55 protein-coding genes, 5 tRNA genes and 1 other RNA gene (2 of these 61 cut by a window edge) are annotated in these 55,872 nt (G+C 73.6%); 19 read left to right on the forward strand and 42 right to left on the reverse strand.

Translation table 11 applies throughout. The features are described from left to right. A protein-coding gene (locus QYM41_RS10935) for an SDR family oxidoreductase (protein ID WP_368799766.1) crosses the window boundary here: on the reverse strand, positions 1–214 show its beginning. It extends 566 nt beyond the left edge of the window; 214 of the gene's 780 nt are visible here — the first part of the coding sequence; it begins with the start codon at positions 212–214; its stop codon lies beyond the left edge, outside the window. A gap of 84 nt (positions 215–298) precedes the next feature. Between QYM41_RS10935 and valS the strand changes: the two genes are divergently transcribed. Beyond that, on the forward strand, positions 299–2,959 hold the full coding sequence (valS, locus tag QYM41_RS10940; RefSeq protein ID WP_368799767.1) for a valine--tRNA ligase: 2,661 nt from the start codon (positions 299–301) through the stop codon (positions 2,957–2,959). A gap of 78 nt (positions 2,960–3,037) precedes the next feature. On the opposite strand, the gene QYM41_RS10945 is transcribed toward valS, so the two are convergent. From QYM41_RS10945 to QYM41_RS10970, 6 genes are all read right to left on the reverse strand, one after another. Beyond that, positions 3,038–3,634, reverse strand: a complete 597-nt coding sequence (locus QYM41_RS10945) for a mycothiol-dependent nitroreductase Rv2466c family protein (RefSeq protein WP_368799768.1) — start codon at positions 3,632–3,634, stop codon at positions 3,038–3,040. A 63-nt stretch (positions 3,635–3,697) separates the two neighbouring features. Next, complete coding sequence (clpX, locus tag QYM41_RS10950; RefSeq protein ID WP_368799769.1) at positions 3,698–4,993, reverse strand: ATP-dependent Clp protease ATP-binding subunit ClpX; 1,296 nt, start codon at positions 4,991–4,993, stop codon at positions 3,698–3,700. Positions 4,994–5,135: 142 nt separating this feature from the next. After that, the gene (locus QYM41_RS10955; protein ID WP_298585071.1) at positions 5,136–5,813 is read right to left on the reverse strand and encodes an ATP-dependent Clp protease proteolytic subunit; all 678 of its coding nucleotides are present in this window, start codon (positions 5,811–5,813) and stop codon (positions 5,136–5,138) included. 61 nt (positions 5,814–5,874) lie between these two features. Beyond that, a complete protein-coding gene (locus tag QYM41_RS10960) occupies positions 5,875–6,555 on the reverse strand; it encodes an ATP-dependent Clp protease proteolytic subunit (RefSeq protein WP_368799770.1) in 681 nt (226 codons plus the stop codon). 192 nt (positions 6,556–6,747) lie between these two features. Further along, the gene (gene tig, locus QYM41_RS10965) at positions 6,748–8,190 is read right to left on the reverse strand and encodes a trigger factor (RefSeq protein WP_368799771.1); all 1,443 of its coding nucleotides are present in this window, start codon (positions 8,188–8,190) and stop codon (positions 6,748–6,750) included. Positions 8,191–8,299: 109 nt separating this feature from the next. Next, positions 8,300–8,372: transfer RNA gene (locus QYM41_RS10970), tRNA-Pro, on the reverse strand. Positions 8,373–8,598: 226 nt separating this feature from the next. Here QYM41_RS10970 and QYM41_RS10975 point away from each other — a divergent pair. Beyond that, positions 8,599–8,669, forward strand: a tRNA-Gly gene (locus QYM41_RS10975). Positions 8,670–8,769: 100 nt separating this feature from the next. Here QYM41_RS10975 and QYM41_RS10980 read toward each other — a convergent pair. The 3 genes from QYM41_RS10980 to QYM41_RS10990 all read right to left on the reverse strand — a co-directional run bounded on the left by QYM41_RS10980 (position 8,770) and on the right by QYM41_RS10990 (position 10,991). Further along, entirely contained in the window at positions 8,770–9,411 is a 642-nt protein-coding gene (locus QYM41_RS10980) for a class I SAM-dependent methyltransferase (protein ID WP_368799772.1), read from the reverse strand. Positions 9,412–9,578: 167 nt separating this feature from the next. After that, complete coding sequence (locus tag QYM41_RS10985) at positions 9,579–10,469, reverse strand: Fpg/Nei family DNA glycosylase (protein ID WP_368799773.1); 891 nt, start codon at positions 10,467–10,469, stop codon at positions 9,579–9,581. Beyond that, entirely contained in the window at positions 10,470–10,991 is a 522-nt protein-coding gene (locus QYM41_RS10990; RefSeq protein WP_368799774.1) for a ribose-5-phosphate isomerase, read from the reverse strand. A gap of 231 nt (positions 10,992–11,222) precedes the next feature. On the opposite strand from QYM41_RS10990, the gene pepN reads away from it, so the two are divergent. Both pepN and QYM41_RS11000 read left to right on the forward strand, forming a co-directional pair. After that, complete coding sequence (gene pepN / locus QYM41_RS10995; RefSeq protein ID WP_368799775.1) at positions 11,223–13,790, forward strand: aminopeptidase N; 2,568 nt, start codon at positions 11,223–11,225, stop codon at positions 13,788–13,790. A 149-nt stretch (positions 13,791–13,939) separates the two neighbouring features. Continuing rightward, positions 13,940–14,359, forward strand: a complete 420-nt coding sequence (locus QYM41_RS11000; protein WP_368799824.1) for a globin — start codon at positions 13,940–13,942, stop codon at positions 14,357–14,359. A gap of 14 nt (positions 14,360–14,373) precedes the next feature. On the opposite strand, the gene QYM41_RS11005 is transcribed toward QYM41_RS11000, so the two are convergent. Both QYM41_RS11005 and QYM41_RS11010 read right to left on the reverse strand, forming a co-directional pair. Further along, entirely contained in the window at positions 14,374–15,042 is a 669-nt protein-coding gene (locus QYM41_RS11005; RefSeq protein WP_368799776.1) for a DUF8185 domain-containing protein, read from the reverse strand. Between the two features lie 5 nt (positions 15,043–15,047). Continuing rightward, complete coding sequence (locus tag QYM41_RS11010; RefSeq protein WP_368799777.1) at positions 15,048–15,533, reverse strand: acyl-CoA thioesterase; 486 nt, start codon at positions 15,531–15,533, stop codon at positions 15,048–15,050. 75 nt (positions 15,534–15,608) lie between these two features. Between QYM41_RS11010 and QYM41_RS11015 the strand changes: the two genes are divergently transcribed. Further along, the gene (locus QYM41_RS11015) at positions 15,609–16,499 is read left to right on the forward strand and encodes an acyl-CoA thioesterase (RefSeq protein WP_368799778.1); all 891 of its coding nucleotides are present in this window, start codon (positions 15,609–15,611) and stop codon (positions 16,497–16,499) included. Positions 16,500–16,770: 271 nt separating this feature from the next. Here QYM41_RS11015 and ettA read toward each other — a convergent pair whose 3' ends face one another. From ettA to mptB, 6 genes are all read right to left on the reverse strand, one after another. After that, positions 16,771–18,453: an energy-dependent translational throttle protein EttA gene (gene ettA, locus QYM41_RS11020; protein WP_368799779.1), complete on the reverse strand. Its 1,683-nt coding sequence runs from the start codon at positions 18,451–18,453 to the stop codon at positions 16,771–16,773. 114 nt (positions 18,454–18,567) lie between these two features. Beyond that, on the reverse strand, positions 18,568–19,191 hold the full coding sequence (locus tag QYM41_RS11025) for a single-stranded DNA-binding protein (protein ID WP_368799780.1): 624 nt from the start codon (positions 19,189–19,191) through the stop codon (positions 18,568–18,570). A 272-nt stretch (positions 19,192–19,463) separates the two neighbouring features. Beyond that, entirely contained in the window at positions 19,464–19,598 is a 135-nt protein-coding gene (locus tag QYM41_RS11030) for a hypothetical protein (protein WP_368799781.1), read from the reverse strand. Positions 19,599–19,977: 379 nt separating this feature from the next. Then, positions 19,978–20,208 carry a hypothetical protein gene (locus QYM41_RS11035; RefSeq protein ID WP_368799782.1) on the reverse strand — a complete coding sequence of 77 codons (231 nt, stop codon included), beginning with the start codon at positions 20,206–20,208 and terminating at the stop codon, positions 19,978–19,980. 513 nt (positions 20,209–20,721) lie between these two features. Beyond that, positions 20,722–20,794, reverse strand: a tRNA-Arg gene (locus QYM41_RS11040). 125 nt (positions 20,795–20,919) lie between these two features. Next, complete coding sequence (gene mptB / locus QYM41_RS11045) at positions 20,920–22,491, reverse strand: polyprenol phosphomannose-dependent alpha 1,6 mannosyltransferase MptB (RefSeq protein ID WP_368799783.1); 1,572 nt, start codon at positions 22,489–22,491, stop codon at positions 20,920–20,922. Between the two features lie 197 nt (positions 22,492–22,688). Here mptB and orn point away from each other — a divergent pair, with 197 nt between their 5' ends. The 3 genes from orn (at position 22,689) to def (ending at position 24,135) form a co-directional block, all read left to right on the forward strand. Further along, complete coding sequence (gene orn, locus QYM41_RS11050) at positions 22,689–23,264, forward strand: oligoribonuclease (protein WP_438612590.1); 576 nt, start codon at positions 22,689–22,691, stop codon at positions 23,262–23,264. Between the two features lie 126 nt (positions 23,265–23,390). Continuing rightward, positions 23,391–23,464 (forward strand) — tRNA-His (locus QYM41_RS11055). A gap of 98 nt (positions 23,465–23,562) precedes the next feature. Next, on the forward strand, positions 23,563–24,135 hold the full coding sequence (gene def, locus QYM41_RS11060) for a peptide deformylase (protein ID WP_368799785.1): 573 nt from the start codon (positions 23,563–23,565) through the stop codon (positions 24,133–24,135). A 40-nt stretch (positions 24,136–24,175) separates the two neighbouring features. Here def and QYM41_RS11065 read toward each other — a convergent pair whose 3' ends face one another. Further along, positions 24,176–24,949 (reverse strand): YaaA family protein, encoded by a 774-nt coding sequence (locus QYM41_RS11065; protein ID WP_368799786.1) that lies wholly within the window; start codon positions 24,947–24,949, stop codon positions 24,176–24,178. 150 nt (positions 24,950–25,099) lie between these two features. Between QYM41_RS11065 and rnpB the strand changes: the two genes are divergently transcribed. Further along, an RNA gene (gene rnpB, locus QYM41_RS11070) (RNase P RNA component class A) lies at positions 25,100–25,492 on the forward strand. A gap of 38 nt (positions 25,493–25,530) precedes the next feature. Here the strand turns inward: rnpB and QYM41_RS11075 are convergent. Further along, positions 25,531–26,265, reverse strand: a complete 735-nt coding sequence (locus QYM41_RS11075; RefSeq protein ID WP_368799787.1) for a zinc ribbon domain-containing protein — start codon at positions 26,263–26,265, stop codon at positions 25,531–25,533. Continuing rightward, a complete protein-coding gene (locus tag QYM41_RS11080; RefSeq protein WP_368799788.1) occupies positions 26,262–27,251 on the reverse strand; it encodes a Nif3-like dinuclear metal center hexameric protein in 990 nt (329 codons plus the stop codon). The genes QYM41_RS11075 and QYM41_RS11080 overlap by 4 nt, the downstream gene beginning before the upstream one ends. Before the next feature lie 91 nt (positions 27,252–27,342). On the opposite strand from QYM41_RS11080, the gene msrA reads away from it, so the two are divergent. The 3 genes from msrA to epsC all read left to right on the forward strand — a co-directional run bounded on the left by msrA (position 27,343) and on the right by epsC (position 29,762). Next, positions 27,343–27,945: a peptide-methionine (S)-S-oxide reductase MsrA gene (msrA, locus tag QYM41_RS11085; protein WP_368799789.1), complete on the forward strand. Its 603-nt coding sequence runs from the start codon at positions 27,343–27,345 to the stop codon at positions 27,943–27,945. Positions 27,946–28,082: 137 nt separating this feature from the next. Continuing rightward, positions 28,083–29,018, forward strand: coding sequence for a cysteine synthase A (cysK, locus tag QYM41_RS11090; RefSeq protein WP_368799790.1), 936 nt, complete (start codon positions 28,083–28,085; stop codon positions 29,016–29,018). 159 nt (positions 29,019–29,177) lie between these two features. Beyond that, positions 29,178–29,762: a serine O-acetyltransferase EpsC gene (epsC, locus tag QYM41_RS11095; protein ID WP_368799791.1), complete on the forward strand. Its 585-nt coding sequence runs from the start codon at positions 29,178–29,180 to the stop codon at positions 29,760–29,762. Between the two features lie 79 nt (positions 29,763–29,841). On the opposite strand, the gene gnd is transcribed toward epsC, so the two are convergent. Next, the gene (gene gnd, locus QYM41_RS11100; protein WP_368799792.1) at positions 29,842–31,299 is read right to left on the reverse strand and encodes an NADP-dependent phosphogluconate dehydrogenase; all 1,458 of its coding nucleotides are present in this window, start codon (positions 31,297–31,299) and stop codon (positions 29,842–29,844) included. 186 nt (positions 31,300–31,485) lie between these two features. On the opposite strand from gnd, the gene QYM41_RS11105 reads away from it, so the two are divergent. Further along, positions 31,486–31,764, forward strand: a complete 279-nt coding sequence (locus QYM41_RS11105; protein ID WP_368799793.1) for a hypothetical protein — start codon at positions 31,486–31,488, stop codon at positions 31,762–31,764. 39 nt (positions 31,765–31,803) lie between these two features. Here the strand turns inward: QYM41_RS11105 and QYM41_RS11110 are convergent. The 4 genes from QYM41_RS11110 to QYM41_RS11125 form a co-directional block, all read right to left on the reverse strand. Next, positions 31,804–31,876: transfer RNA gene (locus tag QYM41_RS11110), tRNA-Val, on the reverse strand. Between the two features lie 118 nt (positions 31,877–31,994). Further along, positions 31,995–32,897: an NAD-dependent protein deacetylase gene (locus tag QYM41_RS11115; protein WP_368799794.1), complete on the reverse strand. Its 903-nt coding sequence runs from the start codon at positions 32,895–32,897 to the stop codon at positions 31,995–31,997. Between the two features lie 31 nt (positions 32,898–32,928). Further along, positions 32,929–33,387 (reverse strand): peroxiredoxin, encoded by a 459-nt coding sequence (locus QYM41_RS11120; protein WP_368799795.1) that lies wholly within the window; start codon positions 33,385–33,387, stop codon positions 32,929–32,931. Positions 33,388–33,437: 50 nt separating this feature from the next. Then, on the reverse strand, positions 33,438–33,854 hold the full coding sequence (locus QYM41_RS11125; protein ID WP_368799796.1) for a DUF3052 domain-containing protein: 417 nt from the start codon (positions 33,852–33,854) through the stop codon (positions 33,438–33,440). Between the two features lie 438 nt (positions 33,855–34,292). Between QYM41_RS11125 and aceE the strand changes: the two genes are divergently transcribed. The 6 genes from aceE to QYM41_RS11155 all read left to right on the forward strand — a co-directional run bounded on the left by aceE (position 34,293) and on the right by QYM41_RS11155 (position 42,413). Further along, on the forward strand, positions 34,293–37,031 hold the full coding sequence (aceE, locus tag QYM41_RS11130) for a pyruvate dehydrogenase (acetyl-transferring), homodimeric type (RefSeq protein WP_368799797.1): 2,739 nt from the start codon (positions 34,293–34,295) through the stop codon (positions 37,029–37,031). A gap of 110 nt (positions 37,032–37,141) precedes the next feature. Further along, on the forward strand, positions 37,142–38,416 hold the full coding sequence (locus QYM41_RS11135) for a PucR family transcriptional regulator (RefSeq protein ID WP_368799798.1): 1,275 nt from the start codon (positions 37,142–37,144) through the stop codon (positions 38,414–38,416). A gap of 78 nt (positions 38,417–38,494) precedes the next feature. Continuing rightward, positions 38,495–39,409, forward strand: coding sequence for an ACP S-malonyltransferase (locus tag QYM41_RS11140; protein WP_368799799.1), 915 nt, complete (start codon positions 38,495–38,497; stop codon positions 39,407–39,409). Between the two features lie 111 nt (positions 39,410–39,520). Then, positions 39,521–40,588 (forward strand): beta-ketoacyl-ACP synthase III, encoded by a 1,068-nt coding sequence (locus tag QYM41_RS11145; protein WP_368799800.1) that lies wholly within the window; start codon positions 39,521–39,523, stop codon positions 40,586–40,588. A gap of 208 nt (positions 40,589–40,796) precedes the next feature. Beyond that, positions 40,797–41,042, forward strand: a complete 246-nt coding sequence (locus tag QYM41_RS11150; RefSeq protein WP_017833742.1) for an acyl carrier protein — start codon at positions 40,797–40,799, stop codon at positions 41,040–41,042. 111 nt (positions 41,043–41,153) lie between these two features. Then, positions 41,154–42,413 carry a beta-ketoacyl-[acyl-carrier-protein] synthase family protein gene (locus tag QYM41_RS11155; RefSeq protein ID WP_368799801.1) on the forward strand — a complete coding sequence of 420 codons (1,260 nt, stop codon included), beginning with the start codon at positions 41,154–41,156 and terminating at the stop codon, positions 42,411–42,413. Between the two features lie 113 nt (positions 42,414–42,526). Here the strand turns inward: QYM41_RS11155 and QYM41_RS11160 are convergent, their stop codons facing one another. The 16 genes from QYM41_RS11160 to QYM41_RS11235 all read right to left on the reverse strand — a co-directional run. After that, positions 42,527–43,030: a DUF3145 domain-containing protein gene (locus QYM41_RS11160; RefSeq protein ID WP_298585107.1), complete on the reverse strand. Its 504-nt coding sequence runs from the start codon at positions 43,028–43,030 to the stop codon at positions 42,527–42,529. 302 nt (positions 43,031–43,332) lie between these two features. After that, positions 43,333–44,283 (reverse strand): tyrosine recombinase XerC, encoded by a 951-nt coding sequence (locus QYM41_RS11165; RefSeq protein ID WP_368799802.1) that lies wholly within the window; start codon positions 44,281–44,283, stop codon positions 43,333–43,335. 9 nt (positions 44,284–44,292) lie between these two features. Further along, a complete protein-coding gene (gene dprA / locus QYM41_RS11170; protein WP_368799803.1) occupies positions 44,293–45,501 on the reverse strand; it encodes a DNA-processing protein DprA in 1,209 nt (402 codons plus the stop codon). Between the two features lie 32 nt (positions 45,502–45,533). Next, positions 45,534–47,108 (reverse strand): YifB family Mg chelatase-like AAA ATPase, encoded by a 1,575-nt coding sequence (locus QYM41_RS11175; protein ID WP_368799804.1) that lies wholly within the window; start codon positions 47,106–47,108, stop codon positions 45,534–45,536. A gap of 239 nt (positions 47,109–47,347) precedes the next feature. After that, positions 47,348–48,601 (reverse strand): hypothetical protein, encoded by a 1,254-nt coding sequence (locus QYM41_RS11180; RefSeq protein ID WP_368799805.1) that lies wholly within the window; start codon positions 48,599–48,601, stop codon positions 47,348–47,350. A gap of 90 nt (positions 48,602–48,691) precedes the next feature. Next, positions 48,692–49,060, reverse strand: a complete 369-nt coding sequence (locus QYM41_RS11185) for a YraN family protein (protein ID WP_368799806.1) — start codon at positions 49,058–49,060, stop codon at positions 48,692–48,694. A 110-nt stretch (positions 49,061–49,170) separates the two neighbouring features. Next, on the reverse strand, positions 49,171–49,515 hold the full coding sequence (locus QYM41_RS11190) for a DUF2469 domain-containing protein (protein ID WP_368799807.1): 345 nt from the start codon (positions 49,513–49,515) through the stop codon (positions 49,171–49,173). Continuing rightward, positions 49,512–50,291 carry a ribonuclease HII gene (rnhB, locus tag QYM41_RS11195; protein WP_368799808.1) on the reverse strand — a complete coding sequence of 260 codons (780 nt, stop codon included), beginning with the start codon at positions 50,289–50,291 and terminating at the stop codon, positions 49,512–49,514. Before rnhB ends, QYM41_RS11190 begins: the two co-directional genes overlap by 4 nt. Continuing rightward, a complete protein-coding gene (gene lepB / locus QYM41_RS11200; RefSeq protein ID WP_368799809.1) occupies positions 50,281–51,180 on the reverse strand; it encodes a signal peptidase I in 900 nt (299 codons plus the stop codon). Before lepB (QYM41_RS11200) ends, rnhB begins: the two co-directional genes overlap by 11 nt. A 62-nt stretch (positions 51,181–51,242) precedes the next feature. Continuing rightward, positions 51,243–51,923: a signal peptidase I gene (gene lepB, locus QYM41_RS11205; RefSeq protein ID WP_368799810.1), complete on the reverse strand. Its 681-nt coding sequence runs from the start codon at positions 51,921–51,923 to the stop codon at positions 51,243–51,245. Positions 51,924–51,939: 16 nt separating this feature from the next. Beyond that, positions 51,940–52,344 (reverse strand): 50S ribosomal protein L19, encoded by a 405-nt coding sequence (rplS, locus tag QYM41_RS11210; RefSeq protein ID WP_368799811.1) that lies wholly within the window; start codon positions 52,342–52,344, stop codon positions 51,940–51,942. A gap of 195 nt (positions 52,345–52,539) precedes the next feature. After that, positions 52,540–53,376: a tRNA (guanosine(37)-N1)-methyltransferase TrmD gene (trmD, locus tag QYM41_RS11215; RefSeq protein WP_368799812.1), complete on the reverse strand. Its 837-nt coding sequence runs from the start codon at positions 53,374–53,376 to the stop codon at positions 52,540–52,542. Further along, positions 53,376–53,978 (reverse strand): ribosome maturation factor RimM, encoded by a 603-nt coding sequence (gene rimM, locus QYM41_RS11220; protein WP_368799813.1) that lies wholly within the window; start codon positions 53,976–53,978, stop codon positions 53,376–53,378. The genes trmD and rimM overlap by 1 nt, the downstream gene beginning before the upstream one ends. A gap of 120 nt (positions 53,979–54,098) precedes the next feature. Then, positions 54,099–54,341 carry an RNA-binding protein gene (locus tag QYM41_RS11225; RefSeq protein ID WP_368799814.1) on the reverse strand — a complete coding sequence of 81 codons (243 nt, stop codon included), beginning with the start codon at positions 54,339–54,341 and terminating at the stop codon, positions 54,099–54,101. Between the two features lie 2 nt (positions 54,342–54,343). Then, positions 54,344–54,769 (reverse strand): 30S ribosomal protein S16, encoded by a 426-nt coding sequence (rpsP, locus tag QYM41_RS11230; RefSeq protein WP_368799815.1) that lies wholly within the window; start codon positions 54,767–54,769, stop codon positions 54,344–54,346. A gap of 164 nt (positions 54,770–54,933) precedes the next feature. Further along, positions 54,934–55,872, reverse strand: the 3' portion of a protein-coding gene (locus QYM41_RS11235) for an ABC transporter permease (RefSeq protein WP_368799816.1). The gene runs 267 nt beyond the window's last position; the window shows 939 of its 1,206 coding nt (coding positions 268–1,206); its start codon lies off the right edge, out of view — the gene reads right to left on this strand; the stop codon is at positions 54,934–54,936.

Consider the following 55,872-nt stretch of genomic DNA (forward strand, 5'->3'; position numbering starts at 1 on the left):
CGACGTCGGCGTCCGAGGTGATGTCGCACGGGGCGGGGACGGCCCCGGTCTCACGGGCGAGCGCCTCCAGGCGCTCGGCGCGGCGGGCCACCGCGTAGACGGTCCAGCCGCCGCGGCGCAGTTCGCGCGCGGTGGCCTCCCCGATGCCGGTCGACGCGCCGGTGACGACGGCGACCCGGCCGGTGTGCGTGTTCGAGCTCTGCTGTTCGGTCATGGACCTCACGCTAGCCCGGCGCCGGGCACGGCCCAAGCCCCGGGGGGCGGGGCGCGCGGCGGGGCTCGTGAGAGACTGGTCCGCATGGCTGACAACACGCAGGGCACAGACACGCCCGGAACCGCACCGGAGACCACGCCCGCCACCACGCCCGTGACCGTTCCCGACCGGCCCGCGCTGGAGGGACTGGAGCAGAAGTACGCGCGGACGTGGCGCGAGGAGGGCACGTTCGCGTTCGACGAGGACACGACCCGCGAGCAGGTCTACTCGATCGACACGCCCCCGCCGACCGCCTCGGGCTCCCTGCACGTCGGCCACATGTTCTCCTACACCCAGACCGACGTGATCGCCCGCTTCCAGCGGATGAGCGGCAAGAACGTCTTCTACCCGCTGGGCTGGGACGACAACGGCCTGCCCACCGAGCGCCGCGTGCAGAACTACTACGGGGTGCGCTGCGACCCCACCCGCCCCTACGTCGAGGGCTACCGCCCGCCGGAGAAGCCCGCGAAGAACCAGCGCGACTGGGACGTGGTCTCCCGGAAGAACTTCATCGAGCTCTGCGAGGAGCTGGCCGTCGAGGACGAGAAGGTCTTCGAGCACCTCTTCTCCACCCTGGGCCTGTCCGTGGACTGGACCCGCACCTACCGCACCATCGACGCCCGCTCCCGGGCCGTCTCCCAGCGCGCCTTCCTGCAGGACCTGGAGGCGGGCAACGCCTACATGGCCGAGGCCCCCACCCTGTGGGACGTCACCTTCCGCACCGCCGTGGCCCAGGCCGAGCTCGAGGACCGGGAGCGCGAGGGCACCTACCACCGGGTGGCGTTCCACCGTCCCGACGGCGATCCCGTGCACATCGAGACCACCCGCCCCGAGCTGCTGCCCGCGTGCGTGGCCCTCGTGGCCCACCCGGACGACGAGCGCTACCAGCCGCTGTTCGGCACCACGGTGCGCTCGCCGCTGTTCGACGTCGAGGTCGAGGTGAAGGCGCACCCGTTGGCCAAGCCGGACAAGGGCTCCGGGATCGCCATGATCTGCACCTTCGGCGACCTCACCGACGTCACGTGGTGGCGGGAGCTGGACCTGCCGACCCGGGCGCTGATCGGCCGTGACGGCCGCTTCGCGAGCGAGACCCCGGAGTGGATCGCCGCCGGCGCCCCGGCCGAGCGCTACGCCGAGGTGGCGGGCAGGACCGTCTTCTCGGCCCAGCAGGCCGTGGTGGAGATGCTCCGCGAGTCCGGGGACCTGGTGGGCGAGCCCCGCAAGGTCATGCACCCGGTGAACTTCTACGAGAAGGGCGACAAGCCGCTCGAGGTCGTCACCTCCCGCCAGTGGTACATCCGCAACGGCGGCCGCGACGCCGACCGGCGCGAGGCGCTGCTGGCGCGCGGGCGCGAGATGGACTGGCACCCGGCGTTCATGCGCTCCCGGTACGAGAACTGGATCGAGGGCCTGCACGGCGACTGGCTGATCTCCCGCCAGCGGTTCTTCGGGGTGCCGTTCCCGGTCTGGTACCGCCTCGACGGCGACGGCAACCCGGACTACGACTCCCCCGTGCTGCCGGCCCTGGACCAGCTGCCGGTGGACCCGGCCGCGGACCCCGCCCCGGGCTACGACGAGTCCCAGCGGGACCAGCCCCACGGCTTCACGGGCGACCCCGACGTCCTCGACACGTGGGCGACGTCCTCGCTGACCCCGCAGATCGCCACGGGCTGGGCGTTCGACGAGCGGCTGCACGCCAACACCTTCCCGATGGACCTCCGGCCCCAGGGCCACGACATCATCCGGACCTGGCTGTTCTCCACGGTGGTGCGCTCCGAGTCGCTGGCCGGCACCGTGCCCTGGACCAACACCGCGCTCTCCGGGTGGATCCTGGACCCGGACCGCAAGAAGATGTCCAAGTCCAAGGGCAACGTGGTGGTCCCCACCGAGGTGCTCGAGAACTACGGAGCGGACGCGGTGCGGTACTGGGCCGCCTCCGCCCGGCTCGGCGCGGACACCGCCTACGACGAGGGGCAGATGAAGATCGGCCGCCGGCTGGCCATCAAGCTGCTCAACGCCTCGAAGTTCGTGCTCGCCCAGGGCGTCACGGAGGCCTCCGTGCTCGGTGCGGGGGCATCCGCGGAGCTGGTGACCGACGCCGTGGACCGGGCGCTGCTCGCCCAGCTGGCCACGGTCGTGGAGCGGGCCACGCAGGCGTTCCGGGACTACGAGTACGCCCGGGCCCTGCAGCTCACCGAGCAGTTCTTCTGGACCTTCACCGACGACTACGTGGAGCTCGTGAAGGACCGCGCCTACGGCGCCCGCGGGGAGGCGGCGCAGGCGTCCGTGCACGCGGCGCTCGCCACGACCCTCGACGCGCTGCTGCGCCTGTTCGCCCCGGTGCTGCCGTTCGCCACGGACGAGGTCTGGTCCTGGTGGCGCTCCGGGTCCGTGCACCGGGCGTCCTGGCCCGGCGTCGAGGGCTTCGCGGACGCCGTGACCGACGCCGACCCCGAGGTGCTCACCACCGTGGGCGAGGCCCTCTCCGGGCTGCGCAAGGCCAAGTCGGAGGCCAAGGTCAAGCAGCGCACCGAGGTGCGCTCGGCGACCATCACGGCCTCCGCCGAGGACGTGGCCCGGCTGGAGGCCGGCCTGGGCGACCTCAAGGCCGCGGGCAACGCCGCCGAGCTGGTGCTCGTCGCCGGCCCCGAGGGCCTGGCCGTGCGCGACGTCGAGCTCGTCCCCGCGGAGGAGCCCGCCCGGTAGCGGCTCGGTTTCTTACACGCAGAGGGCCCGGCCGCCGCGGCGGCCGGGCCCTCCTGCGCGCGGGCGGGGTGTCCGGGCTCAGTCGAAGATCGGGCCCTCGTCCCGGCCGCGCTTGAGCTCGTAGAAGCCGTGGTGGGAGACCAGTGCCAGGCAGCCGTCCCAGACCCGGGCGGCGTCCTCGCCCTTCGGCGCGGGGGTGAAGACCGGGCCGAAGAACCCCACACCGTTGACCGCGATGCAGGGCGTGCCGATGTCCTCCCCGGCCACCGCCTGGGCGGCCTCGGTCGAGGCGCGCAGCGCGTCGTCGTACTCCGTGGAGTCCTTGGCCGCGGCGAGCTCCGCGGGCAGGCCGTGCTCCTCGAGCGACTCGGCGATGATCCGCTCCAGGTCCTCCACCCCGCCGGGGTGGCGCCGGCTGCCCATGGCGTCGTAGAGCTTCTTCAGGTACTCGTCACCGTGGGCGCGCGCGGCCGCCTCGACCACGCGCACCAGCCACATGGACTCCTCGTGGCCGTGGTGGTGGTTGTCGGGGTTGTCCTCGTTGAGGATGCCCAGGGAGATGATCCGCCACTGGACCTCGACGTCGCGCAGGCGCTCGACGTCCTCCATCCAGCGCGAGGTCATCCAGGCCCAGGGGCACAGGGGGTCGAACCAGAACTCCACCTTGTCCGTCATCGGCTTCCTCTCGTACGGGCGTCCGCCCGGGCGGCGGACACGTCACCGAGTAGAAGCCACGCGTCAGGCGGTTTTGTTCCGGTTCTGCTCCTCGCGGATCATCTCGTGGGTGATGACCTCCGGCTCGGCCTGCTTGGCCACGGCCTCGGCGGTCACCAGCACGGCCGCGATGTCGTCCCGGCTGGGGAGCTCGAACATGACCGGCTGCAGCACGTCCTCCAGGATGGCGCGCAGCCCGCGCGCGCCCGTGCCCCGCCGGATCGCGAGCTCGGCGACGGCCGTCAGCGCCTCGGGGTCGAAGGTCAGCTCGACCCCGTCCAGCTGGAACATCTTCTTGTACTGCTTCACGAGCGCGTTGCGCGGCTCCGTGAGGATGCGGGTGAGGTCCGCGACCGACAGCTCCCGCAGCGTGGTCACCACGGGCAGGCGGCCGATCAGCTCGGGGATCAGGCCGAACTTCAGCAGGTCCTCCGGCATGACGTCGGCCATCACCTCGTCCCGGGTGCCGGCCTGCTTGAGGTCCGCGCCGAAGCCGATGCTCGTGCGCCCGGCCCGGGACTCCACGATGTCCTCGAGCCCGGCGAACGCGCCCGCCACGACGAACAGGACGTTGGTCGTGTCGATCTGGATGAACTCCTGCTGGGGGTGCTTGCGCCCGCCCTGCGGGGGCACCGACGCCACCGTGCCCTCGAGGATCTTCAGCAGGGCCTGCTGCACGCCCTCCCCGGAGACGTCGCGGGTGATCGAGGGGTTCTCGGACTTGCGGGAGATCTTGTCGATCTCGTCGATGTAGATGATGCCCGTCTCGGCGCGCTTGACGTCGTAGTCCGCCGCCTGGATGAGCTTGAGCAGGATGTTCTCGACGTCCTCGCCCACGTAGCCGGCCTCGGTGAGGGACGTGGCGTCGGCGACCGCGAAGGGGACGTCGAGCTTGCGCGCCAGGGACTGCGCGAGGTAGGTCTTGCCCGATCCGGTGGGCCCCACCAGGAGGATGTTGGACTTCGCGATCTCGACGTCCTCGTCACCGGCCGCGGTGGCCAGGGACAGGGGCTTGCCGTTCTCGCCGGCCCGGACCCGCTTGTAGTGGTTGTACACGGCCACGGCCAGGGCGCGCTTGGCGGTCTCCTGCCCGATCACGTACTGGTGCAGGTGCTCGTAGATCTCGTGGGGCGTGGGGAGTTCCTGCTGCTCGAGGTCCTTGACCTCGCTCAGCTCCTCCTCGATGATCTCGTTGCACAGCTCGATGCACTCGTCGCAGATGTAGACGCGCGGGCCCGCGATGAGCTTGCGGACCTGCTTCTGGCTCTTGCCGCAGAAGGAGCACTTGAGCAGATCCGCGGTCTCGCCGATGCGCGCCATGAAACAGTCCTCTGGTCGGGGTACGGGAATCCTCGTCCAGGATAGGCGAGGACCGGGCCCGGCCCCAACATCGGGACGCCCCGGTGCGCCGCGACCGGTCGGGTCGCGGCGCACCGGGGTCGTCCGGGCCGGGGTGCCCGGGTCAGGAGGTGACGGTCGCGGGCTTGTGGATCTTGCGGGACTCCAGGACGTGGTCCACGATCCCGTACTCCTGGGCCGCGGCCGCGGTCAGGATCTTGTCCCGCTCGATGTCCCGATTGACCTCCTCGGCGGTCTTCCCGGAGTGCAGGGCCAGGGTCTCCTCGAGCCACTCGCGCATGCGCATGATCTCGTTGGCCTGGATCTCGATGTCCGAGGCCTGTCCCCCGCCCTGCCCGGACATGGCCGGCTGGTGGATCAGCACGCGGGCGTTCGGCAGGGCCAGGCGCTTGCCCGGGGTGCCGCCGGCGAGCAGCACGGCGGCCGCGGACGCGGCCTGGCCGAGGCAGACCGTCTGCACCTCGGGGCGGATGAACTGCATCGTGTCGTAGATCGCGGTCATCGCGGTGAACGACCCGCCCGGGGAGTTGATGTACATGGTGATGTCCCGGTCGGCGTCCTGCGCCTCGAGCACCAGCAGCTGGGCCATGACGTCGTCGGCAGAGGCGTCGTCGACCTGGACGCCCAGGAAGATGATCCGGTCCTCGAACAGCTTGGTGTAGGGGTTCTGCCGGCGGTACCCGTAGGGGGTGCGCTCCTCGAAGTCGGGGAGCACGTAGCGGCTGGTGGGCAGGGCGGCCGCGGAACCGGCCGTGGACGAGGGTCCGTGGGTGAAGGTCATGGTTGAGTTCCTCGGAGGTCTGGAAGAGCGTGCCGGGTGGAGGGGTGGGACCGCCGCGGTCCTACCCCTGGTCCTTCGTGTCCTGGTCCTTCATGGTCCCGCCGCCGCCGGTCATGGACCCGGCCGTGCTGGCGATGTGGTCGAAGAAGCCGTACTCGAGGCCCCGCTGGGCGTCGAACCAGTTGTCGCGGTCGTTGTCCCGGAGGATCGTCTCGAGGGTCTGGCCGGTCTGCTCGGCGGTGAGCTCGGCGAGACGCTGCTTCATCGAGAGGATGAGCTCGGCCTGCACCCGGATGTCCGAGGCCGTGCCGCCCATGCCGCCGGAGGGCTGGTGCATGAGGATCCGGGCGTTGGGGGTGGAGTAGCGCTTGCCCTTGGTGCCGGAGGAGAGCAGGAACTGGCCCATCGACGCGGCCAGGCCGGTGGCCACGGTCACCACGTCGTTCGGGATCAGCTGCATGGTGTCGTAGATGGCCATGCCGGCGGTGACGGAGCCGCCCGGGGAGTTGATGTACAGGAAGATGTCCGCCTGCGGGTCCTCGGCCGAGAGGAGCAGCATCTGCGAGCAGATGAGGTTCGCGTTGTCGTCGCGCACCTCGGAGCCCAGCCAGATGATGCGCTCCTTGAGCAGCCGGTTGTAGACGTAGTCGTCCTGGCCGCCCATGGGGCCGCCGCCCTGCAGTCGCGGGCTGGTGGAGGGTGCGTGGGTCGAGCCGAACGGCGACTCGTGAGCGGAGGTCATGGAACTGTGCCTCTTTCGTCCGTGTGGTCCGGTGATCTCTGAACAGAACACTAGTGCCCGCTCCGGGTCCGGGCCGGTCCCCGTCCGGGATGTTCGCTGATGGCGCATGGTCGCGGCCACGGACCCGCCGCGCACGAAGGCGCCGCCGCCCCGGACGGGACGGCGGCGCCTTCGTGCGGCGTTCTCAGCGGGTCACTTGGCGGAGTCCGGGGAGTCGGCCGAGTCGGCGGACTCCGGGGAGTCGGCGGACTCGGGCGAGTCGGCGGACTCCTCCTCGGTGCCGGGGGTGGGGGCCGCGGTGGTCTCCTCCGGCTCGACCTCCTCGGCGGGCTCCCCCGCCTGCTCCTCCCCCTGCGGGCGGACGAACTCGGAGAGGTCCACCGTGTTGCCCGCGGTGTCGGTGACCGTGGCGTACTCCAGGACCTTGGCCAGGGCCTTGCGGCGGCGCACCTCGCCCACCATCAGACCGGCCTGGCCCGAGGAGTCCAGCAGCTGCGCGAACTGGTTCGGGTCCATGCCGTACTGCTGGGACATGTTGATGATGTAGTCGATCAGCTCGGACTGCTCGACGCCGATCTCCTCGGCCTCGGCGACCGCGTCCAGCACGATCTCGTTGCGGAAGGCGTCCTCGGCGTTCTTCTGCACCTCGGCGCGGTGGTCCGGGGTGTCGTGGTCCGCCTCGGCCTGCGGGTTGTCGAAGTGCTGGGCGATCTGCTCGTCGATCACGGCCTGCGGCACGGGGATCTCCACGAGCGCCAGCAGCTTCTCCAGGACCTTGTCGCGGGCCTCGACGCCCTGCTCCACCACGGCGCCCTCGGCGGCCTGCTTCTTCAGGTCCTCCTTGAGCTCCTCGATGGTGTCGAACTCGGAGGCCAGCTGCGCGAACTCGTCGTCCGCCTCGGGCAGCTCGCGCTCCTTGACGGCGGTGACCTTGACCTTGACGGTCGCGGCCTCGCCGCTGTGCTCGCCGCCGGCGAGCGTGGTCTCGAACGTGGCGTCCTCGTCGGCGGAGAGGCCGGTGATGGCCTCGTCCATGCCCTCGAGCATCGTGCCGGCGCCCACCTGGTAGGACAGGTCGTTGGCGGCGTCGACCTCCTCGCCGTCGACCAGGGCCTGCAGGTCCAGGGTGACGAAGTCGCCCTCGGCGGCGGGCCGGTCCACGGTCTTGAGGGTGCCGAAGCGCCCGCGCAGCTCGTCGAGGGCCTTCTGCTCGTCCTCGGCGGAGGCCTCGCGGGCCTCGACCTCGACCTCGAGGCCCTTGTACTCGGGCAGCTCGATCTCGGGGCGCACGGCCACGTCGATCTCGACCTTGGTGTCGGCCTCGCGGTTCGCCTCGTCCGGCTTCGCGACGACCTCGACCTGGGGCTGGGTCAGCGGGGTGATCTCGTTCTCCGCGAGAGCCTGCTGGAAGAAGGTGTTCAGCCCCTCGTTGAGCGCGTTCTCGACGACGAAGTCGAAGCCCACGCGCTGCTCGATCAGCCGCGCCGGAACCTTGCCGCGGCGGAAGCCGGGGACCTGGATCTGGTTGGCGAGCGAGGTGTAGGTCTGGTCGATGAACGGCTTCAGTTCCGCGAACGGGACGTCCACCACGATCTTGACCTGGGTGGGGTTGAGTTTCTCGACGGCGCTCTTCACTTCCGCTGCACTCCTGAGTGGTAGGTCGGTTGGGTCTTCGGGGGCCGTTCTCCGGCCCGGGACAGTCGGGAAGGCGGCTGCCCGGCGGGACCGGGCAGCCGCTCCAACGTCGGGGCGACAGGACTCGAACCTGCGATCTCCTGCTCCCAAAGCAGGCGCGCTAGCCACTACGCTACGCCCCGGTACCTGCAGCCTGGGCTGCAACGACTGCGGTCCGGTGCACGAGCACGGACCACCGGCGAGTCTACCGGGTGGGCGGACGGGGCCGCACCTCGGCCCGCGGAGACGCTCGGGCGGGCGCCGGCACGCGCTCCGTCCACCCTGCTCCGGCGGTCCGTCCGGGCCCCGGGATTTGACACCGCGCGCGCCGGGCCGGTTAATGGGAATGGCCTCGGCAGAGCGCCCTGCGGGGATGTAGCTCAATGGTAGAGCCTCAGTCTTCCAAACTGATTACGCGGGTTCGATTCCCGTCATCCCCTCGCCGTGCACGAACGCCCCGGTCCTCCTGGACCGGGGCGTTCGTCGTGCTCAGGGGCCCGCGCCCCGTCGGCCGGGACCGCCGGCCGGTGCGCGCGGGGCTCAGCGGACCAGCCCGACGACGCGCCAGAACCGGCCGCGGTGGGCGTACACGGGTCGCAGGCCGTGCTCGCGCAGCACGGCGAGCATGGCCTCGGGCGGGTGCGCGTAGTTGCGGAAGGACCGGCCGCTCACCCGGTAGAACGCGTTGAGCACGGCCAGGGACGCCCGGACCGCCGGGGTCCGCGGCGGGAAGCTGAGCACCAGGAGCCGCTGCGCGTGGTCGGCGGCGGCCGCGAGCAGCCGCTCGTGGTCGGGATAGCAGCACACCACCCGGTGCAGGACGACGACGTCGTGAGGCCCCACCGCCCCGGGGTCGGCGGCGATGTCGAGCCGGCGCCGGTCCGTGCGGCCGCTCGTCCCGGCCGCCGCGGCGAGCGCCGCGGCCTCGGCCTCGTAGGAGTCCACGAGCTCGAGGTTGGTGGTGCGGGCCGCCCCGCGGCGCAGCAGCTCGAGCTGGACCTCCCCGACCCCGCCGCCGATCTCGAGCACGCCGGCCCCCTCGATGCCGCGCGACTCCAGGAAGGACAGCAGCCGCCGCGTGGTCCGGTCCGGGCCGGAGCGGCGGTAGCGGGCGGCCAGGTGGCGGGCGAGCCGCGGCCCGAACACGCCCTCGTAGCCTCCGGGACCGCAGCAGCTGCTCACGGGAGCAGGATAGCCCGGCGGCGGCGCCGGGCGGAGGGGGCGCCGGTGGGGCGTGCCGGCCGGCGGCGGCCCCGCCCCCGTGGGCCCGGGCCCGGCCTTCCCCGGCGGAACGGGCGCCGGTGGGGCGTGCCCGCCGTCGGCTCTGCCTCGCCCCTGCGGGTCCGGCTTCAGCCCTGGCAGGAGGGGCACCAGTAGAGCGTGCGCCCCGCCAGCTCCCCCGCGGCCACGGGCGTGCCGCAACGACGGCACGGCAGGCCCTGGCGCCGGTAGACCAGGTGGGCGTGCTCGGGCCAGGCCTGCTCCTCCCCGGTGCCCGGACGGTCCTCGGGGTCGGTCGTCACGATCCGGCCGAGCCGGACGCCGGTGCGCATGAGGGCGGCGTTCTCCGCCCAGAGCACCCGCAGCCGGGCCGCGCCGAGGGCCCGCCCCGGGGTCAGCGGGTCGAGGCCGCGCCGGAACAGGGACTCCGCCCGGAAGATGTTGCCCACCCCGGCCACGACCGCCTGGTCCATGAGCAGAGCGCCCACGGGCCGGCGGCTGCGCCGGACCGCGGCCACGAAGGCCTCGGGGTCCGCGTGGGGGTCGAGCGGGTCCGGGCCGAGCCGCGCCCGGGCCGCCTCGGCCCCGGCGCGGCTCTCGAGCACGCACAGCGTGGGCCCGCGCAGGTCGGCCCAGCCCTCGTCGCCCACCAGCCGCACGCGCACCGCCCCCACCGGAGGCGGCGGCCGCAGCGGGCCGGCCGCGGGGGCGCCGTCGTCGTGGCACTCCCGCTCGCCGATCCGGCGCGGCGCCCCGATCGAGGAGGCACCGCGGAAGCGGTCGGTGCCGCCGAAGCTCCACGCGCCGTAGAGACCGAGGTGCGAGCGCAGCACGCGGTCCCCGGCGAAGTCCAGGAAGAGCTGCTTGCCGTGGGCGCGGGCGCCCTCGAGCACGGCGCCGTCCAGGGCGGCCGCCCCGGCGGCGAAGCGTCCCTGCGGGGAGCTCACGGACAGGGCCTGGCCCGCGAAGCAGTCCCCGAACTGGCGGGCGAGCCGGTGGATCGAGTGGCCCTCCGGCACTCAGGCCTCCCGGGCGGCCGGGAACTCGCGCGGGCGCAGCTCCTCGAGCCTGCCGGCGACCGTGCCGGTGGACTCGTACTCGCCGATCTGCCCGATCCGGCGGACGTGGCGCTCGTCGCCGGAGAAGGGCTCCGCCAGGAACGCCCGGACGATCTCCAGCGCCTCCTCCCGCGGGTGCTGGCGCCCGCCGACCGCCACGACCTGCGCGTCGTTGTGCTGGCGCGCCAGCCGGGCGGTGTCCAGGTTCCAGGCCAGCGCGGCCCGGACGCCCGCCACCTTGTTGGCGGCGATCTGCTCCCCGTTGCCGGATCCGCCCAGCACGATCCCGAGGGAGTCGAGCCCGGCCTCCCGGTCCGCCACGACGGCGCGCGCGGCGCTGATGCAGAAGGCGGGGTAGTCGTCGAGGGCGTCGTACTCGGCGGGGCCGTGGTCGACGAGGTCGTAGCCGGCGGCGACGAGCTCCTCCACCAGGTAGCGGGAGAGGTCCAGGCCGGCGTGGTCGGTGGCGATGTGGACGCGCATGGGCGGCGTGCTCCTGGGGTTCGCGGGAACGGGGCGGGATCGAGGCGCGGACCCGCGGAGGAGGTCCGGCCGCCCTCCAGCGTATCGGGTGCCGCGGCCGCGCGGACGGGCCGGGGGCTCCCGCGGCGGCCGGGGCCCGGGGGGCATAATGGGACGACTCCCTGCGGCCCGCCGGTCGCGGACGCCCCGACCCCCACGTGATCCCGACCCCGACGAGAGGACGGCGCTGAAGTGCCCGGAACCAACCTGACCCGCCAGGAGGCGGCCGCGCGGGCCGAGACCGTGGCGGTGGACGCCTACGAGGTCGTCCTCGACCTCACCCGCGGCGAGCGGCTCTTCCGCTCCACGACCACCGTGCGCTTCCGGGCGAGCCCGGGCGCCGCGACGTTCATCGACGCGATCACCGAGACGGTGCACTCCGTGGTGCTCAACGGCGCCGAGCTCGACCCCGCCGAGGTGGCGGACGGGGCCCGGATCCAGCTGTCGGGACTCGCGGAGCACAACGTGCTCACGGTCGAGTCCGACTGCCGGTACATGAACACCGGCGAGGGCCTGCACCGGTTCGTGGACCCGGTCGACGACGAGGTGTACCTCTACACCCAGTTCGAGGTGGCGGACACCCGCCGGGTCTTCGCCGTGTTCGAGCAGCCGGACCTCAAGGCGCGCTTCGCGTTCACGGTCACGGCCCCGGCGCATTGGACCGTGGTCTCGACCCAGCCCACCCCGCAGCCCCGGCCCGCCGGCGAGGGCACCGCCACGTGGTCCTTCGCGCCCACGCCGGTGGTGCCCTGCTACGTCACCTCGCTGATCGCCGGCCCGTACGCGTCCGTGCACGACGAGCTCACGAGCGCCGACGGCCGCACGATCCCGCTGGGCCTCTACGCCCGGCGCTCGCTCATGGAGCACGTCGAGGCCGAGGAGATGTTCGGGGTCACCAAGCAGGGCTTCGAGTTCTTCGAGGCGCAGTTCGGGGTGCCCTACCCGTTCGAGAAGTACGACCAGCTGTTCGTCCCGCAGTTCAACGCCGGGGCCATGGAGAACGCCGGCGCGGTGACCTTCGTGGAGCTCTACGTCTTCCGGTCGCGACCCACCCGGGCGCGGGTGGAGCGGCGGGCCGTCACGATCCTGCACGAGCTCGCCCACATGTGGTTCGGCGACTTCGTGACCATGCGCTGGTGGAACGACCTGTGGCTCAACGAGTCCTTCGCCGAGTTCATGTCGACCCTCGCGGCCGCGGAGCACACCCGGTGGACCGACGCCTGGACCACGTTCGCCGCCGGGGAGAAGTCCTGGGGCTACGAGCAGGACCAGCTGCCCACCACGCACCCCATCGTGGCGGAGATCCGCGACCTCGAGGACGTGCTGGTCAACTTCGACGGCATCACCTACGCCAAGGGCGCCTCGGTGCTCAAGCAGCTCGTCGCGTGGGTGGGCCAGGAGCAGTTCATGGCCGGGCTGCACCGCTACTTCCTGGAGCACGCGTGGGGCAGCACCGAGCTGCGCGACCTCCTGGTCCGGCTCGAGGAGGCCAGCGGCCGGGACCTCGACGAGTGGGCCGCCCAGTGGCTCGGCACCGCCGGGGTGAACACCCTGACCCCGGTCCTGGAGACCGACCAGGACGGGATCATCCGGGCCTTCCGGATCGAGCAGACCGCTCCCGCGGAGCACCCCACGCTGCGCCCGCACCGGCTGGCCGTGGGCTTCTACGACCACGACGCGCAGCGGGGCCGGCTCGTGCGCACCCACCGGCTCGAGCTCGACGTCGACGGCGCGTCCACGGAGGTGCCCGAGCTGGTGGGGCGGGAGATGCCCGACCTCGTGCTGCTCAACGACGACGACCTCGCCTACGCGAAGATCCGGCTCGACGAGTGCTCCCTGGACACGGCCCTCACGCACCTGCAGAACTTCGAGGACACGCTCCCGCGCGCCCTCGTCCAGGCCTCCGTGTGGGACGGGGTGCACGACGGCGAGACGCCCGCCCGCCGCTACGTGGAGCTCGTGCTGGGCACCGTCGCCCACGAGACGTCCTCGACCGCCGTCCAGGTGCAGCTGCGCCAGCTGGACACCGTGCTCGACGGCTACGTGGCGGAGTCCGCGCGGGAGGCCACCGTGCACGGCGCCGCCGACCGGCTGCTGCGCCTGACCGAGGAGGCGGAGGCCGGGTCCGATCGGCAGCTGCAGTTCCTGCGGGCCTTCGCCCGGCACGCCCGCACCGGGGACCAGCTCGACGTCCTCGAGCAGCTCCTCGACGGCCGGCGCTCCCTGCCCGGCCTGCCGCTGGACACCGACCTGCGCTGGAGCCTGCTCACGGCCCTGTGCGCCGGCGGACGCCTCGGCGACGAGGCCGTGGACCGGATGCTCGCCGAGGACGACACCGAGAACGGCGCGATCGCGGCCGCACGCGCCCGGGCCGCGATCCCCACGCCCGAGGCCAAGGCCCGGGCCTGGCAGCAGATCATGGTGGACGGATCCCTGCCCAACTCGATCCAGGACGCGGCGATCGACGGGTTCCGCACCGCGGCCGACCCCTCGCTGCTGGAGCCGTGGGCCGAGCGGTACTTCGCGGCGATCCCTGACGTGTGGCGCACCCGCACGCACGAGCTCGCCCAGCAGATCGCGGTCGGCATGTACCCCAACATCCCCGCCCAGCAGACGGTGGACGCCACGGACGCGTTCCTCGCGGACCTGCCGGAGGACCTGCACGGGCTGCGGCGGCTCGTGCTCGAGCGGCGCGACGCGACCGCCCGCGCGGTCCGCGCGCAGGCCGTGGACGCCGCCTCCCAGGTGGCGCGCGCATGAGCGGCGGGACGCAGCACCCGGTCCCCGGCGAGCCCGGCCCCGGCGAGCCCGGTCCCGGCGCAGGCCCGCGCACCGACCCGGCCGCCGCCGCCCCGCCCGGGGCGCGGTCCTTCTCCGTGGGAGCCCCGCTGTCCCAGCTGCGCCGGCCGGTGCCCCAGGTCGGCGACGAGCGGGAGCAGGCCGAGGCGGGCACGTCGTCGTCGTTCTACGAGCAGGTGGGCGGGCACGAGACGTTCGTGAAGCTCGTGCACGAGTTCTACGTCCGGGTGGCCGAGGACGAGCGGTTCCGCGCGCTCTACCCGGAGGACGACCTCGGGCCGGCCGAGGAGCGCCTGCGGATGTTCCTCGAGCAGTACTGGGGCGGGCCGACCACCTACTCCGAGCGCCGCGGTCACCCGCGGCTGCGGATGCGGCACATGCCGTTCCCGGTGGACGCGTGGGCGCGCGAGACGTGGCTGCGGCACATGCGCGCGGCCCTGGACACCCTCGAGCTCTCCCCGCTGCACGACGGGATCATCTGGGACTACTTCGACCGGGCCGCCCACGCCATGGTCAACCGGCCCGGCTGAGCCCGGCGCCGGGCTCAGCGCTTGGCGAGGACGTGCCCTCCGGGGGTGCTCAGGCGCACCCAGCGGCCGTTCTCGGCCACGGCCACGTCGGTGCCCGGGCGCAGGAACCCGAGCGAGTACGCGGCGAACGCGGCGCCGTCCGGCGGTGCGGCACCGCTCAGCCGACCGGCGAGGGCGTCCGCCCACCCGGACGAACGGCCCCAGACCTGCGAGCGCACGGTGTCCACGACGGCGGCGCCGGCGTCCGTGGGCACGGCCCGGGCCACCTCGGCGATCCCGGCGCGGGCGGCCTCCCGCAGCTCGTCCCCGGCGACGGCGCCCACCGGCGACCACCCGCTCAGGGGCGGCGCGATGCCCGCCCAGGTGACGGTGGCGTCCATGGGGGGCAGGCCGACCTCCGTGGCGTCCTGGTCCTGGCGCGGCATCCGGTCGAGCACCCCGCCGAGCGGGACGGTGACGTCGAGGACCTGCTCCTCGGCCAGCGCCGCGGTGCGCAGGCCCAGCACCGTGGGCGTGCTGTCGAGCAGCCCGTGGGGCTCGAGCACGCACACGTAGACGCCGAGGGCCCGCCCGCGCGCCTGGAAGCGCACCGCGCCCTGGGGGTCGACGCCGCGGGCACGGGACAGGTAGGTCCGCAGGTCGGCGACGTCCCGCGGGTCCGTGAGGGGAAGGGACCGGCTCACGGCGCTCAGGCCTGGGCCGGCACGGGGCGGCGGGCGAAGCGGGCCGGGGCGTCCGCCCACTGGGCGAGCGCGCTGCGCGGCGCCTCGTCGAGGCGGGTGGACCGTCCGGTCTCCCGGTCGATCACCACGACCACGGTCTGCGCCACCGCGTAGACCCGGGAGCCGTCCTCCTCCTGGACCGCGTAGTCCAGCACGAAGCTCGACCCGCCCACGGAGGAGACGCCCACGCGCACGAAGACGGGATCGGCGCGGTACAGCAGCTGCTCCGTGTACTCGACCTCCTGCCGGCCGATCACGGTCATCCGCTCGCCCAGCAGGGAGCGGAACGTGGCGTCCGCGGGCGCGCCGGCCACGGCGCCCTCGGGCAGCGGCCGGGACATGAGCCGCACGCGGGCGTCCTCCAGGTACTGGAGCATGGTGACGTTGTTGACGTGGCCGTAGCTGTCGATGTCGCCGAAGCGCATCTGGATGGGGATCAGCAGCGATGACATGACCCCCATCCCATCACACCGCGGCACTCCGGTCGCGCCGTGGCGGGGGCCGCCCGCTTGGTTAGAGTGAGGCCCATGACGTACAGCCCTCTCCCGGACCCCACCCAGGCCCTGCTCGACATGCTCGATCTCGCGGACGGGGGTGGCGCGCGCACGCTCGAGGACATCTACGTGGGCCACTCCATCTCCCCCGCGCGCGGCCGGGTCTACGGAGGGCAGGTCCTGGCGCAGGCCGTGACCGCCGCCATGCGCACCGTGGAGCCGGAGCGGATCGTGCACTCCCTGCACGGGTACTTCCTGCGCGCCGGGGACGTGTCCCGGCCGATCACGTTCGGGGTGGAGCGGATCCGGGACGGGCGCTCCTTCTCCGCCCGCCGCGTGCACGCCTACCAGGAGGGTCGCGCCATCCTTTCGGCCATCGCCTCCTTCCAGGTGCCGGCCCGCGGACTGGACCACCAGGACGAGTGCCCCCAGAACCTGCCCGAGCCCGAGTCCCTGCCCAGTGCCGTGGAGCTGCTGGGCCACATCGACGCGCCCGAGGCGCAGGCCATCGCCCACGAGCGGCCCTTCGACATGCGCTACATCACCGAGCCGATCTACTTCGAACCGGACTCGCGCGGGGAGCCGTTCAACGCCGTGTGGATCAAGACCCTCAAGCCGCTGCCGGACGACCCGAACATCCACCGCGCCGCGCTCGCCTACGCGAGCGACTACACCCTCCTGGAGCCGGTGCTCCGGCTGCACGGCAGGACGTGGATCGAGCCGGGGATGAACCTCGCCTCGCTCGACCACGCGATGTGGTGGCACCGGGAGGCGCGCGCCGACGAGTGGCTGCTGTACGTGCAGTCCTCCCCCAACGCGTCCTCGGCCCGCGGTCTCGGGGTGGGGCGGATGTTCTCCCGGGACGGACGGCTCGTCGCCACGACGGCCCAGGAGGGCATGATGCGCTTCCCCGAGTTCCACTGAGGTTCCCCGAGTTCCACTGAGGTTTCCGGGGGCCGCAGAGCTTCCCCTGAGGGCCACAGAGGTTCTGCGGGGGCCGCTGAGCTGCCCCGGAGTCCGCTGGGCTTCCCCGGGGTCCACTGGGCCTCCCCGGAGTCCGCTGAGCTTTCCCCCGGGGTCCACTGGGCCCCCGCGCGAGCTGCGCAGGGATCCGTCGTGCCCGCGCGCGTGGTGCCGCGCGGGCACGACGGAGGGCGCCGGTCCCGCGGGACCGGCGCCCTCCGGGCGGGACGACTCAGTCGCGGGTCAGCCGGCGGTGGGTGACCCGGTGCGGCCGCGCGGCGTCGGCGCCGAGACGATCCACCTTGTTGGCCTCGTAGGACTCGAAGTTGCCCTCGAACCAGTACCAGCGGTCCGGCTCCTCGTCGGTGCCCTCCCACGCCAGGATGTGGGTGGCGACCCGGTCGAGGAACCACCGGTCGTGCGAGACGACCACGGCGCAGCCCGGGAACTCCAGCAGCGCGTTCTCCAGCGAGCCGAGGGTCTCGACGTCGAGGTCGTTCGTGGGCTCGTCGAGGAGCAGCAGGTTGCCGCCCTGCTTGAGGGTCAGCGCCAGGTTCAGCCGGTTCCGCTCCCCGCCGGAGAGCACGCCGGCCTTCTTCTGCTGGTCCGGGCCCTTGAAGCCGAACGCCGAGACGTAGGCGCGCGAGGGCATCTCCACGTTGCCCACGTTGATGTAGTCGAGGCCGTCCGAGACGACCTCCCACAGGGACTTGTTGGCGTCCAGGTTCGCGCGGTTCTGGTCCACGTAGGAGATCTTGACCGAGTCGCCGATCCGCAGCTCCCCGCCGTCCAGCTCCTCGAGGCCCACGATGGTCTTGAACAGGGTGGACTTGCCGACGCCGTTGGGGCCGATGACGCCCACGATGCCGTTGCGCGGCAGGGAGAAGGACAGGCCCTTGATCAGGGAGCGGTCCCCGAAGCCCTTCTGCAGGTCCTTCGCCTCGATCACGAGGTTTCCCAGACGGGGCCCCGGCGGGATCTGGATCTCCTCGAAGTCCAGCTTCCGGGTCTTCTCGGCCTCGGCGGCCATCTCCTCGTACCGGGCCAGGCGGGCCTTCGACTTCGCCTGCCGGCCCTTCGCGTTGGAGCGCACCCAGTCGAGCTCGTCGGCCAGACGCTTGGCCTGCTTGGCGTCCTTCTTGCCCTGCACCTCCATGCGGGCGCGCTTGGTCTCGAGGTAGGCCGAGTAGTTGCCCTCGTAGCCGTAGAGGCGGCCGCGGTCGACCTCGCAGATCCACTCGGCCACGTGGTCGAGGAAGTACCGGTCGTGGGTCACGGCCATGACGGCGCCGTGGTAGTCCTTCAGGTGCTGCTCCAGCCACAGCACGGACTCGGCGTCCAGGTGGTTGGTGGGCTCGTCGAGCAGCAGGAGGTCCGGCTTCTGCAGCAGCAGCTTGCACAGGGCCACGCGGCGGCGCTCACCGCCGGAGAGGACGGTGACGTCGGCGTCCGGCGGCGGGCAGCGCAGGGCGTCCATCGCCTGCTCCAGCTGGGAGTCGAGGTCCCAGGCGTTGGCGGCGTCGATGTCCTCCTGGAGCCTGCCCATCTCCTCCATGAGGGCGTCGAAGTCGGCGTCCGGCTGGGCCATCTCCTCGGAGATCGCGTTGAAGCGGTCGACCTTCGCCTTGATCTCGCCCACGCCCTCCTCGACGTTGCCGAGGACGGTCTTCTCCTCGTTCAGCGGCGGCTCCTGCAGCAGGAGGCCCACGGTGTAGCCGGGGCTGAGCCGGGCCTCACCGTTGGAGGGCTGGTCGAGGCCGGCCATGATCTTGAGGATGGTGGACTTGCCGGCCCCGTTGGGGCCCACGACGCCGATCTTCGCGCCGGGGTAGAACGACATGGTGACGTCGTCCAGGATGACTTTGTCGCCCACGGTCTTGCGGGCCTTGGACATTGTGTAGATGAATTCCGCCATGCCCTCCAGGCTACCCCGCTCCGCGGCGGCCCAGGGGCGGGGGGACGGGACGGGGACGCGGGCACCCCCGGTCCCCTGCGGCCCCCGCGCCCCGGACGGCCTCGCCGGCCGGGCTCAGGTGGCCGCCGGCTGCCGCCGGGGACGCCGGAGCGCCCCGCTGCCGGCCCCGAGGAGCTCGCCCGTCTGCGGGTCGACGCCCTCCGGGACCGCCGGGTCCTCGTGCTCCTCCGCCGGGGATCCGTCCGGAGCCGCGGCCGCCGGGGGACGCTCCGCGGCGCCGTCCTCGGGCGGCGCCGCGACCGGGTGTCCCGCCTGCCCGGCGGAGGGGGTCCCGGACTGCCCCGCCGGCGCGGCCCCGAACTCCTCGGCGGGCGGTGCGGAGCTGACCGTTCGCTGGAAGCAGGCTGTCCCCAGTGCGAGGTCGTGGCCGATGGACACCGCATCCACGTCCACGGCGGTGTTGCGCCCGTGCTCGCCCTCCCAGAACCGGACCTTGAGCTTGCCGACCACCACCACGGGCTGCCCCTTCTTGATGCTGGCCAGGGCATTGAGCCCCAGGGCCCGGAACGCCTGGATCGAGAACCAGTTGGTGTGCCCGTCCCGCCACGACCCGGCCTGCTGGTCGAACCAGCGCGGGGTGGAGGCCAGGCGGAAGGTCACCACCACGGTGCCGTCGGGCAGGTTGCGGGACTCGGGATCCGTGGCCACGTAGCCGCGGACGGTGATCTGCTCGGTCATCGGGAACTCCTCTGGACGGCGGCCGCTCCGGCCGGTGCTGGCCCCGGTGGCGGGGTGCACCCAGGGTGCGTGGAGTCCGGGTGAGCCGGTGGCCGGTCACCGCCGGCTGTGGACGGCGGGCCCGTCGTCGCCGGAGGGATGGGGGCTGTGCAGTCCGGTGGGCCGGTGGCGGTGGAGGCCGGCGGGCCGGTGCCTCCGGCGGACCCGGCGGGCCGGTGGCTCCGGTGGGCCGGTGGCCGCTGAGTCCGTGGAGCCGGCCTGTTCCCGTGCTCTCAGTCGATGTCGCCGGCGTTCCAGGCGATGACCCCGAGGGGTTCCCGGCGCCGCTCCTGCTCGTGGGAGCACGCCCAGCACCACGGGCCGTAGAAGGGCGGAGCGCCGCACGGGCAGAGCCGGATCCGAGCCATCGGACTCACCTCGATGTTCGTTGCAGACGCCGGGCAGGTGGCGACCTGCCGGACGACATCCTGCGCAGGTGTCCTCACCCCTACTACCGGCGCGGGGGATCCTGTGGATGCACCGCGCGCCGACTTCTCCGGCCCGCCGGCCGGCCGGAGCGCCGGGTCCGGCACCGCTCCCCCCGGACGCCCCGTCGATCCGGCCCCGCGGCACCGTGCGGCCGGGCGCCGTCCGTGGCCGGCGGTGCCGGAGCGCCGGCGCACGGATCCCGCGGTGCAGTGGGGACGGCCCGGCCCCGGGGCACTCGACCGGGCGGGCTTCGCGGCCCGGCCGCTCCGGCCCTGGCGTCGCCGCCGCCCACGGCAGCGACGCCCTGCGGCCGCCTGGCTAGGCCGCGAGCCCCGGCTCCACGACCACGCAGTCCCCCCTGAAGTCGAGGTGCATGCTGTGCAGCTCGACGATCCCCCGGATGATGGTCTCCAGTCGCTCGGGATCGACGTCCTCGCCGAGCTGCCGGACGATGAAGTCCCTGGTGTCCTCCGCGGCCTCCTCGACCGTGTCGTAGTGGTAGTAGCGGACCCCCCGGCCCGTCCACTGCCTGATGATGGTGACGCTCATGGTTCCTCCCCCTGATCGGATCCGGACACGAGGCCCGTGGCCGCCCCGGCACCCCGTCCGGGAACTGCGGCCGCCCCGGCGGGCTGCCGCCGGGACCGTCGCCGAGGTGCTCGCCCGGCCCAGTTCCGACCTGGACGACGATGCCGGGTGGGCGGCTCGTCGCACCCCTCGACGCACCTCTTAACGTATGCGAATGCACACGGGGGTGGCTGTCCACACTTTCGCAGCCGGAGGCGTCCGCCGGCCGGCATCGGACGACGGAGGCACCGTCGCGGAGCACGACGGCACCGTGGCGCCGAGCACGACGGCCGGCGCACAGGAGGGCAATCTCCCCGGGCGGCACGATGGGGCCTGCCGACCGGGGAGCGGGTCGTCGGTGCGGCGGCAGCTGTCCAGGTCGGCCGCACCGGGGTCGTCCCGCGCACGGCACGGCCCCGCCCCGCGGGTCCGCGGGACGGGGTCGTGCCGATGCCTCCGGCCGAGATCGGGCGACGGCCGTGCGCAGCGGTGCTGTGCCCCAGGAGGGAGTCGAACCCCCGACCAAGAGATTAGAAGGCTCCTGCTCTATCCACTGAGCTACTGGGGCGGGCCGCCCGGGAACAAGCCCCGGGCACCGCGCTCGAGTTTACCAACTCCCCGGCGAGGGCCCGGCCCGCGCGCCTCACGCCGCGGATGCGGCCCGCGCGGACCACGTGGCGGGACGGACCCCGCTCAGATCACGGCGTTCTGCACCGGCGGCTGGTAGCGACCGCGGAACAGCCGCCGGGTGGCCGGGTCGATGAACCACAGGTAGACGCCGTAGGAGAGGGCGACGACCGCGGCGATCAGCCGGCCGGAGCTGAGGTCCAGGTCCAGGTAGGGGAAGACGTCCAGCTGGTCGGAGACGGCGTAGATCATGAAGAAGACCGTCAGGAAGAACAGGATGTCCACCTGCCAGTCGCTGCGGATCCCCGTGACGGCGAACAGCGGGATGAGCCACACCACGTACCAGGCCTGGATCATCGGGGAGAAGAGCACGATCGCCGCGAAGGCCCAGGTGAGCCGGCGGATGATCCGCTCGTCCCGGCCCACGAACATCAACCACAGGATCACCGGCACCGCGAGCGCCTGGCCCACGGAGTGGGTCACGTCCCGCCACTGGCCCGAGTCGGCGCCCACGGCCGCGGCCAGGGTGGCGGCGAGACCGCCGACGAAGCCCACGGGGGCGTACCAGATGGACACCGAGCCCGGGGTGGACATCGCGGCGACCCAGCCGAAGCCGAAGCCGTTGACCAGCCCCATGAGCCCGAGCAGGGCGATCGAGTAGGCGAGGACCAGGAACCAGATCATGAACCGTCGCGGCCAGGAGGCGCCCCGGCCCGCCCAGAGCAGACCGATGAAGGGCAGGAAGACCAGGGTGATGGGCTTGATCGCCACCGACAGGGTGACGAGCGTGGTGCCGAGCAGCCCGCCCTTCCAGTTCCGGTGCACCGCGGCCGCGTAGGTGCCGCCCAGGGCCAGGGCGATCATGATGGCGTCGTTGTGCACGGAGACGATGAAGTTGGTCAGGAACAGCGGGTTGGCGGCACTGAGCCACAGGGCCCGCGCCGGGTTGATGCCGTGCAGCCGGGCGAGCCGCGGGATCAGCCACATGCACGCGATCACGGCGAGCACGCACAGGCCCCGGAACCAGAGCACGGCGGCGTCCGGGTCCGCCCCCGTCACGGCCACCACGAACTGCTCGAGCCACAGGAAGAGGGGCCCGTAGGGCGGCGGGGACTCCGACCACATCTGGTCCGCCCCGAGCTGGAAGAAGTTGTCGATCGTGGAGACCCCGTGCTCGTAGGGGTTCAGCCCGTTGGCCATCACCCGGCCCTGGCCGATGTAGGAGTAGACGTCCCGGCTGAACAGGGGGATCGTCACGAGCATGGGCGCGGACCACGCGGCCACGGCGGCGAGCACCCACCGGCCGCTGCCCGGCCCCCACCGGTTGAGCTTCTGGCCCAGCCGCAGCCACTCGCGGATCAGGAGCATCCCGCCCACGGCGAGCAGGAGGATGGAGACGATCACCCCGGTGGTGGTGAAGCGCATGCCGATGATCACCGGCGCCTGCCGCAGCGGGGACACGGAGGCCAGCCAGCCGACGCCGAGGGAGCCGACGAGCAGCATGACCGAGCCGACGGTGCCCATGATCACCGTCCGCAGGGGCGAGCCGGAGATGTAGCGCGAGCTGTCGGGGTCCGCCGTCGTGCGGACGCCGCCGGGCTCTCCGTCCGGCGCCGACGTCCTCGAAGTGGTCTGCACTGCTCTCCCGATGCGCCCGTCCGTGGTTGCGGGCGCCGCGGCTGGGCGCAGCACGGACCCGTGGTCGCCCCGATCCTATCCCCGGCACCTCCCGGGATCCCCGAAGGCCCACGGGAGGGCGCGGGGACGTCGGGCCGGCACGGTAGATTGTCCGGGTGGCTACTTCCAACGGACGCATTGTGTGGATCGACTGCGAGATGACGGGGCTGTCCCTCGAGACGGACGCCCTCATCGAGGTCGCGGCGCTCGTCACCGACGACGAGCTGAACGTCCTCGGGGAGGGGGTGGACGTCGTCGTGCGCCCGAGCGAGGCGGCGCTGGCGCAGATGGGGGACTTCGTGCGGACCATGCACACGAGCTCCAAGCTGCTCGACGAGCTCCCCTCCGGGCTGACCATGGAGCAGGCGCAGGAGCAGGTCCTCGCCTACGTCAAGGAGTGGGTGCCCGAGCCGGGCAAGGCGCCCCTGGGCGGGAACTCGGTGGGCACGGACCGCACCTTCCTGGTGCGGGACATGCCGGAGCTCGTGGCGCACCTGCACTACCGCGTGATCGACGTCTCCACCATCAAGGAGCTCGCCCGCCGGTGGTACCCGCGCGCCTACTTCCAGGCCCCGCCGAAGACCGGCAACCACCGGGCGCTGGGCGACATCCGCGACTCGATCGACGAGCTGCGCTACTACCGCCGCGCCGTCTTCGCCGCCGAGCCGGGACCCGACTCGGAGACCGCGAAGGGCATCGCCTCGGAGATCGCCGCCTCCCGCACCGGCGCCTGAGCCGCCCGTCCGGGGCCGGACCCCGGCCGGCCGCGTCCGGCCCCGGGTGGTCCGGGGAGCTCCGGGAATGCGGTACACTCGTAGGCGTTGCCCAGCGGAAGCACGGTCTTCCGGCGGGCGTTCATGGTGGGCGTAGCTCAGTTCGGCAGAGCGCCTGGTTGTGGTCCAGGAGGTCGCGGGTTCAACCCCCGTCGCTCACCCACCGTGAAAGGCCGTCCCGAGGACTCGGGGCGGCCTTTCGTCGTTCCGGTCCGCCCCCGACGGGGCGCGAGCCCCGGCAAGTCGAAGGAAGTGCGTCATGGCCGTCCGCCCCGTGGTGATCACCGGCGATCCCGTCCTCCACCGTCCCGCCGCGAAGGTGGTGGACTTCGACGAGGAGCTGCGCGCCCTCGTCGAGGACATGTACGAGACCATGGACGCCGCCCACGGCGTGGGGCTCGCCGCCCCGCAGATCGGCGTGGGCCTGCGGATCTTCACCTACACCTTCCGCAACGACGACGGCGTGCCGCCGCGCGGCGTGCTCGTCAACCCGCTCCTGACCCCGGGGAAGGTCTCGCAGGACCCGCCGGACCCGGACGAGGAGTCGGAGGGCTGCCTGTCCGTGCCGGGGCACAGCTGGCCGCTGAAGCGGGCGGAGTGGGTCCGGGTCGCCGGGTTCGACGTGGACGGCAATCCCGTCGATTTCGAGGCCACCGGGTGGTTCGCCCGGGTCATGCAGCACGAGTACGACCACCTGGACGGCAAGCTCTACGTGGACCGGCTCACCGACAAGTGGTCCCGCAAGGCCCGCAGGGCGGTCAAGGCCGAGGGCTGGGGCCGGCCCGGCCGCACCTGGACGCCGGGCGTGGACGAGGACCCGTTCGGGCACTGACCGTTCGGCGGGCCGGGTGCCCGCCGCGGCGCGCCCGGGCTCAGCCCTCGGTGCGCACCACGACGAGCTCACCGGCGGAGCGGGCCGTGGGCCCGGTGAGCTCGGCCTGCCAGCGCTCCCGTGCCGCCGCGAGCAGCTCCTGCGGCGAGTCGACGGGCGCGCCCTCCGCGGCGCGCTCGGCCAGGTGGCGGGCGAGCAGCCCGCGGGTGTGCTTGGCCATGTGCGAGACGACCTGGCGCCTGCCCCGGTGCTCCCGGACGACCTTCACCCCCACCGTCCGCTCGTGCGGCGGGCGCCACGCCGCCGCGTACGCGGCCGACCGGCAGTCCACCACGAGCCCGTCGCCGGCCGCGGCCCCCAGCGCGGCGGGCAGGTGCCGCTTCCAGTGGGCCGCGAGCCGGCCGAGCCCGGGCAGCTGCGCCCCCATGGACAGGCGGTAGGCCGGGATCCGGTCCTCCGGGCGCACCGCGCCCCACAGGGCGGAGACGACGACGAGGGACTCCGCAGCGGCCGCGCGCTGCGACCCGGTCATCCCGGCCGGGTCGAGGGCGTCGTAGAGCACCCCGGTGTAGACGCTCAGGGCCGGTGCGGCCGGCTCGGTGCCGAGCCGGGTGTTGCGCTCCACCTCCGCCCGCAGCCGCTCGCCCACGCCGAGCACCTCGAGGGCGTCGTCGCGGGCGCTCGCCGCCGCCAGCTCGGTCAGCACCTGCTCGCGGGCGGCCGTGAGCTCGGGGAAGGACAGGTCCGCGGGGTCGACGGGCGCGCCGGCGCCCGGGGCGGTCTTGGTCTCGGAGGGCGGGAGGAGGATCAGCACCCGCAGCAGTCTAGTGACCCCGCGGTGCTCCGGCGCACCCGTGGACGCCCGGCGGCCCCCGGGGGCCGGTCCGGACGCACCGCCCCGGACGCGCAGGCACGGAGGCACCGGTCCGGACGTACCGGTCCGGCGGGTAGGATGGGCGGCGGACAGGCCGGCCGGGTGACCGCGGGCCGCGCAGCTCCGGCTGCCGCGGCGCGAGGAAAGTCCGGGCTCCGCAGAGCAGGATGGTGGGCAACGCCCACTCGGGGAGACCCGCAGGAAAGTGCCACAGAGAACAGACCGCCCGCCCCGGTCCGTCCGGGCAGCGGGTCAGGGTGAAAAGGTGGTGTAAGAGACCACCAGCGCGCCGGGTGACCGGCGCGGCTCGGTAAACCCCATCCGGAGCAAGGCCAGACAGGGTGCGTCCGAGGGCTGCTCGTCCGAGCACCCGGGTAGGCCGCTCGAGCCCACCGGCAACGGTGGGCCTAGATGGATGGTCACCAGCACGGCACGGGCGACCGGCCGTGCGCACAGAACCCGGCTTACAGGCCGGCCTGTCCCCCGCCCCCGCTGCCGGTGCCCCGAGGCCCGGCCGGAGCTCAGGAGCGCACGAGGATCACTCCGCACTCGGGGCAGGTGAGCACCTCGTCCGGAGCGGCCGCCCGGAACGCCGCGGCGTCCGTGGGGCTGAGCGCCGTTCCGCAGGACCCGCACGCGGTGCCCCGCAGCTCGGCGGCCGCCGGCCGCTCGGTGCCCCGCCCGGTCCGGATCCGCTCGTAGCGCGCCAGCAGCCCGGGATGGCCCACGCCCTCGGCCGCGGCCGCGCGCGCGCCGGTCAGCCCGCCGCGCTCCGCCGTGAGGGTCCGGCCCTCCTCGTCCCGCGCGGCGACCCGGCGACGTGCCTCCGCGTCGGCCTCCTTCAGTCGCGGCGTGATGCGGGCGCGGTGGTCCACGGCGTCGTCCAGCTCCTGCATGATCTCCAGCTCCGCCTCCTCCGCCTCGCCCAGCTGACGGGTGCGGGTGTCGATCTCGTGCTGCAGGCCCATCAGGTCCTTGGCGGACCCGCCCTGCTCGAGCCGCCGGCGGTCCTTCTCGATCGAGGCCTGGACACGGGCCACCTTCTGCTCGGCGGCGTCCAGCCGGCCACGGATCTCCTGCTCGCCGGCCTCGAGCTCCTTCGCGGTGGCGATCGCCCGGGCCCGCAGCTGCAGGGCGGCGGCGACCTCGGGGTCCGCCTGGAGCTCCGCGATCCGGGCGGCGATCCGGCGCAGCCGGGCGTCCACCCGCTCGAGCTCCAGCAGGGCTCGTTGCTGCTCGGGCGTGGCGGTGCTCATGCGGGTCCTCCTGCGGTCGGTGCGGCGGGGTCGGGGGCGGGACTGTCGTGGCCGGGGTGGTCCCGGTCGGACCGGACGGGATCGGACCGGACAGGGTCGGACCCGGCGTGACCGGGGTGGTCCAGCCGGAATTCCCACGGGTCGGAGCACCGCGCGGAGACCTCGACCTCGACCGCGTGGCCGCGGGCGGCGAGCGCGTCCCGCAGGGCCGCGGCGCCCACGGGCAGCCACAGCCACTCGCTCGCGAAGTGGGAGAGGTCCACGAGGAAGGGGGTGCCGTGGGCGCCGGGGCCCACGGCGGCCTCGCGGGCCTCGGACGCGGGGTGGTGGCGCAGGTCCGCGGTCACGTAGACGTCGGCCCCGGCGGCCCGCACCTCGTCGAAGAGGGAGTCGCCCGCTCCCCCGCACACCGCGACGCGCCACACGAGGGCGTCGGGGTCCCCGGCCACGCGGACGCCGTGGGCGGTGGGCGGGACCGCCTCGGCCAGGCGCCGGGCCAGGTCCCGCAGCCGCACGGGCCGGGCCAGGTCCCCCACGCGTCCGATACCCACGGCGGGGTCGGCGGGGTGCGGCGCGAGCGGCGTCGTCGTCGTGAGCCCGGCGGCCCGCGCCACGGCGTCCGAGACGCCGTCCGGGGCGGAGTCCGCGTTGGTGTGGCACGCGAGCAGCGCGCACCCGTTCTCGATGAGCTCGTGCACCACGGCGCCCTTGAACCCGTCGGCGGCCACGGAGGTGACCCCGCGCAGGAGCAGGGGGTGGTGGGTGACGAGCAGGTCGGTGCCGGTGGAGACGGCCTCGGCCACCACGTCGGCCACGGGGTCCACCGCGAACAGGATCCGGCGCACGGGCCGTTCGGGGCGCCCGGTGACGAGCCCGCTGGCGTCCCAGGGCTCCTGCAGGCGCAGGGGCCACAGCCGCTCGACGGTCTCGAGCACCTCGGACAGGGTGGGGGCGGGCCCGGGCGGGATCGTGCGCTGCTCGCTCATGGGCCCAGTCTAGGAGCCGCTCCGGCGCCGGTCCCGGCGCGGGACCGGAGGGTCGTGGGAATGATGCGGGCCGAGCGGTGTTGTACGGGTCATGGCCCTTCCCGCGCACGACGACGCACGCCGCGTCCCCCACCCGTCCTCCCCACCGGCCCCGGCCGGTCCCGCCGCGCCCGTGACCTTCGTGCTCGCCGGCGGGTGCTTCTGGTGCCTCGACGCCGTCTACCGGATCACCCGCGGGGTCACGTCCGTGGTCTCCGGCTACACGGGCGGCGCCCCCGGGCGCCCGAGCTACTACGAGGTCTGCTCCGGCACCACCGGTCACGCCGAGGCGGTCGCCGTGACCTTCGACCCCGCGGTGGTCCCGGCGGACGTGATCCTCGACCTCTTCTTCACCGGCCACGACCCCACGACCCTCAACCGCCAGGGCTACGACGTGGGCACCCAGTACCGCTCCGCGATGTTCTGGGCCGACGAGGCGCAGCGGGAGCTGTTCGAGGAGTCGATCCGCCGGGCCCAGCCGGCGTGGGACCAGCCGATCGTCACCACCCTGGAACCGCTCGGGACGTTCTGGGAGGCCGAGCCGGAGCACCAGGACTTCTACGCCCAGCAGCCCTGGAACGGCTACTGCCAGGTGATCATCAACCCCAAGCTGGCGAAGGTCCGGAAACGTTACTCCGCGTGGCTTACCGCGTAGTAGCGGTTGCGGGGCGTGGCTAGGCTGAGCTAGGACCGCGCCGTCGCGGGCCCCCCAGAGCAGCGGCGGCCGGAGCACGACCCCGAGACCCACCCGATCCGACAGAGAACCGACCACGCAGAAACCGAGGTACGCACATGCCGAAGATCTACAACGACGTCACCGAGATCGTGGGCCGCACCCCGCTCGTCCACCTGAACCGGCTCGACGAGGGCCTGCCCGGCAACGTCGCCGTGAAGCTGGAGTTCTACAACCCGGCCAACTCCGTCAAGGACCGCATCGGCGTGGCCATCATCGACGCCGCCGAGAAGTCCGGGAAGCTCAAGCCGGGCGGCACGGTCGTGGAGGGCACCTCCGGCAACACCGGCATCGCGCTGGCCATGGTCGGCGCCGCCCGCGGCTACAAGGTCATCCTCACCATGCCCGAGACCATGTCCACGGAGCGCCGGGTCATGCTGCGCGCCTACGGCGCCCAGATCGTGCTCACGCCGGGCGCGGAGGGCATGCGCGGCGCCGTGGAGAAGGCCCAGGAGATCGTGGACTCGACCGACAACGCGGTCCTCGCCAGCCAGTTCGCCAACGAGGCCAACCCGGCGATCCACTACGCGACCACGGGCCCGGAGGTCTGGGAGGACACCGACGGGAAGGTCGACGTGTTCATCTCGGGCGTGGGCACCGGCGGCACCATCACGGGCGCGGGCCGCTACCTGCGCGAGCAGAAGCCCGACGTGCGCCTCGTCGTCGTCGAGCCCGCCGACTCGCCGCTGCTCACCGAGGGCAAGGCCGGCCCGCACAAGATCCAGGGCCTCGGGGCGAACTTCATCCCCGACATCCTGGACCGCGAGATCTACGACGACGTCTACGACGTGACCGTCGAGGACTCCGTGCGGGTCGCCCGCGAGCTCGGCACCAAGGAGGGCATCCTCGGCGGGATCTCCTCGGGCGCCATCGTCTGGGCCGCCCTGCAGGAGGCCGCCAAGGAGGAGAACCGGGACAAGCTCATCGTGGCGATCGTGTGCGACTTCGGCGAGCGCTACATCTCCACCCTGCTCTACGAGGACATCCGGGGCTGATCCGCGGCCGACGGGCCCACGACCCGCCCGCACCGGGAATAGCGCCGCCCGCCGGCGGTGTTGCCCCGGTGGTGGGCGGGTCGTTCCCGTCCGCGCCCCCGTACGTCCCCCGCCGCCGGCGGGACCCGAACCCCGCCCCCGGAAGAACAGAGGAAGACCGTGAGTTTCTGGAGCAGACTCGCCGAGGACCTGCAGACGGCCCGGACGCACGACCCGGCGGCACGGTCCCGGGTGGAGATCGCCCTCAACTACTCGGGTCTGCACGCCATCTGGGTGCACCGGCTGTCCCACCGGCTGTGGCAGCACCCCGACCGGCGGCTGCTGGCCCGCACGGTCTCCCAGCTGGGGCGCTTCCTCACCGGCGTGGAGATCCACCCCGGCGCGACCATCGGGCGCCGCTTCTTCATCGACCACGGCATGGGCGTCGTCATCGGGGAGACCGCCGAGATCGGCGAGGACGTGATGATCTACCACGGGGTGACCCTGGGCGGCCGCTCGCTGGAGAAGGTCAAGCGGCACCCCACTGTGGGCGACCGCGTGGTGATCGGCGCCGGCGCCAAGATCCTCGGGCCCGTGGAGATCGGGGCCGACTCCGCCGTGGGCGCCAACGCGGTGGTCGTCAAGGACGTCCCGGAGGACTCGATCGTGACCGGGATCCCCGGCAAGGTCCGCCCGCGCACGCCCGAGAAGCAGGAGCCGCTCGTGGATCCCTCCACCTACATCGACCCCGCCATGTGGATCTGAGCCGGACCCGCTCCGCACGACGCCGGCCGGACGCCCCCGCGAGGGGCCGTCCGGCCGGCGTCGTCGTGTCGGGACGGGGTCAGGCGACGACCTCGGAGCGGTCCCCGCTCCACAGGGTGTGGTAGACGCCCTCGGCGTCGTCCGTGCGCCGGTAGGTGTGCGCGCCGAAGTAGTCGCGCAGCCCCTGGGTGAGGGCCGCGTTGAGCCGCGGCCGGCGCAGGGAGTCGTAGTAGTTCAGCGTGCTCGCGAACACGGGGGCCGGGATGCCGCGCTCCACGGCGCGGGCCACGACGCGCCGCCAGGACGGCAGGGCGTCCTCGATCGCGGCGACGAACTCCGGGGCGAACAGCAGGTTCAGCGGCTGCTTGCCCCCCTTGTAGGCCTCCATGATGACCTCGAGCAGCTCGGCGCGGATGATGCAGCCCTCGCGCCACAGGCTCGCGATGGTGGCGAGGTCCAGGTCCCAGCCGTACTCCGCCCCGGCCATCGTGAGCATGTCGAGGCCCTGGGCGTAGCTGACCAGCTTCGAGGCGTAGAGGGCCTTGCGCACGTCCTCCACGAACGCGGGGTCGTGCACGACGTCCTCGGTGGTGCCGCCGACGCCGGCGGGCAGCACCCGCTGGGCCTCGACGCGCATCTCCGGCTCGGCGGAGGACAGCGCCCGGGCGAAGACCGACTCGGCGATCGCGGTGACCGGGGAGCCGAGCTCGAGGGCCTCCTGGACCGTCCAGCGGCCCGTGCCCTTCTGCCCCGCGGCGTCGACGATCACGTCGATGAGCGGCTCGTCCGTGCGGGCGTCGACCTGGCGCAGCACGTGCGCGGTGATCTCGATGAGGTAGGAGGCCAGCTCGGTGCGGTTCCACTGCTCGAAGACGTCGGCCTGCTCGGCGGGCTCCAGGCCCGCCACGGAGCGCAGCAGCTCGTGCGCCTCGCCGATGACCTGCATGTCGGCGTACTCGATGCCGTTGTGCACCATCTTCACGAAGTGGCCGGCGCCGTCCGTGTCGATCCACGCGCAGCACGGCCTGCCGTCCTCCGCCTTGGCGGCGATGTCCTCGAGGAGGGGCCCGAGGGAGTCGTAGGACTTGCGGGGACCGCCCGGCATGATGGAGGGGCCGAGCAGCGCGCCCTCCTCACCGCCCGAGACGCCGACGCCCACGAAGTCCAGGCCCTTCTCGGCCAGTTCCCGCTCGCGGCGCCGGGTGTCCTGGAAGTAGGAGTTGCCGCCGTCGATGATGATGTCGTCCTTCTCGAGCAGCGGCACGAGCTGCTCGATGACGGCGTCCACGGGGGCGCCGGCCTTGACCATCACGAGGATGCGGCGGGGGGTCTCGAGGGCGTCCACGAGCTCCTGGAGGGTCTCCGTGCGGATGAACGTCCCCTCGTCGCCGTGGGCGTCGAGCAGGGCGTCCGTCTTGCCGACGGAGCGGTTGTGGAGGGCGACGGTGTATCCGTGCCGGGCGAAGTTGCGGGCGAGGTTCGCGCCCATGACCGCGAGGCCGGTGACCCCGATCTGAGCTTTCTGTTCTGCTGCCATGCCCCCCAGCCTACAAACTCCGGGAGGGCGCTCCGTCCGGTGCCCACTTGTTGCCGCGGCTCGCGGCCGCGGACGGCGCGGACGCACCGACCGCGACGTCCGGAGAAGTGCCGGCGTCACAATCACCGCGCGACCCGCCGGGGATCCTAGATTGGACCTGCAGCACGACGAGTCGGGGGGCCGGGGATGGACGCGTGGAAGACGGCGCTGGCGGGGGCCGTGGCCGCTGCCGCCCTGTGGTCGGGGGCCGCGCCCGCGGCCGCCGCCGGCGACAGGCTCGACCTGCTCCTGGGCACCAGGCTGGTGCTCGACGAGGCCACGGTCGGCCAGGCCACCGAGGGGGCTGCCCGGCTGTGCGGGGGCCCGCCCAAGAAGTACGTCCAGCAGGCCCGGAAGGCCGCCCGCACGGGCAGCATCGTGGTCCTCTGCACCGGGCCCCGGGACCAGCAGGTGTACTTCCGCTGACCGCACGCGGGGCCGGACCGGCCCGGCGGCGGATCGAGGTGGGTCCTACCGGGATCGAACCGATGACATCCACGGTGTAAGCGTGGCGCTCTACCAGCTGAGCTAAAGACCCTGACAACCGGGTGGGAGGTTTCCGCAACCGCCGGCACCCGGTTCCCGAACAGGTTACCCCCCGTGACGGGCGGTGCGGTCCGGCTCCGGCGTGACGTTGAGCATAGTCGCCGGCGGGCCTACGGCCGGGCGAGTCGCCGTTCGAGCGCCGCCAGGAACTCGGACGCGGGGGCGTCGACCTTCAGCCGCGCCGCGGCGTCCCCCCGCGTGCGCCCGTGGTTGACGATCACCACCGGGACGTCGGCGCGCACGGCGTGCCGGACGAAGCGGCGGCCGGAGTTCACCGTCAGGGACGAGCCGACGACCAGCAGGGCCTCGGCGGCGTCCACCATGCGCAGCGCGCGCAGCACCCGGTGCCGGGGCGCGTTCTCGCCGAAGAACACGACGTCCGGCTTGAGGATCCCGCCGCACACCGGGCAGTCGGGCACCCGGAACCCGGCCGTGCGCGGCACCAGGGCGTCGGCGTCCGGGGCGAACTCGATGTCGTCCGGGGAGGAGATCGAGTCGTAGAAGCCGGGGTTGAGCTCGTCGAACAGGTCGGAGAGCACGACCCGCGGGATGAGGGTGGCGCAGCGCAGGCACCCCACCTGCGTGTAGCGCCCGTGCAGGTCCACGACGTTGAGGGAGCCCGCGGCCTGGTGCAGGCGGTCGATGTTCTGGGTGACCACGCCGGTCACCGCCCCGGACTCCTCGAGGCGGGCCAGGGCCGTGTGCCCGGGGTTCGGCCGGGCCCGGGCCAGGTGCCGCCAGCCGTACTGGTTGCGGGCCCAGTAGTGCCTGCGCATGGCGGCGCTGCCCATGAACTCGTCGAAGGTCATGGGGGTGCGGGGGGTGGACCCGGGGCCGCGGTAGTCCGGGATCCCGGAGTCGGTGCTGACGCCCGCTCCCGTCAGGACGGCCGTCCGGCGCCCGCCCAGCAGCTCGACCGCCCGCGCGAGGCCGGCCTCGGGACCGGCGGCGTCGGGGTCCGGGAACTGGTCGGGCGGGAGAGGGGCGCCGTAGCCGGCGCGGACGGTGGGCATCGTGGCTCGTTCGGGTCCGGGGCGTCCCGGCTCAGCCGTGCAACCGGGCGATGGCCGTGCGATAGGCCTCGAACTCGCGGGGCACGCCCCGCTCGGACCGGAAGGCGTCGACGACGACGCCCTCGGGGTCCAGCACGAACGTGGCCCGCTCCGCGAGACCGCCCACCGGGTCGAACACCCCGTAGCGCTGCGCCACCTCCCCGTGGGGCCAGAAGTCCGAGAGCAGGTCGAAGTCGAAGGACTCCTCCCGGGCGAACGCCCGCAGCGCGTACTTCGAGTCGGTGGACACCGCGAGCAGCCGCACCCCGGCATCCTCGAACACCGGGAGGCCGTCCTGCAGCCGGCACAGCTCACCGGTGCACGTCCCGGAGAACGCGAACGGGAAGAACACGACCGCCACCGCACGGCCCCGGAGCCCGCTCAGGGCGATCGGCTCGCCGAACTGGTTCTGCAGGGTGAACTCCGGAGCGGTGGCGCCGATCTCGAGCATGCGTGGTCTCCTCCGGTGGGTCCGTGGCGCCCGGCCGAGCGGTGCGCCGGTCAGATGTTGCGCTTGGGCATGAGCCGCGTCGCGGCCCAGTCCGCGCTGACGCGGGCCGTGGTGGTCACGTGCAGACCCGCCGTGGGGGCGGCCTCCTGGACCTCCGCGGGCGGCACGTAGCCGTCCCGGCCGGCCTTGGGCGTCAGCACCCACACCACGCCGCCGTCGTCCAGGGTGGTGGTGACGTCCACCAGCGTGTCGACGAGGTCGCCGTCGCCCTCGCGGAACCACAGCAGCACGGCGTCGACGACCTCCTGGTCCTCCTCGTCGAGCAGGTCCGAGCCGATCACCTCCTCGATCCCGTCCCGCAGGTCGAGGTCGACGTCCTCGTCGTATCCGAACTCCTGGATGTAGTCGCCATCCTTGAAACCGAGCTGGACTACCGCGTCACCCGCGGTGGTCTTGGCCTCGCTCACTGTTCTTGCTCCTTCTGGGGGTCGGGTCGACCAACGACGACCGCGCACTGCGTACCGGTGCGGGGCTCCGCCTGCCCGTCGGCGGACCGCGGGGGCACGGTGGCGGGCCGGATACCGGCTTCACCGTCCAGACAACACCGGATCAGGGACTCTTTCAAGCTCCCGCACGGTGCGCACCCCCGAATCGTGGGCTCGTGCGGCGTGTGACGCTCCGTCCCGGGTGTGGAAGCATGGACCCAACAGACACCCCGTGCGCCCGAGCGGCCCGGTCGGCGCAATCCGCACGCCGGGCCCGCTCCCGGGCGCCGCCCGTCCCCGGGTGGCGTCCGGACAGCGGTCCGGGCAACGGGTATTTTGAGACTGTCGCACGGGCCGGCCGCGTCCTCGCGCGCACACCCGCCCGGTCCCGTCCGGCAACTCGACGAAGAGAGGTTGAACGTGCCTTCATCCAGCAACCACCACATCCTCAGTGGCTTGACCAACAACCTGAAGGACTCCGACTCGGAGGAGACCCGGGAGTGGATCGAGTCCTTCGAGGGCCTGATCGAGACGCAGGGCACGGAGCGGGCGCAGTACATCATGCGCGCCCTCCTCCAGCACGCCGGCGCCAAGAGCGTGGGCGTGCCGATGGTGACCACCACCGACTACGTGAACTCGATCCCCGTGGACCAGGAGCCCGAGTTCCCCGGTGACGAGGAGATCGAGCGGCGCTACCGGGCGTTCCTGCGCTGGAACGCGGCCGTGATGGTGCACCGGGCCCAGCGCCCGGAGATCGGGGTGGGCGGGCACATCTCCTCCTACGCCGGCGTGGCGACCCTCTACGAGGTGGGCCTCAACCACTTCTTCCGCGGCCCCGAGCACCCCGGCGGCGGCGACCAGGTGTTCTGGCAGGGCCACTCCTCGCCCGGCAACTACGCGCGCGCCTACCTCGAGGGACGGCTCACCGAGGAGCAGCTGGACGGCTTCCGGCAGGAGAAGACGAAGGCCCCCGAGGGCCTGCCCTCCTACCCGCACCCCCGGTCCATGCCGGACTTCTGGCAGTTCCCGACCGTGTCCATGGGCATCGGCCCGATGAACGCGATCTACCAGGCGCAGTTCAACCGCTACCTCCACAACCGCGGGATCAAGGACACCTCCCAGCAGCACGTCTGGGCGTTCCTGGGCGACGGCGAGATGGACGAGCCCGAGTCGCGCGGACTGCTCCAGCTGGCCGCCAACGACAAGCTGGACAACCTGACCTTCGTGGTCAACTGCAACCTGCAGCGCCTGGACGGACCGGTGCGCGGCAACGGCAAGATCGTCCAGGAGCTGGAGGCCTTCTTCCGCGGCGCCGGCTGGAACGTGGTCAAGGTGCTGTGGGGCCGCGAGTGGGACCAGCTGCTCGCCAAGGACGAGGACGGCGAGCTCGTCCGGATCATGAACGAGACCCTCGACGGCGACTACCAGACCTACAAGGCGGAGTCCGGCGGGTTCATCCGCGACCACTTCTTCGGCAAGTCCCCGGCCACCAAGGAGCTCGTCGCGGACATGAGCGACGACGAGATCTGGGAGCTCAAGCGCGGCGCGCACGACTACCACAAGGTCTACGCCGCCTACAAGGCCGCGACCGAGCACGAGGGCCAGCCGACCGTGATCCTGGCGCAGGGCGTCAAGGGCTACGGGCTCGGCAGCCACTTCGAGGCGCGCAACGCGACCCACCAGATGAAGAAGCTGACCCTCGAGGACCTCAAGGCCTTCCGGGACCACCTGCGCATCCCGATCTCGGACGAGGAGCTGGAGAGCGACCTCTACGGCGCCCCGTACTACCACCCCGGCAAGGACTCGCCGGAGGTCAAGTACCTGCTCGAGCGCCGGAAGGAGCTCGGCGGCTTCCTCCCCGACCGCCCGCACCAGCAGGACGAGATCGCGTTGCCCTCCGACGCCGCGTACAAGTCCGCCAAGAAGGGCTCCGGCAAGCAGATGGCCGCCACCACCATGGCGTTCGTGCGGATCCTGAAGGACCTGCTGCGGGAGAAGGAGTTCGGCCACCGGATCGTGCCCATCGTCCCCGACGAGGCCCGCACCTTCGGGATGGACTCGTTCTTCCCCACGGCGAAGATCTACAACCCGAACGGGCAGAACTACCTCTCCGTGGACCGCGAGCTCATGCTCGCCTACAAGGAGTCCCCGCAGGGCCAGATCCTGCACGCCGGGATCAACGAGGCCGGCTCCGTGGCGGCCTTCACCGCCGCGGGCACCTCCTACGCCACCCACGGCGAGCCCATGGTGCCGGTCTACATCTTCTACTCGATGTTCGGCTTCCAGCGCACCGGCGACTCCTTCTGGGCCGCCGCCGACCAGATGACCCGCGGGTTCATCATCGGGGCCACCGCCGGGCGCACCACGCTCACCGGCGAGGGCCTCCAGCACGCCGACGGCCACTCCCCGCTGCTGGCCGCCACCAACCCCGCGGTGATCCACTACGACCCCGCCTACGGCTACGAGATCGCCCACATCGTCCGGCGCGGCCTCGAGCACATGTACGGCACGGGCGACGAGGACCACAACGTCATGTACTACCTGACGGTCTACAACGAGCCGTACCAGCAGCCGGCCGAACCGGAGGACGTCGACGTCGAGGGCATCGTCAAGGGCATCTACCTGCTCAAGCCCGCCGACAACGAGGGGCCCCGCACCCAGCTGCTCGCCTCCGGCGTGGCCGTGCCCTGGGCCCTCGAGGCGCAGAAGCTGCTCGCCGCGGACTGGGGCGTCTCGGCCGACGTGTGGTCGGTGACGTCCTGGACGGAGCTGCGCCGCGACGGCCTGGCCGCCGAGCGCGAGGCGTTCCTGAACCCGGGCGACGGCTCCCGGACCCCCTACGTGGCGCAGCAGCTGGCCGGGGCCACGGGACCGGTCGTGGCCGTCTCGGACTTCAGCGCGGACCTGCCGGACAAGATCCGCCAGTTCGTCCCGAACGAGTTCGCGTCCCTGGGCGCCGACGGCTTCGGCTTCTCGGACACCCGCGCCGGCGCCCGCCGGTACTTCAAGATCGACTCCCACTCGATGGTGGTCCGCGCCCTGGAGATGCTCGCCAAGCGCGGGGAGGTCGACTGGCGCGCACCCGGCGAGGCGATCGAGAAGTACGCCCTGGGCGACGTCACCGCCGGCACCTCCGGCAACGCGGGCGGCGACGCCTGAGCCGCGCCCTCGAGCGCTCGACGGCGCCCCGTCCACCCGCTCCGGGTGGGCGGGGCGCCGTCGTCGTCCCCGGTCCGGAGGCCGCCGTCCCGTGCTCTAAGCTCGGAGGCATGGCAGGACAGGACGGGAACTCCACGACGCGCTGGCTGCGCCCCTCGCGCCGGCGCGCCACCGACCGGTCCCGCCCCGTCGCCCCGCCGCACCCCCGCACGCTCGAGAACCTCAAGGCCAACCTCGGGGCGATCTCCACGGTCGCGACCCGCCGCCTCGAGACGGACCTCGGCTGGTTCGAGGAGCTGCGCGCCGACGAGCGCTCGGAGCTGGGGCTCGTGGCGCAGCGGGGCATCTCCTCGTTCGTGCGCTGGTACGAGGACCCCGAGGAGCCGCTGTGGGTGCTCACCCAGGTCTTCCGGGGCGCGCCCACGGACCTCACGCGCTCCATCTCCCTGCAGCACGCCCTGCAGCTGCTGCGGATCGTCGTCGACGTCGTGGAGGAGAAGGTCCCGGAGCTGGCGAAGCACCACGACGAGGCCGCGCTGCGGGAGGCCGTGCTGCGCTACTCGCGGGAGATCGCCTTCGCGGCCGCCGACGTCTACGCCCGGGCGGCCGAGAACCGCGGGTCCTGGGACGCCCGCCTGGAGTCCCTCGTGGTCGACGGGATCCTCCGGGGCGAGCACTCCGACTCCCTGCGCTCCCGCGTCGCCGCCCTGGGCTGGGTGTCCACGGGCCCGGTCACCGTGCTCACGGGCTCCGCGCCCGAGGCCGCGGGTCCCTCCACCGTCGCCCGGCTCCGCCGGCTGGCCGGGCGCTACGCCCAGGACTCCCTGGTGTCCATCCAGGGCGACCGGCTGCTGCTCATCCTCGGGGGCCTGTCGGACCGGGACGCCGCCCTCGAGAAGCTCACCGCCGCCTTCGGACCGGGACCGGTGGCCTACGGCCCGGAGTCCCCCACGGTCTTCGCGGCCGGCCGCTCCGCCCGGCTGGCCCACGCCGCCCTGTCCGTGGCGTCGGCCTGGCCGGCGGCGCCCCGCCCGGTCCACTCCGAGGACCTGTGGCCGGAGCGGGCGATGGCCGGGGACGAGAGCGCGCGCACCGCGATGGTCGAGTCGGTGTACCGCCCGCTCACGCGCTCCGCGACCGGGCTCGTGGAGACCCTCTCCGCCTACGTGTCGGTGGGCCACTCCCTGGAGGCCACCGCCCGGGAGCTGTTCGTGCACGCCAACACGGTGCGCTACCGGCTGCGCCGGATCAGCGACCTGACCGGCTGGGACCCGCTGGTCCCCCGCGACGCCTTCGTGCTGCACTGCGCCCTGGTGGCCGGCCGGCTCGCGGACTCGTGCGCGCCCATCGACACCTCCGCCCCCGCCGTGGGGCCGGTGTTGTAGCTTCCCTACAAACCTCGTCACCGGGGTTGGTGGCCTCCGGGCCCCCGCCGGGGGGCCCATCCTTGCGAAGCTGGACCGGTGATCGCGATCGTCTGCCCCGGACAGGGCTCCCAGAAACCAGGCTTCCTCACCGAATGGCTCACCCTCGACGGCGTCCGTGCCCACCTCGAGGAGCTGGGCGAGGCCGCGGGGCTCGACCTCGTGCACTACGGCACCGAGGCCGACGAGGACACCATCAAGGACACCGCGGTGGCCCAGCCGCTCATCGTGGCCGCGGGCCTCGTGGCGGGCCGGCTGCTCGGGGACCGGATCGGCCCCGGCCGCGAGGACCTCGTGTTCGCCGGGCACTCCGTCGGTGAGATCACCGCCTCCGCCCTGGCCGGTGCCCTCAGCGAGGCCGACGCCATGGCCTTCGTGCGGACCCGGGCCAACGCCATGGCCGCGGCGGCGGCGGCCGTCCCCACCGGCATGAGCGCGGTGCTCGGCGGCAAGGAGGACGAGGTGCTCGCCGCCGTCGAGGCCGCGGGCCTGACGGCCGCCAACGCCAACGGGGGCGGGCAGACCGTGGCAGCCGGGACCCTGGAGCAGCTGGCCGCGCTCGCGGAGCACCCCCCGGCCCGCGCCCGGGTCGTCCCGCTCAAGGTGGCCGGCGCCTTCCACACCGAGCACATGGCTCCCGCCCTGGAGCCCCTGCGCGAGCTGGTCCCCCGGCTCTCCCCCGCCGATCCCGTGCACCCGCTGCTCTCCAACGCCGACGGCGAGCCGGTGGCCGGCGGCGCCGCCGCCCTCGACTCGCTCGTGGCCCAGGTCTGCCGGCCGGTGCGCTGGGACCTCTGCATGCGCACGCTCCTCGAGCGCGACGTCGAGCAGATCGTCGAGCTGCCGCCCGCGGGCACCCTGGTGGGCCTGGCCAAGCGCGGCATGAAGGGGGTCCCGGCCCTCGCCGTGAACTCCGCGGAGGAGCTGGCGCAGGCCAGGAGTATTCTTGACTGACGTCCGCGCGCGCACCCCGTGCGCCGCCCGTCCCGAGGCCGGAGCAGCCGTTCCGCCCCGCCCAGCCGGCCCGTCCGCCGCGCCCGGCCGCACGAAGGAGCAACGACCCCTGTGGTGACCCTGAAGCAGCAGAAGACCAACGCGCACTCCCGGATCCTGGGCCTGGGCGTCTACCGTCCCGACGTGATCGTGACCAACGACGACGTCTGCCAGTGGATCGAGTCCTCGGACGAGTGGATCCAGCAGCGCACGGGCATCAGGACCCGGCACCGCGCCGCCGAGGACGTCAGCGTGCTCGACATGTCCGAGCACGCCGCCCGGGAGGCGCTGGCGGACGCCGGCATCGAGGCCTCGCAGCTCGGGGCGGTCATCGTCTCCACGATCTCCTTCCCCTACCTCACGCCGTCCGCCGCGGCGGCCCTGGCGGACCGGCTGGGCGCCACCCCGGCGCCCGCCTTCGACATCTCGGCCGCCTGCGCGGGCTACTGCTACGGCATCGCCCAGGCGGACGCCCTCGTGCGCTCGGGAGCGGCGGAGCACGTGCTCGTCATCGGGGTGGAGAAGCTCTCCGACGTGATCGACAACGGCGAGCGCTCCATCTCGTTCCTCCTGGGCGACGGCGCCGGCGCCGTGGTGGTCGGCCCGTCCGACACCCCCGGCATCGGCCCCTCCGTGTGGGGCTCCGACGGCTCCAAGTGGGACGCCATCCGGATGACGCACCCGCTCACCGACATCCGGGCCGTGGAGCAGGGCCGCGAGCGCACCCCCTCGCCCGACCTCCTGGACCCGGAGACCGGTGCGGTGCCCGAGGGCGCCACCCTCTGGCCCACCCTGCGCCAGGACGGCCAGACGGTCTTCCGCTGGGCCTCGTGGGAGGTCGCCAAGCGCGCCCAGGAGGCCATGGACGTGGCCGGGATCGGACCCGAGGACCTGAGCGCGTTCATCCCGCACCAGGCGAACATGCGCATCATCGACCAGATGGCCAAGACGCTCAAGCTGCCCGACTCCGTGGTCATCGCCCGGGACATCGCCGACTCCGGCAACACCTCCGCCGCGTCCGTGCCCCTGGCGATGCACCGTCTGCTCGCCGAGCACCCGGAGCTGTCCGGGAAGCTGGCCCTGCAGATCGGCTTCGGCGCCGGCCTGGTCTACGGCGCCCAGGTCGTCGTCCTCCCCTGACCCCGCCGGCGCGCAGGCCGTCCCTCCGGGGCCCGGCCCACGTGTCGGTGCCGCCGCGGGGCCCTGCGAGTCGTCGTAGGGTTGAACCGCACACCCGATGTCCCCCGGCCCGGCCCCACGGCCTGACCGGGACCGATGCGCCCGGCACCTGACCGGGGGCGCCCGTCACCACCGGCTGCTCCGGCAGCCGCAGAGAAAGGAAGCCACCATGGCGAGCAAAGAAGAGATCCTGACCGGCCTGGCCGAGATCGTCAACGAGGAGACCGGCCTCGAGACCGAGGCCGTCCAGCTGGACAAGTCCTTCACCGAGGACCTCGACATCGACTCCATCTCGATGATGACCATCGTGGTCAACGCCGAGGAGAAGTTCGACGTGACGATCCCCGACGAAGAGGTCAAGAACCTCAAGACCGTCGAGGACGCCGTCAACTTCATCGACAACGCCCAGGCCTGATCCGGCCGGTCGGTGCGCGGCGCGGCGGAGCGCACGAGCCGCCGCGCCGCACCGACCCGCGACCGGGCGGGCCGCCCGCCGCTTCACCCCAGGACACGAGGAAGTGCAGTCATGACCCGCAAAGTAGTCGTCACCGGTCTCGGTGCCACCACCCCGATCGGTGGCACCGTCCCCGAGCTGTGGCGCAGTGCCACCACGGGCGTCTCCGGTGTCAGAGCCATCGAGCACGACTGGGTGGACACCTACGATCTGAGCGTGCGGATCGCCGCGCCCGTCTCGACCCCTGCCGGCGAGGTGCTCCCCCGGGTGGAGGCCAAGCGCCTGGACCCGTCCGGTCAGCTGTCCGTCATCGCCGCCCGCGAGGCGTGGGCGGACGCCGGTTTCTCCGGCAGCAACGCCGAGACCTCCGAGGAGGTCGACCCCGACCGCTTCGCCGTGGCGTTCGGCACCGGCATCGGCGGGGTCTGGACCCTGCTCGACGCCTACGACACCCTGCAGAAGCGCGGCGCCCGGCGCGTCATGCCCCTCACGGTGCCGATGCTCATGCCCAACGGCAACGCGGCCGCCGTCGGCATGGACCTCAAGGCCCGTGCCGCGTCGATCACGCCCGTCTCGGCGTGCGCCTCCGGCACGGAGGCCTTCTACCAGGGCATGAACCTGATCCGCTCCGGCAAGGCCGACCTCGTGGTGGTCGGCGGTGCGGAGTCCGCGATCCATCCGGTGACCATCGCGGCGTTCTCCTCGATGCAGGCGCTGTCCAAGCGCAACGACGAGCCCGAGCGCGCCTCCCGGCCCTACGACACCGGACGCGACGGGTTCGTGATGGGCGAGGGCGCCGGCGCCGTGGTCCTCGAGTCGGAGGAGCACGCCCGGGCCCGCGGCGCGCGGATCTACGCGGAGCTGGCGGGTGCCGGGCTCACCTCGGACGCCTACCACATCACCGCGCCCGACGACGAGGGCCGCGGCGCCGCCCGCGCCCTGGCCGAGGCGATGGAGACGGGCGAGTTCGGGCCCGCCGACGTCCGGCACGTCAACGCCCACGCCACCTCCACCCCCAGGGGCGACGCCCCGGAGGCCGGTGCCCTGCGCCGCGCGTTCGGCTCGGCGGTGGACGAGATGTGCGTCTCGGCCACGAAGTCGATGACGGGGCACCTGCTGGGCGGTTCCGGCGCCGTGGAGGCCGTGCTCACCGTGCTCGCCGTCCACCACCGCGTCGCCCCGTGCACGATCAACCTGGAGGACCAGGACCCGGAGATCGATCTCGACGTCGTCACGGACGCCCGCGACCTCCCGGGCGGCGACTTCGTGGCCGTGTCCAACTCCTTCGGCTTCGGCGGCCACAACGCGGTCGCGGCGTTCCGCACCGTCTGAGCGCCGGTCCCGGACCGGCACCGGCCGGCGCAGCACGAGGAAGGGCCGTCCCGCGGGACGGCCCTTCCTCGTGCTGCGGGCCCGCTCCCCGGAGGCGGGGCGGGCCGGGCGGCTCAGCCGACGCGGTGCAGCCACCGCACGGGCGCGCCCTCGGCGGCGTGCCGGAACGGCTCGAGCTCCTCGTCCCAGGCCTCGCCCAGGGCGAGCGAGAGCTCGTTGATGACGAGCAGCGGGTTGCCCGCCGCCGTCTCGTAGGCGTAGCGGATCCGGTCCTCCGAGACCATGATGTTGCCGGCGGCGTCCGTGGTCGCGTGGAAGATCCCGAGATCGGGGGTGAAGGACCACCGGGCGCCGTCGTGACCGCGGCACGGGTTCTCGGTGACCTCGAAGCGGAGCCGTCCCATCGTGCGCAGTGCGGAGGCCAGGAGCGCTCCGGTGCCGGCGGGCCCCGACCACTCCAGCTCCGCGCGCACGGCCCCGGGCTCGGCGTTCTGCTGGGTCCACTCCAGCTCCGTGCGCTGGCGCGCGACCGACTCCAGCGCCCACTGGATGTGCGGGCACAGCGCTCGTGGGGCGGAGTGCACGTAGAGCACTCCGCGCGTGGTGGGTGAAGACATGACCTGTTCCTCCGTCGTGTAGGTACGTCTTCCCCAACGCCCTGCACGGAAGCGGTCCCACCCGGCCGGCCGCGGCGAGCGTGCCGCGCCCGGACCATGCTGTTGTCCGGGCTCCCGTGCCACCGCGGGGATTCGAGGCCCGCGCGGCGTCCGGTCGCCCCGGTGCCGCACCCGTCGTTCCGGCCGGTGCCGAGCACGTTGCCGTGTCCGGGACGTCGAGTACAATACGCCACTCATTCAACTGCAAACATTCTCCGGGCGTCAACCCGGGTCGCCGTGTTGCCCCGGCGCCCGCGGCCGGCTCAGGCGCGGGGGTGGGCCTGCCGGTACACCGTCCCGAGCCGGTCCACGGAGACGTGCGTGTAGATCTGGGTGGTCGCCACGGAGGCGTGGCCCAGCAGCTCCTGGACCGTCCGCAGGTCGGCGCCCCCGTCCACGAGGTGCGTGGCCGCCGAGTGGCGCAGGGCGTGGGGACCCCTCGCGGCGGTGTCCGGCACGGAGCCGAGCTCCCGCTCCACCACCCGGCGGACCTGCCGCGCGTCGAGGCGTCCGCCGCGGGCGCCGAGGAACAGCGCCGGTCCGCTGTCGGCCACGGCCAGGACGGGCCGGCGCGCCAGCCACAGCTCCAGCGCCTCGTCGGCGGGGCGGCCGAACGGCACCGTGCGCTCCTTGTCCCCCTTGCCGAGCACCCGCAGGACCCGGCGGGAACGGTCGAGGTCGTCGACGTCGGCGCCCGTGAGCTCGGCCACGCGCGCGCCCGTGGCGTAGAGCAGCTCGAGCAGCGCCCGGTCCCGGGCGGCGAGCGCGGCGTCCGGGCCGCCGGCCCCGGGGGCGGTCGAGCGCGCGTCGAGGTCCTCGAGCAGACCGCGCAGCCCGTCGGCGGGCACCACGTCCGGGAGCCGGCGCCGGCGCCGGGGGGCGACGAGCCGGAGGCTGGGATCGGGGCTCACGAGGCCCGTGGCGGCCGCCCAGCCGAAGAACCCGCGGACCGACGCCGTCCAGCGGGCCATGGAGGAGCGGCCCGCCCCCTCGGCGTGCCGGGCGGCCAGCCACGCCCGGAGCATGTCCAGGTCCACGGCGGCCGGCGCGGCGACCCCGTACCGGGCGTGGAGCCACGTGAAGAGGGAGCGGAGGTCGCCGGTGTAGGCCTGCACGGTCCGGGGACTGCGGGCCAGCTCATGCACCAGGTGGTCCGTGTAGCGCTCGAGGGCCCGGACCACGGCCGTGGGCAGCGGGGCGGCGTCGCTCGTCATGGGGCGAGTCTAGCGACGGCGGCGCCACCCCTCCCCCGTGCCCTCCGCCACGCCGCGCTCCTCGAGCCGGCGCAGCCCGCCCAGCACCTCCCGGACCGACAGCCCGGCGACACGGCTCAGGTGCTCCGGGCGGCTGCGCACGGTGAGGGGCAGGGCGTCGAGGAGCACGCGGTCGCGCTCCGGCAGGCCGTCGACCACGGAGGCGTGGCCGGTGGGCTCGGCAACGGCGGTGCCGAGGGGCCCCACCAGCTCGAGGACCTCCTCGACGTCCGTGACCAGCACGGCCGTGCCCTCCCGCACCAGCCGGTGGCAGCCGGCGGAGGTGTCGGCGTGGACGCTGCCGGGCACCGCGCCCACCGGGCGGCTGAGCCCGTCCGCGTGGCGGGCGGTGTTCTGCGCCCCGGAGCGCCACCGGGCCTCGACGACCACGGTCCCCGCCGAGAGCGCGGCGATGATCCGGTTGCGCTGGAGGAAGCGGTAGCGGCTGGGGGTGCACCCGGGCGCGGCCTCGCTCAGCAGCAGACCGGCGTTCTCGACCGCCCGGAGCAGCCCGTGATTGCCCGGCGGGTAGAGGCGGTCGATCCCGCACGCCATGACCGACACCGTGGCCGGGCGCCCGGTGCCCGTGGCCAGGGCCGCCTCGTGCGCCGCGGCGTCGATGCCCCGCGCGCCCCCGGAGACGACCGTCCAGCCGCGGGCCGCCAGGGCACCGGAGAGGTCCAGGGCGACGTGCCGGCCGTAGGTCGAGCAGTCCCGGGAGCCGACGACGGCGACGGCGCGGGCGGCGGGGAAGCTGAGGAGCCGGCGGTCGCCGCGGCCCCACAGTCCCACCGGCTGGAACAGGCCCAGGTCGGCGAGAGCCGCGGGCCAGTCCGGGTCCTCGGGCACCGCGAACCACGCCCCGGCCCCGGCGGCCACGGCCAGGTCCTCCGCAGGGTCGAGCTCCTCGGCCCGGGGGGCCCAGCGGGCCAGGGCCCGCCGGAGGTCGACCTGGCGGGGCGCACATCCGGCCTCGGCGGCGGCACGCAGGAACACCGGGTGCTCCGCGGCCCGGAGGGGACGTGCTCCCGCGGCGATCTCGAGGGCGGCGACCGGCCCGAGGGCGGCCAGCAGCACCATCGCGGTGAGGTCGGTGGGCTCCACGAGCCGGGACAGGCCCGCCCGGGCGAGGAGCAGCGGGTCGTGGCCGGGGCGGTGCGCAGCAGGGGCGAGGTGCACGGCAGGTCGTCCTGTCTCGGGAGGGCCGGCGGTCAGGCGGGGACCAGGGAGCGGAAGTACAGGGCGGTGTCGACGTCGTCGAGCACGGGCGCGGAGCGCCCCTCGAGGTCGGCCAGCGTCCAGGCGACCCGGAGCACCCGCTGGTGGCCCCGGGCTGTCAGGGAGCCGCGGTCCATGGCGCGCTCCAGCGGCGCGGTGACCGCGTGCGGGGGCCGCAGGACGCCCCGGAGGAGACTGCCCCCGAGCTCGGCGTTGGTGCACACCCCCAGGTGCCGGAGACGTTCCGCCTGGGCTGCGCGTGCCCGGGCGACGCGCACGGAGACCTCCGCCGTGCTCTCCCCCCGTCCGGCGCCGGCGGCGAGCTCGCCGTAGGACACCGTGGGGACGGCGATCTGCAGGTCCACCCGGTCCAGCAGCGGCCCGCTCAGCTTGCCGAAGTAGCTGCGTCGCATCCGCGGGGTGCAGGTGCACCCGGCGCCGTGGCCCCCGGAGCGCCCGCACGGGCAGGGGTTCGCGGCGAGCACCAGTTGGAAGCGGGCGGGGTAGACGGCCGAGGCCGCGGACCGGTCGATCCTGATCCGGCCGTTCTCGAGGGGCTGGCGCAGGGCGTCGATCACCCCGCGGTCGAACTCCGGGGCCTCGTCGAGGAACAGGACCCCGCGGTGCGCCCGTGAGGCCGCCCCGGGCCGGGGGATCCCGGCCCCGCCCCCGAACAGCGCCGCCGCGGAGGCGGTGTGGTGCGGTGCCTCGAACGGTGGACGCCGGATCATGGCGGTGCACCGGCCGGCGGCGCCGTCGAGCGAGTGGATGGCCGTGACCTCCATCGCCGCGGCGTCCTCGAGGTCCGGCAGCAGGCCGGGGAGCCGCTCGGCGAGCATCGTCTTCCCGGCTCCGGGCGGCCCGACCATCAGCAGGTGGTGTCCTCCCGCGGCGGCGATCTCCAGGGCCAGCCGGCCGTCGGCCTGTCCGGCGACGTCGGCCAGGTCCGCCGCCGCGCGCGGCCCGGGACCGGTCGCGGCACCGGGCGCGGCACCGGGCGCTCCCGGCGCTGCGGGCCCCGGCGCGGAGCCGGTGCGGGCGGGCCGGCGCAGGCCCGCGGGGTCGGCCCCCGCGGCGGCGAGCACCTCGGCGAGGCAGGCGTACCCCTCGACGCGGGCGCCGGGGACGAGCCCCGCCTCCGTGGCGTTGGCGGCCGCCACGACGATCCGCTCGTGCCCGGCGTGCACCGCCGCCATGACCGCGGGCAGGATGCCCCGCACCGGCCGCAGCGCCCCGTCCAGGCCCAGTTCTGCCAGGAACACGGTCCGCCCGGTCGCGGGCACGTCCCCGGCGGCCTGCAGGGCGCTCATCACGATGGCGAGGTCGAAGAGGGACCCCCGTTTGGGCAGGGTCGCAGGTGTCAGGTTGACGGTGAGCTTGCGCGGGCTCAGCGGCATCCCGCTGTTGCGCGCCGCGGCACGCAGCCGCTCCCTGGCCTCGTTGAGGGCCGCGTCCGGCAACCCCACGATGCAGAACGCCGGCAGGGTCTGGCCGATGTCCGCCTCGACCTCCACCATCGCGCCCTCGAGGCCGATCAGGGCCACGGCCCAGGTGCGCGCGAAGCCCATCACCGCGCTCCCGGCAGCGGAGCGGACGGATCAGGAGCGGACGGAGCCGGAGCGGCGGGAGCCGGAGCGGACGGGGACCGGGAGTCCGGGCCGGAGCGCGGACGGGGACGGTCGGACACCAGGGACGCGGGACGAGGGGATGTGGGACGACGGCGCATGGGAACCTCCTGGTCCCATGCTGCGGGCCTGCCGGCCCCGGCGGTCGCGCCCGGGCACCGGCGGTGGACAGGGCCGCGGGCTCAGGCCTGTTCGGTCCCGCTGGGGAGCGAGGGTTCCGCCGTGGCGGTGGGCGCCGTGGTCGTGGCCGACGGCGCGGGAACGGGCGTGGGACTGGGCGAGGGCGTCGGCTCCTGCGGCGGGGGCCAGTTCCGCCGCCCCGTCGAGCTCGGCGAGGGCGAGGCCGAGGCGCCGGCGGTGGCGCCGTCGTCCGGGGTCGCCGGGGTCGCGACCCCGCCGGTGTCGGGGTTCGCCGCGGGCGGGATCGTGTCCACGGGCGGCGGCACCGGGGACGTGGAGGGCGTCGGCTGGACACTGGGCTGGGGAGCGGGTGGCGTCGTGGGCTGCGGCGCCGGAGGGGTCGTCGGGTCGGTCACCGTGCCGCAGGCCGTGTTCCAGGCGGCCTGTTGGGCGGATCCGGCCGGCTGGGACGGGTCGGTGCAGTCCGGCACGAACGCGGGCTCCGCGTCCGGCACCGGATCGGGCTCGGCCGGGGCCGGTGCCTGCGGAGGCTGCGCGGCCGGCCGTGCCGGTCGCGGAGCGGCCGGAGCCGGTTCCGCCTCGAGCCGTTCACGGGGCTCCGGGCTCGGCGCGCCCGCCCGGAACTGGCGCTGCGCCGGGCCGTGCCCGACCGGGGCGGGCCCCAGGGCCCGGTCGTTCGGGTAGGGGGACAGCTCGACGTCGTCGAAGGTCCGTGGCAGGCGCTCGAAGTCGCCGATCATCAGCTCCCGGCCGGTGCCCCCGGCGGGCACGGAGCCGGTGTACTCGGCGATCAGCCGGTGCGTGCGGGCGTCGAGGAGGGCCCCCGCCTCGGGGTCCAGGGGCGAGCCGTCGGCCGTCCAGTAGCCGCCCTCCCCGGAGCGGTTCGGGTCCCAGTCGGACAGCACCTCGGCGGCCGGTTCGAACGGGAACTGCCCGCCCTCGTGGCTGATCACCTTGAGGTCGTCGATCTGCACCGTGCGGGTGCCCTCGGTGTTGTCGATGTGCAGCTCGACGTAGGTCACCGGCTCCACGTCCAGGTCCTGCCGCAGCTGCTCGACCTCGTCGTCCGGGGCCGGCACGGTGGGCAGCTCGAACGTGATGACCGCGCCCTCCTCGGTGGTGAGGGCGTAGGGGCCCGGGGTGAGCCCGCTGGGCGCGGTGGTCACGGTGCCCGGCTGCGCGATGGCCTCGGGCTCCGGGGCCTTCAGCACGCCGCACCCCGTGGCGGTCAGCGCGACGGCGGCGGCGAGGGCCGCGGCGCGTCGTGGAGCGGCGAGCGGTCCCGCAGCGACCACAGCACACCTCCGTCGTTCTCCCGGTCATCGACGATCCAACAGTGGCACGTCCCTCGGGGCATGTCACGTGAGCTCCGGGCGCGTCGCGTCTCATTCGACCTGCCGCAGGACCTCGATCACCGGCGCCCCTCCGTGTGCAAATGTGATTGCAACGGCATCGATCCTGATCATCGCGGGGTCGCGGTGGTGGACCCGCGCCCAGGCCGCGGCCAGGCGGTGCAGGCGGGCGACTTTCTGCCGCGTAATGGACTCCAGCGGATGTCCGTAACGCAGGCTCGAGCGGGTCTTGACCTCGACGACGACCACCCGTCCCTCGTGCTCCGCCACGAGGTCGGCCTCCCCCCGCACCCCGTCCCGGGTGGGCCGGGCGCGCCAGTTGCGGTCGAGCACGCGGTAGCCCCGGGCCTCCAGGTGCGCGGCCGCCAGCCGCTCGCCCCGCGCGCCCAGCGCCTCGGTCACGGGGCACCTCCCTCGCCGCCGGTCCCGCACGGCGGTCGCCGGGCGGAGGTCCCATCGTGCGCCGACGCGCGGGGCCCCCGCGGCGGCCGGGCCGGTGTGTGCAGGACGGGTCAGGAGGCGGCGGGGTCCTCCGGCACGGGCCCGGCCGCGCCGGGCACGGAGAAGGGGTCCGTGTGCGCGAGCTCCTCCACGTTGACGTCCTTGAAGCTCATGACGCGCACGTGCTTGACGAACCGGGCGGAGCGGTAGACATCCCAGACCCACGCGTCCCTGAGCTCCACGTCGAAGTAGAGCCCGTTCCTCGTCTCGACCGGCTCGATGCGGACCGAGTTCGCGAGGTAGAAGCGCCGGTCGGTCTCGACCACGAACTGGAAGAGCCCGGCGACGTCCCGGTACTCCCGGTACAGCTGCAGCTCCAGATCGGTCTCGAAGTTCTCGAGCTCCTCGGCGCTCATGTCGTCCCCTCCCCCGTCCTGTGCGCGCCGGCCGCGGCCGGCGCGAGACGCCAGCTCAGCCGGTGGTGCGGCGTGGTCCCGTGCTCCTCGAGGGCCTGCCGGTGCCGGGCGGCCCCGTAGCCCTTGTTGCTGTCCCAACCGTACTGCGGCCACCCGGCCGAGAGCTCACCCATCATCCGGTCCCGCTCGACCTTCGCGAGCACGCTGGCCGCCGCGACGGACGCGCACGTCAGGTCGGCCTTGACGCGGGTCACCACGGTCCCCGTCCACTCCTGCACCGCCGGCTCGCCCCCCGCGCCGTCGAGATCATCGGGAACGCCGGGAACGGCGAAGAGCGAGTCCGTCCGGGGCGCGGAGAGCCAGTCGTGCCCACCGTCGAGGAGCACGACGTCGGGCGCGGGGCCTCCCGCCGCCGCGGCGGCGATCGCCCGGCGCCCGGCCAGCCGCAGGGCCGCCGTCAGGCCGAGAGCGTCGATCTCCCGGGGGGAGGCGTGGCCGACGCCGGAGGCCGCGCACCACGAGCGGATGCGGGGGACGAGCGCCTCGCGCCGGGCGGGGCTGAGCAGCTTGCTGTCCCGGAGCCCGGGGACCGCGCGGTCCGTGCCGGGGCGCAGGACGACCAGTCCGGCGGTGACCGGACCGGCGAGGGCACCGCGGCCCACCTCGTCCATCCCGCCCACGACGCGGGCGCCCGTCTCCTGCAGGGACCGCTCGAGCTCGAGCCCCGGCGCGCGGCCCCGCAGCGGCGCCGCGCGCCGGCCGGGCTCAGGAGCCACCGCTGGACCGGTCGGGGACGTCCGCGAAGACCTCGTCGGGGTTGTCCAGCAGCTGAAACCGGTCGAGCGGCCAGGCGATGACGAACGCGGTGCCCACGACGTCGTCGTGGCTGATGAACGCGCCGTTCTCCGCGAGCTCCGCCAGGTGGACCCGGGCGTCGGCGGACGCGTCCCGGTGGTCCCCCAGCACGAAGTAGTGGTTCTCGGGGACCTCGACCTCGAACTCGATCTCCGAGGGGGCGGAGCCGGGGAAGAGGTAGGCGTCCCGCTCCTCGAGCGGCTCGCCGTTGACCGTGACCCGACCCGAGGCGTCGCAGCACGCCACGGTGTCGCCCCCGACCCCGATGACGCGCTTGATGAGGTGCTGGTCCGTGCGGTCCGGGAGCACGCCCACGAAGGCGAGGGCGTCGTAGACGGCGTCGGTGGGACCGCCGCCGCTGTCGGGCTGCGGGGGCAGCCAACCCTTGGCGTCCTCGAACACGACGATGTCACCGCGCTCGAGAGGCCCGAACGTCGGTTCGACCACGTTGACGAAGATCCGGTCGTTGAGCTGGAGGGTGTTCTCCATCGAACCGGACGGGATGTAGAAGCCCCGCACGAGCAGGGTCTTCACGACGAAGGCGATGAGCACGGCCCAGACCAGCACCAGGAGGATCTCCCGGACCGAGCCCCAGAACGTCTCGGGACGCTGCTTGCGGGAGCGCCGGGCCGCGCGCCGACCGCCGTCGCGCGGGGCGGACCGGTCCTGCCCGTCCTCGGCGCCGGCAGGCCCGCCGGCGGGCTCGGTCCGGGCGCCGGGCACCGCCGGGGCGGGAGCGGCGGCGTCGGCGGGCACACCGTGGTGGTGCTGGGGCGCGCCGTCGCCGGGGGGCTGGGTCCTGTCGGCCACTGCTCTCGTCCTTCCTGGGCGGACGCCGGTGGGCGTCCGGATCCGGATCCCTGCGGATCGCGTCAGAGCTGCCCGGCCCGGTCCCGGGGCCACAGAACAGCAAGGGGTTCTCCGATGACCTTATCCGCTCGGACCAGTCCGCCACCGGGCGCGCCGAGCAGATGGCGCGAGTCGACCGAGGCCGACCGGTGGTCGCCCATCAGCCAGAGCCGGCCCTCGGGGACCTCCACGGTGAATTCGATCTCGCTGGGGCGGTCGCCGGCCAGGACGTAGTCCTCGACGATCTCCTCGCCGTCGACCTCGATCCGGCCGGAGGGGCCGCAGCAGGACACCGTGTCCCCCGGGACGCCGGCGACCCGCTTGAGGTACACGCTCTCGGAGCCGGTGAGCCCGGTCCACCGCCCCAGGGTCTGCAGGACCTGCACGGGCCAGGGGTCGTCGCTGTGCAGGGGGGCGAAGCTGCCCCGCCCGTCGAAGACCACCAGATCCCCCCGCTCGAGGGCGGACGGGTCGACGAGCTTGTCCACCAGCACCCGGTCCCCCGGCTGGACGGTCGGCTGCATCGAGTCCGAACCGATCCAGTAGACGTCCACGACGGTCCCGCGCAGCACCCCGGTGACCAGCAGGGCCGCCAGGAGGGCGAGGACGACGGAACGCCAGCCCCGGACTCGGGGCTGGCGTTCTCGCCGGACGGCGTGGGACCCGGTGGTGCGCAGGTCCCGTGCGCGGGTCGCCGTGGGCACGGAGGCGTGCGCCGTCCTACTTGCCGGACTTGCCGGACTTGACGGCCTTGCCGGACTTCGAGGACTTGGCCGTGGTGCTGTCGCGCTTCTCGCGGATGCGGGCGGCCTTGCCGTGGCGGTCGCGCATGTAGTAGAGCTTCGCGCGGCGGACGTCACCGCGGGTGACGACCTCGATCTTCTCGATGACCGGGGAGTGCACCGGGAAGGTGCGCTCCACGCCCACGCCGAAGGAGACCTTGCGGACGGTGAAGGTCTCGTGCACGCCGGCGCCCTGGCGCCCGAGGACGAAGCCCTTGAAGACCTGCACGCGGGAGCGGCTGCCCTCGACGATGTTGACGTGCACGTTGAGGGTGTCGCCCGGGCGGAAGTCGGGGACGTCGCTGCGCAGGGACTTGGCGTCGAGCTGGTCGAGAATGTTCATGGTGACTCTCCTGGTGAACGCCGCAGGTCGCTCACGTGGGTCGGCGCGGATCCGTGGCGGCGGGCGGGGCCCGGTCCGGGTGCGGGATCCGCACAACGTGGTGGCGGGGTCCCCGAGCGGGGTTCCCGGGTGTCCGGCTGTTGGTCGCTCATCCCCCTGCGGCAGGGGCGTGCCCAGCAGACACACAGCTGAACATTATGCCACAGGTTCCCCGGGGGTGTCCTGTCCGTCGCGCACCAGCCGCGCGCCCGCGACGGTCCAGCCGGCCTCGGCGAGCACCGCCCGGTCCGCGCGGTCCAGGAGGGCGGGGTCGAGGGCCGCGACGAGGTCGGGGCGGCGGGCGGCGGTGCGCTGCAACTGCCGGTCCCGCCGCCAGCGCGCGATCCGCCCGTGGTGGCCCGAGAGCAGGACCTCCGGGACCGGGCGGTCGCGCCACAGCGCGGGCTTCGTGTAGACGGGATACTCGAGCAGCCCGTCCGCGTGGGACTCCTCCACCAGCGACTCCGGATTGCCGACCACGCCGGGCACGAGCCGGCCGATGGCCTCGACCATCGCCAGCACGGCCACCTCCCCGCCGTTGAGGACGTAGTCGCCGAGACTCGTGGGCCGGACCTCGAAGTGCTCGCGGGCCCAGTCGACGACGCGCTCGTCGATGCCCTCGTAGCGCCCGCAGGCGAACACGAGGTGCTCGCGCAGGGCGAGGTCGCGAGCGGTGGCCTGGGTGAAGACCTCCCCCGCGGGCGAGGGCACGACCAGCACCGGCCGCTCCCCCGGGACCGCCGTGCCGGCGGCCGGAGGGGTGCCCGCCCCCAGCACGGCGCCGAGCGCCGCCGCCCAGGGCTCCGGCTTCATGACCATGCCGGCCCCGCCGCCGTAGGGGGTGTCGTCGACCGTGCGGTGCCGGTCGGTGGTGAACTCGCGCAGGTCCGTCACGGTCAGCTCGAGGAGCCCCTGCTGCCTGGCCTTGCCGATGAGGGAGAGGTCCAGGGCCGAGAGGTACTCGGGGAAGATGCTGACGACGTCGATGCGCATCAGCGCCCGCCCTCCGACGCCCCGGAGCCGGTCGTCCCGCCGTCCGGGTCACCGTCGCTCCCGTCGTCGAGACCCAGCTCGAGCAGGCCCGGCGGCGGGGTCACCACCACGAAGCCGCCCTCGGGGTCGACGACGGGCACGATCTCCTCGACGAAGGGCAGGACGGCCTCGCGCCCGCCCTCGTCGAGCTCGATCTCCAGCAGGTCCTGCACCGGCAGGGTGCGCAGCCCGGTGACCACGCCGATCCGCGGGCCCGACCCGTCCTCCGGGCCGGTGCGCACCTCGAGGCCGACGAGCTCGTGCTCGTACCACTCGTCGGGGTCCGTGTCCTCCTCCTGGGCCTCGGCGAAGAGACGGGCGCCGCGCAGGGTCTCGGCCCCGTTGCGGTCGGCGACCTCCTCGAGGGCCACGACGAGCACGGCCTTGTTCCAGCGGGCCCTCCGCACGGTGACCACGCCGCCGGGGGCCAGCGGGACGGAGGGCTCGAGCAGCAGCCGGGCGCCGGGGGCGAAGCGCTCCTCCGGGGCGTCGGTGAACAGCTGCACGGTGACCTCCCCCCGGATGCCGTGGGGCTTGCCGACGCGGGCTACCTGGACCTTCATGGTGCTCCTGGGGGTCGGCGGCCGGTCGGCCGCGGGAGGGGATGCGGTGGGGGCCGCCGCACAGCGCACGGTCCCCGCATCCGGTGCGGATGCGGGGACCGTGCGGGCGGGCGGTGCGCCTCAGCGGGAGCGGTCGGTGTCGACCACGTCGATCCGGACCGGGCCGTCCTGGGCGAGCGCGCCGACGACGGTGCGCAGCGCCTTGGCCGTGCGGCCCTGGCGGCCGATGACCCGGCCGAGGTCGTCGGGGTGCACCCGGACCTCGAGGGTCTCCGAGCGGCGCCCGCTCTTGACACGGACGTCGACGTCATCGGGGCTGTCCACGATCCCGCGGACCAGGTGCTCCAACGCGTCGGCGAGCATGACTACTCGGCCTTCTCGGCGTCAGCCGCGGGGGCGTCCTCGGACGCGGCGGCGTCGGCGGTCTTCTCGCCCTTGGGGGTGATCGCCTCGGGGACGATCACGGAGCCCTTGTCGGGGGCGACGAACTCGCCCTTGGGCTCGGGCTGCCGGAGGGTGCCCTCGGCGCCCTCCTCGCCCTTGAACCGCTGCCAGTCGCCGGTCACCTTGAGGATGGCGGCGACGGCCTCGGACGGCTGGGCACCGACGCCGAGCCAGTACTGGGCCCGGTCCGAGACGACCTCGATGTAGGAGGGGTGCTCGGTCGGGTGGTACTTGCCGATCTCCTCGATGACGCGGCCGTCGCGCTTCTTGCGGGAGTCGACGACGACGAGGCGGTAACGGGGATCGCGCATCTTGCCCATGCGCTTGAGACGGATCTTAACAGCCACTGGTGTGGACTCTCCTGGTTCTTGGATGCGGTGAACGCCTGGTCTCGCTCCCGTGGGGCGGGCCGGTCGCAGGATTCTGTGGACACGAGAAACGTGCGGCGAGAGGGACCGCACGCATCGAGTACCCGTCCAGTATGCCAGACGCCGTCAAGTCCGCCGGCACCTCACGGCTCGAGGCGCGCGGCCTCCCGCCACGTGAGGGATCGCCCGCCCTGGAACACGGCGCGCCGGTAGATCCGCTCCCCCAGCCGCAGCAGCGTCCAGGCCGCCGCGAGGGCGACCGCGAGGGACAGCACGGGCTGCCACCACGCCACCTCGCCCCCGAGCAGCCGCACGGGCATCGCGACCGACGACACGACCGGCACGAAGGACGCCGCCGTGAGCCAGGCCCCCTCGGCGTAGAGGCCCAGCAGGAGGGCGCCGACGAGCACGGTCATGATCGGCCCGGTGCTCGTCTGCAGGTCCTCGGGGCGGGACGCGAGCGAGCCGAGCACCGCCCAGACGCAGGCCTGCGCGGCGAAGCCGGCCACGAAGAACGCCACGAACCAGCCGGAGGCGGCGAGCACCCAGCCCACGTCCGCGGCGGCGCCCGTGACGTTGACCCCCACGAGGCCGACCGCGGCGTAGAGCGCGAGCTGCCCGAACGCCAGCAGCGAGTTGCCGAGCACCTTGCCGTGCAGCAGCTGCCGGACCGGGACCGCCGTGGCCAGGATCTCCACGACCCGGTTCTGCTTCTCCTCGAGCACCGAGTGGGCGATGGCCGTGCCGAAGAGGATCGCCGCCAGGTAGAACAGGAAGGCGAAGACGAAGCCCATGGCGAGCCGCACCGGTCCGCGGTCCGCCTCGCCGGAGAGCAGCTCGGTGCGCACCTCGGCGCCCGCGGTCAGCTCCTCGGCGGTGGTCCCGGCCGCGCGGGCGTTCGCGGCGAGGGTCTCCTCGGCCACCGCCTGTTCGAGCACCCGGGCCAGGCCGGGGTCCACGCCGTCCTTGCCGACCACCGTCCACCCGTCCAGGCCCCGGAGCAGGGCGGCGTCGGCGGTCTCCCGGGCGACCGCGCGGCGGGCCGCGTCCGGGGAGGGCGCCGCGTGGACGGTGAGGGTGTC

This window comes from Kocuria oxytropis (assembly GCF_040981195.1).
GTDB classification, from domain to species: domain Bacteria; phylum Actinomycetota; class Actinomycetes; order Actinomycetales; family Micrococcaceae; genus Kocuria; species Kocuria oxytropis.

Coding starts and splice junctions, on each gene's coding strand:
- QYM41_RS11175 (WP_368799804.1), bottom strand. CDS start 47,108: ATGGGCTTCGCGCGCACCTGGGCCGTGGCCCTGATCGGCCTCGAGGGC.
- gnd (WP_368799792.1), bottom strand. CDS start 31,299: ATGGCAGCAGAACAGAAAGCTCAGATCGGGGTCACCGGCCTCGCGGTC.
- msrA (WP_368799789.1), top strand. CDS start 27,343: ATGGCCCTTCCCGCGCACGACGACGCACGCCGCGTCCCCCACCCGTCC.
- QYM41_RS11120 (WP_368799795.1), bottom strand. CDS start 33,387: ATGCTCGAGATCGGCGCCACCGCTCCGGAGTTCACCCTGCAGAACCAG.
- QYM41_RS10945 (WP_368799768.1), bottom strand. CDS start 3,634: ATGACGGACAAGGTGGAGTTCTGGTTCGACCCCCTGTGCCCCTGGGCC.
- QYM41_RS11015 (WP_368799778.1), top strand. CDS start 15,609: ATGACGTACAGCCCTCTCCCGGACCCCACCCAGGCCCTGCTCGACATG.
- QYM41_RS11105 (WP_368799793.1), top strand. CDS start 31,486: ATGGACGCGTGGAAGACGGCGCTGGCGGGGGCCGTGGCCGCTGCCGCC.
- QYM41_RS11165 (WP_368799802.1), bottom strand. CDS start 44,283: ATGACGAGCGACGCCGCCCCGCTGCCCACGGCCGTGGTCCGGGCCCTC.
- clpX (WP_368799769.1), bottom strand. CDS start 4,993: ATGGCGCGCATCGGCGAGACCGCGGATCTGCTCAAGTGCTCCTTCTGC.
- ettA (WP_368799779.1), bottom strand. CDS start 18,453: ATGGCGGAATTCATCTACACAATGTCCAAGGCCCGCAAGACCGTGGGC.
- QYM41_RS11160 (WP_298585107.1), bottom strand. CDS start 43,030: ATGTCTTCACCCACCACGCGCGGAGTGCTCTACGTGCACTCCGCCCCA.
- orn (WP_438612590.1), top strand. CDS start 22,689: ATGACGGGGCTGTCCCTCGAGACGGACGCCCTCATCGAGGTCGCGGCG.
- QYM41_RS11080 (WP_368799788.1), bottom strand. CDS start 27,251: ATGAGCGAGCAGCGCACGATCCCGCCCGGGCCCGCCCCCACCCTGTCC.
- rplS (WP_368799811.1), bottom strand. CDS start 52,344: ATGAACATTCTCGACCAGCTCGACGCCAAGTCCCTGCGCAGCGACGTC.
- QYM41_RS11035 (WP_368799782.1), bottom strand. CDS start 20,208: ATGAGCGTCACCATCATCAGGCAGTGGACGGGCCGGGGGGTCCGCTAC.
- def (WP_368799785.1), top strand. CDS start 23,563: ATGGCCGTCCGCCCCGTGGTGATCACCGGCGATCCCGTCCTCCACCGT.
- cysK (WP_368799790.1), top strand. CDS start 28,083: ATGCCGAAGATCTACAACGACGTCACCGAGATCGTGGGCCGCACCCCG.
- valS (WP_368799767.1), top strand. CDS start 299: ATGGCTGACAACACGCAGGGCACAGACACGCCCGGAACCGCACCGGAG.
- QYM41_RS11115 (WP_368799794.1), bottom strand. CDS start 32,897: ATGCCCACCGTCCGCGCCGGCTACGGCGCCCCTCTCCCGCCCGACCAG.
- QYM41_RS10960 (WP_368799770.1), bottom strand. CDS start 6,555: ATGACCTCCGCTCACGAGTCGCCGTTCGGCTCGACCCACGCACCCTCC.
- QYM41_RS11025 (WP_368799780.1), bottom strand. CDS start 19,191: ATGACCGAGCAGATCACCGTCCGCGGCTACGTGGCCACGGATCCCGAG.
- QYM41_RS11135 (WP_368799798.1), top strand. CDS start 37,142: ATGGCAGGACAGGACGGGAACTCCACGACGCGCTGGCTGCGCCCCTCG.
- QYM41_RS11155 (WP_368799801.1), top strand. CDS start 41,154: ATGACCCGCAAAGTAGTCGTCACCGGTCTCGGTGCCACCACCCCGATC.
- QYM41_RS11075 (WP_368799787.1), bottom strand. CDS start 26,265: ATGAGCACCGCCACGCCCGAGCAGCAACGAGCCCTGCTGGAGCTCGAG.
- trmD (WP_368799812.1), bottom strand. CDS start 53,376: ATGCGCATCGACGTCGTCAGCATCTTCCCCGAGTACCTCTCGGCCCTG.
- QYM41_RS10955 (WP_298585071.1), bottom strand. CDS start 5,813: ATGACCTTCACCCACGGACCCTCGTCCACGGCCGGTTCCGCGGCCGCC.
- QYM41_RS11030 (WP_368799781.1), bottom strand. CDS start 19,598: ATGGCTCGGATCCGGCTCTGCCCGTGCGGCGCTCCGCCCTTCTACGGC.
- QYM41_RS11010 (WP_368799777.1), bottom strand. CDS start 15,533: ATGTCATCGCTGCTGATCCCCATCCAGATGCGCTTCGGCGACATCGAC.
- rimM (WP_368799813.1), bottom strand. CDS start 53,978: ATGAAGGTCCAGGTAGCCCGCGTCGGCAAGCCCCACGGCATCCGGGGG.
- QYM41_RS11150 (WP_017833742.1), top strand. CDS start 40,797: ATGGCGAGCAAAGAAGAGATCCTGACCGGCCTGGCCGAGATCGTCAAC.
- QYM41_RS10990 (WP_368799774.1), bottom strand. CDS start 10,991: ATGCGCGTCCACATCGCCACCGACCACGCCGGCCTGGACCTCTCCCGC.
- QYM41_RS11225 (WP_368799814.1), bottom strand. CDS start 54,341: ATGCTCGCCGACGCGTTGGAGCACCTGGTCCGCGGGATCGTGGACAGC.
- QYM41_RS11190 (WP_368799807.1), bottom strand. CDS start 49,515: ATGAGCGCCGAGGAGCTCGAGAACTTCGAGACCGATCTGGAGCTGCAG.